The organism is Stenotrophomonas sp. YJH_SMC_32, assembly GCF_059369975.1.
Genome location: NZ_JCAFTE010000005.1, coordinates 1 through 55,426 on the forward strand (window position 1 = coordinate 1; position 55,426 = coordinate 55,426).

Consider the following 55,426-nt stretch of genomic DNA (forward strand, 5'->3'; position numbering starts at 1 on the left):
GCGGTGTCAGGCCGCCGACGCGCTGAATCTACTTTGCAAGCTCAAAGGCTTAAGAGCCGAGGCAGCGTCATCGGAGCCTCCCGGGTCACCGGGGAATTGTGCCTGATCAGGGCACCATCCGAGACACAAGAGCCGAGCCCGCGCCCGGCAGCTGGCATTCCCGCTTGCCGCGCGAGCCAAGCATGGGCTCAGCTCCCTGCGACACCCGGTCGCAGCCCTTCGCGCCACCCGCTTGACCAATGTCAAACCGCCCGCTGCCGTGCGGGCGTATCTCTATGCAGGACCCGAACACGCCGGCGTTACCGGCATCCACAAGGACCCTGCGATGAGCTACACCCCCGACAACGCCCAGCTGCTGAACGCCATGCAGAACGTCATGGTGATCTCCACCACCGACCTGCAGGGCAACATCACCTATGCCAACGACCTGTTCTGCACCCTCACCGGCTTCGCCCGCGAGGAACTGATCGGCCAGCCGCACAGCATCGTGCGCCACCCGGATGTGCCCAAGGCGGTCTACAAGGACATGTGGGACACCATCAAGGCCGGCAAGACCTGGACCGGCATCGTGCCCAACCTCGGCAAGGGCGGCGTGCTCTACGTGGTCGACACCACCGTGCAACCGCTGTTCGACGCCGACGGCAACATCACCTCCTACATCAGCATCCGCCGCGTGGTGAACGACCTGATGCAGAACTACGAGCTGGTCGAGTTCAGCAAGGAAAAGTTCGACGACTTCTACGAGGCCGCGTGAACGCCCTCCCGACCAGTACGCCCTTCAGCCGCCTGCTGGTGGGTTTCGCTTCCGAGTCGGGCAATGCCCGCGCCCTGGCCCAGCGCCTGGGCGCGGACCTGCAGCCGCACGCGCCGCAGGTGCTCCCTTTCAACGACATCGAGGTGGCCAGTCTCGGTCACGGCGACGTGCTGCTGGCGATCTCCAGCTCGTTCGGCGATGGCGAACCGCCGGCCAATGGCGAACAGTTCTTCGAAACACTGCGCCAGACCCCGACGCTGGCTGGGCTGCGCTATGCAGTGTTCGGCCTCGGTGACACCGGCTACCCGAGCTTCTGCGGCTTCACCAAGGCGCTGGATGCTGCACTGAGCGAGCGCCAGGCGCAGCCGCTGCTGCATCGGGTGGACGCCGACCTGGGCTACGAGCAGTTCTTCCAGCAATGGCGGCCGGTGCTCGGCCAGGTGCTGGAGGGCGACCTCAACGCTGGCCAGGACCTGCGCCTGCAGGTCACCGCCTATGGCGAAGACAATGCGTTTGCCGCCCCCATTCTCGAACGTCGCCGCTTGAACAGCAGCGACCCCGCTGCCTGGCACCTGCAGCTGGACATTGCCGGCAGTGGCATGGCCTACCGCGCGGGTGACACCCTGCACGTGGTACCCGAGAACGATCCCGCCCTGCTGCAGGCATTGGCTGCCTGGTATGGCGACACCGCCGCCGTGGCCGCCCTGCACGACCGCGAGCTGCGCCTGCTGAGCAAGGGCGTACTGCGCGAACTGGCCAGGCTCGGCGGTAGCGAGGTACTGAAGGGTCTGTTGAAGGTCAGCCAGAAGCGCGAGCTGGACGCCTACCTGCACGGCCTGGACCTGCTGGACGTGCTGCAGGACCACGCCACCCCGCACAGCGTTCCTCTGTCCAGGCTGCGCGGGCTGCTGTCACCGCGGCTGCCTCGCGCTTATTCCATCGCCTCTCACCCTTGCGACGACCAGCTGAGCCTGTGCGTGCGCGAAGTGCGCTACACCCTGCGCGACCGCGAGCGCTTCGGCACCGCCACCGGCAGCCTGCTGCACGGCGGCGACCACGCCCGGGTGTACTGCCGTTCCAACCCCGGCTTCCACCTGCCCGATACCGGCCAGGCACCGCTGCTGCTGGTCGGCACCGGCACCGGCATCGCACCCTTGATGGGCCTGATGCAGGAACTGCAGGCCAACGCCTGCGAACGTGAAGTGCACCTGGTGTTCGGCGAGAAGCACCGCCAGCACGACTACCTGTACCGCGACCAGCTGCAGGACTGGCACACGCGAGGCGTGCTGGCCGGCCTGCATACCGCGTTCTCGCGCGATGGCGCCGAAAAGGTCTATGTGCAGCATGTGCTGCAGCAGCGTGCCGCCGAAGTGCGCGATGTCCTGGCCCGCGGTGGGCACCTGTACCTGTGCGGCAACAAGAGCCACCTGGAAGGCGCGGTGCGCGAAGCCATCGATGCCATCGGTGGCGAAGGGCACTGGGACACACTGCGGGGCGAAGGCCGCACGCACTGCGAGTTGTATTGATCCATGACCACCGGACCGCACGGACCTTGAACCGGTAGAGCCGGCCGCTGGCCGGCTGCTCAGGATTCCGTGGTTGCCGGCCAGCGGCCGGCACTACCATCAGATGTGACCAACCATCGACGGTGCGTCCATCACGGGTCAATCGCCGACGATGCGGCCGTCCACCACGCGCGCCACCTGCTGGCCGAACATGGCCACGTCCTGCGGGTCGTGGCTGATCAACAACAACGGGATCCCGGTCCGGTCCAGCACGGTTTCCAGCTCCTGGCGCAGGTGCTGGCGAAGGTCGTGGTCCAGTGCGGAGAACGGCTCATCCAGCAGCAGCGCCTGCGGCTGCGTCACCAGCGCCCGCGCCAATGCAGTGCGCTGGCGCTGGCCACCGGAGACCTGCGAGGGCAGCAGATCGCCCACCGTGTCGATGCGGAATGCGTGCAGCCACTGCTCCACCGCATCGAAGCGCTGGCCCGCGCGCGGATTCAACCACCCGCGCTCCAGCCCGAACGCCACGTTCTGGCGCACGCTCAGATGCGGGAACAACGCGTAATCCTGGAACACGTAGCCCAGCCGGCGGCGCTGCGGCGGCAGATCCACGCCGGTGGCCGCATCGAACAGGGTCTGCCCCTGCACGCGCACATGACCCTGGCCCGGCCGCAGCAGCCCGGCCACCGCCTTCAAGGTCAGGCTCTTGCCCGCGCCCGAAGGCCCGAACAACACCACCTGCCGCTGCGTGCACTGCAGCGATACGTCCAACACGAACTCCTGGCCGGCCGCCTGCAGGCGACGCTGCACCTGCAGGTCAAGCCACATCGCGCAGCTCCCGGCGACGCCCGCCCACCAGCCGCGCGGCCAGCAACAGGATCACGATGCAGACCACCGAGGTCAGGATCACCAGCGCATTGGCCTTGCCGTCCTGGCCGGCCTGTACCGCCTCGTAGATGGCGATCGACAACGTCTGCGTCCGGCCCGGAATGCTGCCGGCCACCATCAGCGTCGCGCCGAACTCGCCCATTGCGCGCGCAAACGCCAGCAGCAGGCCGGCGAGGATGCCGCGCCACGCCAGTGGCAGCGTGATGCGGAAAAACACCGCCACTTCGGACACGCCCAGCGTGCGTGCGGCCTGCTCCAGCTGCCCGTCCACTTCCTCGAACGCCGCGCGTGCCGGCTTGAACACCAGCGGCAGCGAGGCCACCGCCGCAGCAATCACGGCCGCCTGCCAGGTGAACACCAGGTTGATGCCGAACCACGACTGCAGCCACGCACCGATCGGACCATTGCGACCGATCAACACCAGCAGGTAGTACCCCAGCACCGTCGGTGGCAGCACCATCGGCAGGGTCAGCAGCGAATCCAGCAGCTCGCGCCCGGGGAAGCGACGGCGGGCCAGCAACGCGCCCAGCGCCACGCCCAGCACCAGATTGATCGCGGTGGCCCAGCCGGCCACCTTCAGCGACAACCCCAGCGCGGTCCAGTCCAGATCCATGCCTCAGGGCTTGCCGAACCCGTGCCTGGCCAGAATCGCCTGGCCCTGTGCCGAATGCACGAAGGCAGCGAAGCGCCGTGCCTCTGCCGGCTGCGTACTGGCCCTGGTCACCGCCAGCGGATACGCAATGCGCCCGGACACCGGCACCGCGAACGCACGGCGCACCCGGTCGGGCATCGCCTGCGCATCGGTGGCATAGACGAAGCCGGCATCCACTTCACCGCGCGCCACGTAATCCAGCGACTGACGCACGTTCTGCGTGGTGATGGTCCTGCCCTGCACCGACGACCACAGGCCCGCCACTTCCAGCGCGCCCTTGGCATAGCGGCCGACCGGCACGCTGTCCGGGTTGCCCAGTGCGATGCGCTGCACACCGGCACCGGCCAGGTCCTTCAAGGTACGCGGCGCCGCCTTGGCCTGCGGCGGCACCACCACCCACAGCGCGTTCACTGCAAACACCTCGCGGGTGCCGGCCGCCAGCAGATCCTGCTGCTGGGCCTGGTCCATCGTGGTTTCGTCGGCCGAGGCGAACACATCCACCGGCGCACCGCGGCTGATCTGTTGCAGCAACACGCCGGACGCGGCGAAGTTGAAATCAACCTTGGTGCCCGGGTGTGCCTTCTCATAGGCATTGCCCAGTTCGCGGAAGCTCTCGGTCAGGCTCGATGCCGCCGAAACGGTCAGCGTGGCCGCCCAGGCCGGCACCGTGGTCAGCAGGCCCAGCAACAACAGTCCAGCTCGCTTCATCGTCGGCTCCCGGCCAGGTTCAGTTCGGATCGGATTCGTCGGCCACCGCCAGCGCGGCCAGGCGCTCGGGCTGCAGCAGCAGGATCTCACGCTGCTTCACCGCGATGATCCCATCATCGCTCAGGCGGCGCAGCACGCGGCTGGCGGTTTCCGGCGCCATCCGCAGGTAGTTGGCGATCTCGGTACGCGCCATCGTCAGGTTGAAGCGCGTGGCAGAAAAACCGCGCCGCGCGTAGCGCTCGGACATGTCCAGCAGGAATGCGGCCATGCGCTCTTCGGTACGGTGGTTGGCGGCCAGCGTGGCGACCTTGCCGATCTCCGCACTGAGCAGGCTGAACAGCTTGGCCTGCAGCCCGGGCATACGCGTGGCCAGCGAGCTCAGCTTTGGGAACGAGATGCGGCACAGATGCACCGTATCCAGCGCCACCGCATTGCAGGGGAAGCGCGAACCGTGGATCGCATTCAGGCCGATCACTTCGCCCGGCAGGCTGAAGCCCAGCACCTGCTCGTTGCCCTGGCTGTCGTCGACGAAGGTCTTGACCATGCCGGCGCGCACCGCAGCAATCGAATCAAACGACTCGCCAGCGCGGAAGATGTAGTCACCCGCATGGAACGGACCGACGTGGTCGACCAGCACGTGCAGATCGCCCAGTGCGGTCTTGTCGTAGCCCTGCGACATGCAGGCGTCGGAAAACGCGCAGGTGCTGCAGAAGTGCAGCGCGTCGCCGTCATCGGCGGCGGCGGGGTTCGGGGTGGCCTGTCCAAGGCGGCCGTGCGAAGGCGGATTCGAAGACATCTGGGCAAGACTCAAGCGATGGCGGCCGCCGGCCGGAAGCATGCGGCCATCATACGCCACAGCAGGCGCCCTTCTTCGGCCAGCCGCAGCACGCGCGCATCCCAGTGCGCCCAGCCGCGCGCCAGCAACGGTGCCAATGCTGGCAGCTGCCCGGCGAAGCATTCTTCGAACGGTTCATCGTTGCGCCATTCGAAGGCAACCGCATCGAGCGCGTGATCGCAGGCGATACTCTGCGCCACCTCGGCCGCCAGTCGCTCGTCTTCGGACAGGATCAATCCGGCAGACACGCCCATATGCCCAGCCTGCAGCCGCGCACGCCATTCGCCCAGTTCGTCCTCCAGGCGGTAGAACACCTCGCCGATCTGGCTGCAGGCGGACAGCCCAAGCCCGATGAAATCGCTGCGGTCGCGGCGTGGCACGCCGGCCAGGTCACAATGACGCTGGCCATCGCCCGGGCCATGCGGGATCGGCAGGTCGCCGCGCTGGTAGTGGTCACCACCGATCGGTTCGTAGCCGGCTGCGCGCAGCAGGCGCCAACTCTGCAGCCATCGTGCCGCCGAGGGATGGTCTGGCAGCGCGCAAGGCGCCGGCAGCAGGATGCGCTCGGGCGCTTCGGCCAGCACCTCATGCAGTCGTTCGATGAAGCCGGTATCCGCGCTGCCGGGCACCCGCAACTGGTAGTATCGCGCGGTAAAGCCCACCTGTCGCGCATGCGCCAGCAGCGTCGGCCCGGGTGCATCGGCGCGATCAATCACGTTCAGGCGGGTGCAGCCCACCGCACGCAGTTGTGCCGGCGCCAGCGCGCTGCCCGCGTCCAGCCGCACCTCCACCTGTGGCCGCGCCACGGTGCGCAAGTACTGCGGCACGGCATCCAGCAGCTGGCCCAGCTGTGGTGGCGGCAGCGTCTCGGCCAGCCCCAACTGCAGCACCATTGCCACCACCTCGCGATCTTCAGCCAGCGCGCCGGCCTGCAGGCGCAGCGCCAGCAGCAGGGTGTCCAGATACGCCTGCGGTGGCACGTCGCGCCCGCCACGACCCGCCTGGAAGCCGAGCGTCAAACCACGCGGGATCAGGTGCTCGTTGCTGGCGCGCACGGCGGCGCGCCACCCGCTTTCGCCAAAGCCGGTACTGAACTGGTCAGCCGGCGGAAACAGCACGTGCCGTGGCTGCCGCAGCAATGCCGCCTGCAGCGCAGTGTCCTCGCTCTCGTCAACGTGGAAGCTCATGGCAGACATCTTCGGGCGTTCCTCTTCGCGTGGCCCTGATTGAAATCAAGCGTGGCGCATCTGATGGTTCCTGCAGGCCAGCGGCCGGCACTACCCTTTCACCCACCACTCGGTCGTGCCGGCCGCTGGTCGGCATCACCCCTTCACCCGCCGCGTATCGTCCTGGTATTGCCGGCCGCTGGCCGGCAGCACCCTTCACCCGCCGCGCACCCGCTCGGCGGCGGCCGCGTCGATGGCTTCGGGCAGGTCGGTTTCGCGGTCGATCTGCGGGAAGTGGCGACGTTCCATGCGGCGGATCGCGAAATGCATCCACGCCAGTGCAGCCGCCACCAGCACGAACAGCAGCATGAAGCAGCTGCTCCAGATGCCCACCGCATCGTTCAACGCGCCAAACACGATCGGCAGGACGAAGCCACCCAGGCCGCCGATCATGCCGACCACGCCGCCCACCGCGCCCACATGCCTGGGGTAATACACCGGAATGTGCTTGTAGACCGCGGCCTTGCCCAGCGACATGAAGAAGCCCAGCACGAACACCAGCACGGTGAACATCACCACGCCGATGGCCAGATGGAAATGGAGCGGCCCGTGGATACCCTTCACCACATACTCGGTATCCGGGTAGGCCAGCAGGAAGGTGCAGATGGCCGACACGCCGAAGGTCCAGTACATCACCCGGCGCGCGCCCATCCGGTCCGACATCCAGCCACCGACCACGCGGAACAGGCTGGCCGGGATCGAATAGCACGCCGCCAGCATGCCGGCGTGGCCCACGTCCATGCCATAGGCGCCAACCAGGTAGTGCGGCAGCCACAACGCCAGCGCCACGAAGCCGCCGAAGACGAAGAAGTAGTACAGCGAGAACCGCCATACCTGCAGGTTCTTCAGTGGTGCCATCTGCTCGGCGAACGGCACCGGCTTCACGCCTTCGCGGCGGCGCTGTTCCAGAGACGGGTCTTCCTTGCTGAAGAGGAAGAACAGCACCGCAGTGACCGCCAGCGCGACGGCCCAGACCTTGGCAACCATGGTCCAGCCGGCCGCCACCATCACCAGCGGCGCCAGCAGCTTGGTCACCGCCGAACCGATGTTGCCGGCACCGAAGATGCCCAGCGCAGTGCCCTGCTTGCTGGCCGGGAACCACTTCGAGACGTAGGCCACGCCCACCGAGAAGTTGCCGCCGGCGATACCCACGCACAGCGCGGCAACCAGGAACTGGCTGTAGGTCTGTGCGTAGGTCAGCATCCAAGTAGCGACTGCACCACACAGCATCACCAGCACCATCACCTTGCGGCCACCGAACTGGTCGGACCAGATACCGAGGAAGACGCGGCTGACCGAGCCGGTCAGCACCGGCGTGGCGATCAACAGGCCGAACTGGGTGTCATTCAAGCCGAGCTGTTGACTGATCTGGATACCAATGATCGAGAAGATCATCCACACCGCAAAGCACACGGTGAAGGCGAACGTGCTCAGCCACAGCGCACGTTGCTGCTGCCCGGCGCTGGCGGGGGCAAGGGCCTGGTTCATGAATTTTCCTCGTTCAAAGGGGTTCAGCCGATATCCGCTTCGGCTTCGATCTCATCCAGCCCGCGCACTGGGTAGCGTTCCTGCAACTGCAGCAGGTAGGCCTGCACCTCGCGCTGCCGCACCTGCAACTCCAGGTAGTCACGCAGCTGCGGCAGCACGGCCTCGAACGGCTGCGGCTGGCCTTCCTCGCGGGCATCGACGCAGACCACGTGGTAGCCCCAGCGCGATTCCACCGGGAAACCGGCCAGGCCTTCGCGCAGGCGGAACACCTGTCGGTCGAACTCCGGCGTGGTCTGCCCACGTTGCAGCCAGCCCAGGTCACCGCCTTCGCTGCTGGACGGGCAGCGTGAATGACGCAGGGCGAAATCGGCGAACAGGTGCGGCGACTCCTTCAGCAGTCCGACCAGCCGCTCGCCCTCGGTGCGTGCAGCGAAGCGCCCGGCCACGTCGTCGGCCGGTGCGGCCAGCAGGATATGGCGCAGGCGCACACGGTCGGGGGAGCGGAAGCGCTCCGGGTTCTGCTCGAAGTAGCGCCGGCAGTCTTCATCGGTCGGCACGCGGTCTTCGATCGCGTCTTCCAGCAGTTGCTGGATCAGCACTTCCTCGTCACTTACCCGGTTACCCTCCGGCGCCTGCAGGCCCAGCCGCTGCGCTTCCAGGCGCAGCAGTTCGCGCACCACCAGTGCACGTGCCGCTTCGGCACGTGACTGTTCCGGGCGCATCGCCCGGTGGTGCTGCATCTCGCGGGCGATGTCGGCCTCGCTGATCGCGGTCTCGTCCACGAACAGCCGGCACGGTGCCGGCTGCCCGAGCGAACGCGGCCCCTGCGCCGCCGCGTCATGGTGGTGCGAATGCGCCTCGGCGGGAACCGGTGCGGCGGAGTCGATCACGGTAATCGGCAGGAATTTCGGCAGGCTGCGCATGGTTTACTCCCGCGGCCCATAGCGCAGCGTGGCCTGACGGCGGCGCACCACCTGGTAGGGCCGCCACAGGTAACTGATCGGAATGCTCCATACGTGCACCAGGCGGGTGAACGGCGCGATCAGGAACAGGGTCAGGCCCAGGAAGATATGCATCTTGTAGACCCAGCTGACGCCCTCGATGTAATCAGCGGCACCGGCACGGAAGGTCACGATGTGCTGCGCCCACTCGGCCAGCTGCACCATCACCCCGCCGTCCAGGTGACCGGACGAGACGCGGATGCTGTACAGGCCCAGGCACAGCTGCGCGAACAGCAGCACCAGCACCAGGGTGTCACCGAAGCTGCCGGTAGCCCGAACTCGCGCATTGAACAGGCGGCGTACCAGCAGGATGCTGATACCGATGAAGCACAGTGCGCCGAACACACCACCGACCACCATCGCCAGCATCTGCTTCTGCGAGGAGGTGATGAAGTGCTCGTACACCGCGTGCGGCGTCAGCAGCCCGACCAGGTGGCCGCCGAGGATGGCCAGGATGCCGATGTGGAAGCAGTTGCTGCCGAGCCGCATGCCCTTGTCCGACAGCATCTGACTGGAGCCGGTGCGCCAGGTGTACATGGCCTTGTCATAGCGGGCCCAGCTGCCGATCAGCAGCACTGCCACGGCGATGTACGGGTAGTACTGGAAGGCGAATTGATGCAGGGAGTAACTCATGGCTGGACCTCACGATGCGAAGGACGGGCCGGCGAACGCACGGGCGGCTTGCAGTCTTCGGCAGGGGCTTCGGCGCCGAAGCGCACCGCCTCCTCCTCCCACAAGCGGTCCATGGCCTCGGCGGTATCGTCGCGGACTTCCTCGCTGGCACGCTGGCGCAGCGCCTGCAGATCGGCCTTGCCGTCACCGGCTTCGACCAGGATCTCGAACAGCACCCGGTGCGGCAGCTCACGCTCGGCGGCACGCGCGGCCAGCATGCCGGCGATATGGCCGATGTGGTGCAGCCACTCGCGGGCCTCGCTACCGGGGCGGTGGGCCAGGAACTCCAGCAGCAACGGCAGGTAATCCGGCAGCTCGCGGGCATCCAGTTCGAAGCCGTTGCGGCGGTAGGTTTCGACCAGATCGACCATGGCCTGGCCGCGGTCGCGCGACTCGCCATGGATGTGTTCGAAAAGCAACAGGCTCATCGAACGGCCGCGGTCGAAACTGGCCAGCCACGCCGCCTGTGCATCCAGCGCATCGGTGGCCAGCAGCTGCTGCACGAAGCTGCGCAGCTGCTGGCGGCGGGCGGGGTTCAGCGCCGGGTCGTCACAGGCGGCGAGCAGCTCCTCGCCGTGCTCCCACAGTTCCTCGCGGGGGTAGTCCAGCAACACCCCGACCAGCTTGAGCACGCTCATCACACCACCTCCTTGCGGCGCTGGTTCGGGCCTTTGTCCACCACGAAGGTGGTGGTCTTGCGCTGCCCGAACAGGTCCGCCGGGCTGTCACCATTGCAGCCGTTTCCGAAGCTGAAGCCGCAGCCGCCGCGCTCACCGAAGGCGTCGTTGGCGTACTCGCGGTGGCCGGTCGGAATCACGAAACGGTCCTCGTAGTTGGCAATGGCCAGATAGCGGTACATCTCTTCCACCTGGGCGATGCTTAGCCCGGTCTGTTCCAGCACGGCGGTGTCTTCCACGCCGTCCACGTTCTTGGCCCGGCGCCAGGCACGCATCGCCATCAGCCGCTCCAGCGCGCGTACCACCGGCGCCTCGTCACCGGCCGTCAGTAGGTTGGCCAAATAGCGCATCGGGATGCGCAGCGACGCCACGTCCGGCAGCTCGCCGCTCATGCCCACGCGGCCACGCTCGGCGGCGGACTGGATCGGCGACAGCGGCGGCACATACCAGACCATCGGCAGCGTGCGGTATTCCGGGTGCAGCGGCAGCGCCAGCTTCCAGTCGATCGCCAGCTTGTACACCGGCGACTGCTTGGCCGCATCCAGCCAGCTGTCCGGGATGCCTTCCTTGCGCGCGCCGGCGATCACTGCCGGATCGTTCGGGTCCAGGAAGATGTCCAGGTGGGCCTGGTACAGGTCCTTCTCGGCGGCTACCGAAGCGGCCTCGGCGATGCGGTCGGCGTCGTACAGCATCACGCCCAGGTAGCGGATGCGGCCCACGCAGGTTTCCGAGCACACGGTTGGCTCACCCATCTCGATGCGCGGGTAGCAGAAGATGCACTTCTCCGACTTGCCGCTCTTCCAGTTGTAGTAGATCTTCTTGTACGGGCACGCCGACACGCACATGCGCCAGCCGCGGCACTTGTCCTGGTCGATCAGCACGATGCCGTCTTCCTCGCGCTTGTAGATCGCGCCCGAGGGGCACGCCGAGACGCACGCCGGGTTCAGGCAGTGCTCGCACAGGCGCGGCAGGTACATCATGAAGGTCTTTTCGAAGGCGCCGTAGATCTCCTTCTGCACCTGGTCGAAGTTGTAGTCGCGTGAGCGCTTGCTGAACTCCGAACCGAGGATCTCCTCCCAGTTCGGGCCCCACTCGATCTTCTGCATGCGCTCGCCACTGATCAGCGAACGCGGGCGTGCGGTGGGCTGGTGCTGGCTGTCCTTGGCGGTGTGCAGGTTCTGGTAGTCGAAATCGAACGGCTCGTAGTAGTCGTCGATCTGCGGCAGGTCCGGGTTGGCGAAGATCTTGGCCAGCATGCGCCAGCGGCCACCTGCGCGTGGCACCAGCTTGCCGGCGCGGCTGCGCACCCAGCCGCCGTTCCACTTGTCCTGGTTCTCCCATTCCTTCGGGTAGCCGATGCCCGGCTTGGTTTCCACGTTGTTGAACCAGGCGTACTCGACGCCCTCGCGCGAGGTCCAGACGTTCTTGCAGGTGATCGAGCAGGTATGGCAGCCGATGCACTTGTCCAGGTTCAGCACCATCGCGATCTGTGCACGGACCTTCATCACACCACCTCCTTTACAGCTGCAGGTACTGCCTCATCGTCCAGCCAATCGATCTTGTCCATCTTTCGCACGATCACGAACTCGTCGCGGTTGGTTCCGCAGGTGCCGTAGTAGTTGAAGCCATAGGCCAGCTGCGCGTAGCCGCCGATCATGTGGGTCGGCTTGAGCACGATGCGGGTCACCGAGTTGTGGATGCCGCCGCGGGTGCCGGAAATCTCCGAGCCCGGCACGTTGATGATGCGTTCCTGCGCGTGGTACATCATCGCCATGCCCGGCATCACGCGCTGGCTGACCACCGCACGCGCGGCGATCGCACCGTTGACGTTGAACAGCTCGATCCAGTCGTTGTCGACGATGCCGGCACTGCGCGCGTCGTCCTCGCTGATCCACACGATCGGACCACCGCGCGACAGCGTCTGCATGATCAGGTTGTCGCTGTAGGTGCTGTGGATGCCCCACTTCTGGTGCGGGGTGATCCAGTTCAGCACGATCTCCTTGTTGCCGTTCGGGCGCTGGTTCAGCAGCGGCTCCACCGTGCGCGTGTTGACGGGCGGGCGATAGCTCATGAAGGCCTCGCCGAAGTCGATCATCCATTCGTGGTCCTGGTAGAACTGCTGGCGACCGGTCACCGTGCGCCACGGAATCAGCTCGTGCACGTTGGTATAGCCGGCGTTGTAGCTGACGTTGTCGTCTTCCAGTCCCGACCAGATCGGCGAAGAGATGATCTTGCGCGGCTGCGCCTGGATGTCACGGAAGCGGATCGCCTCGTGCTCCTTGCCCACCGCCAGATGCGTATGCTCGCGACCGGTGAAGGCGCCCAGCGATTCCCAGGCCTTCACCGCCACGTGGCCGTTGGTTTCCGGCGCCAGGTGCAGGATCACTTCGGCCGCGTCGATCGCGGTCGAGATGGCCGGGCGCCCCTGGCTTATGCCTTCTTCGTGCACGGTGTGGTTCAACTTGCCGAGGAAATCGACCTCGTGCTTCGTGTCCCAGCTCATGCCCTTGCCGCCGTTGCCCTGCTTGTCCAGCAGTGGGCCGAGCGAGGTGAACTTGCGGTACAGGTTCGGGTAGTCACGCTCCACCACCGTCATCGACGGCATGGTCTGGCCCGGAATGGCCTCGCACTCGCCCTTCTTCCAGTCGGCTACGCCGAACGGCATGCCCAGCTCGTTGGGGGTGTCGTGCAGGGTCGGCACCAGCACCAGGTCCTTCTCCACGCCCAGCACGCCCGGCGCCATCTCGCTCACGGTGCGGGCCACCTCCTTGAAGATGTCCCAGTCGCTGCGCGATTCCCACGCAGGGTCCACCGCCTTGGACAGCGGGTGGATGAACGGGTGCATGTCCGAGGTGTTGAGGTCGTCCTTCTCGTACCAGGTTGCCGTCGGCAGCACGATGTCCGAGTACAGCGCGGTGGTGCACATGCGGAAGTCGAGCGTGACCAGCAGGTCCAGCTTGCCTTCCGGCGCGTCGTCGCGCCACTTCACCTCCTGCGGCTTCACTGCGCCCATTTCGCCCAGGTCCTTGCCCTGCAGCCCGTGGCGCGTACCCAGCAGGTGCCGCAGCATGTACTCGTGGCCCTTGCCCGAGGAACCGAGCAGGTTCGAGCGCCAGATGAACATCATGCGCGGGTGGTTCTGGCTGGCGTCCGGGTCGGCGAAGGCGAAGTCCAGCGAGCCATCCTTGAACTTGCCCAGCGCGTAGTCCGCCGGGGCCACGCCGGCCGCTTCGGCCTCGCGTACCAACTGCAGCGGGTTGCGGTCCAGCTGCGGGGTGCTCGGCAGCCAGCCCATGCGCACCGCGCGCAGGTTCAGGTCGGCCAGGCTGCCGCTGTACTTGCGGGCATCGGCCAGCGGCGACAGCAGCTCGTCCACCTGCAGCTTCTCGTAACGCCACTGCCCGGTGTTGAAATAGAAGAACGAGGTGCCGTTCATGTGGCGCGGCGGCTTGCTCCAGTCCAGGCCGAACGCGAGCGGCTGCCAGCCGGTCTGCGGGCGCAGCTTCTCCTGGCCCACGTAATGCGCCCAGCCGCCGCCGGTCTGGCCCACGCAACCACACATGATCAGCATGTTGATCAGGCCGCGGTAGTTCATGTCGTTGTGGAACCAGTGGTTCATGCCCGCGCCGACGATGATCATCGAGCGGCCGTGGGTCTTGTCGGCGGTATGCGCGAACTCGCGGGCGATCTCGATCACCTCGGCGCGCGACACGCCGGTGATGCGCTCCTGCCACGCCGGCGTGCCCGGCACCCTGTCATCGAAGCTCGATGCCACGTTGCCGCCGCCAAAGCCACGGTCCACGCCGTACTGGGCCAGCAGCAGATCGTAGACCGTGGCCACCAGCGTCTCGCCGCCGTCGACCGTGGCCAGGCGGCGCACCGGAATGTTGCGGTCCAGTACGTCTTCGGCCGGTGCGGCGGTCCAGCCGTCGCTTTCAATGCCACCGAAGTACGGGAAGCTCACCGCCTCGATGCCGTCGTTGGCGTCGGACAAGCTCAGGCGCAGGCGCGTGTCGGCGCCATTGCTGGCCTTCTCTTCGATGTTCCAGCGGCCCTTTTCACCCCAGCGGAAACCGATCGAGCCATTGGGTACCACGATCTGGCCGCTGTTCTCGTCGTAGGCCAGGGTCTTCCAGTCCGGGTTGTTGGCTTCACCCAGCCCGCCCAGCTCACTGGCGCGCAGGAAGCGGCCCGCCACCAGGCGGCCATCGTCGCGGCGCTCCAGGCGCACCAGCATCGGCATGTCCGAGTACTGGCGGCAGTAGTCCTGGAAATACTGCGAGGGCGAATCGACATGGAACTCACGCAGGATCACATGGCCGAACGCAAACGCCAGCGCCGCGTCGGTGCCCTGCTTGGGGTGCAGCCAGTGGTCGGTCAGCTTGGCCAGCTCGGAATAGTCCGGGCAGATCGCCACCGTCTTGGTGCCGTTGTAGCGCGCCTCGGTGAAGAAGTGCGCATCGGGCGTACGCGTCTGCGGCACGTTCGAGCCCCAGGCGATGATGTAGCGGCTGTTGTACCAGTCGGCCGATTCGGGCACGTCGGTCTGCTCGCCCCAGATCTGCGGCGAGGCCGGCGGCAGATCGCAGTACCAGTCGTAGAACGACAGGCAGGCGCCCCCCAGCAGCGACAGGTAACGCGCGCCGGCGGCGTAGGACACCATCGACATCGCCGGAATCGGCGAGAAGCCGACCACGCGGTCCGGGCCGTACTGCTTCACCGTGTACAGATTGGAAGCGGCGATGATCTCGTTGGCCTCTTCCCACTGCAGCCGCACGAAGCCGCCCATGCCGCGGCGGGTCTTGTACGAACGCGCCTTCTCCTTGTTTTCAACAATGCTGGCCCAGGCATCGACCGGGGCCTTGCTCCTGCGCGCTTCGCGCCACAGGCGCAGCAGCGTGCCGCGGATCAGCGGGTACTTCAGCCGGTTGGCGCTGTACAGGTACCAGGAGTAGCTGGCGCCACGCGGGCAGCCACGCGGTTCATGGTTGGGCAGGTCCGGACGCGTGCGCGGGTAATCGGTCTGCTGGGTTTCCCAGGTGACCAGGCCGTTCTTGACGTAGATCTTCCAGCTGCAGGAGCCGGTGCAGTTCACCCCATGGGTGGACCGCACGATCTTGTCGTACTGCCAGCGGGCGCGGTAACTGTTTTCCCAGTCGCGGCCCTCGCTCTTGGCAAATCCATGGCCATCGGCAAAGGCCTGGGGGTCACGCTTGAAGAACTGCAAGCGATCGAGGAAATAACTCATCGGGGATCTCCCTTTGCGGACATCGGCATCGTGGCTGTGTGTGTCATCTGGCTGCGGTGCGTTTTCATGTCGTCAGCAGGGTGTCTCGGCACCGCGCCGGTAGTACCACCACCAGGTCACGGCCAGGCAGGTGACATAGAAAACAACGAATCCGTACAGCGCCATGTCGGGGCTGCCGGTCAACGTAATGGACGAGCCGTAGCTCTTGGGAATGAAGAAACCGCCGTAGGCGCCAATCGCACCGGAAAAGCCGACCACCGCAGCCGACTCGATGCTGGCCTGGTGCGCGGCGGTAGCCTTGCCCTCGGCGTTGTCGTTGGCCGACCAGCGCTCATGCAGCGTGCGGAAGATCACCGGGATCATGCGGAAGGTCGTGCCGTTGCCGATGCCACTGAGCACGAACAGCGCCATGAAGCTGAGCAGGAAGCCATGGAAGTTGCCGCCCTGGCCATCGCTGGGCAGGAAGTGCAACACACCGAACACCGCGGCGATCATCAGCGCGAACACCCAGAAGGTCAGGCGTGCGCCACCCCAGCGGTCGGCCATGCTGCCACCCACCGAGCGCATCAGTGCGCCCAGCAGCGGGCCGATGAAGGCGTAGGCCAGCGGGTTCACGTCCGGGAACTGGCTCTTCACCAGCATCGGGAAGCCGGCCGAGAAACCGATGTAGGAACCGAAGGTACCGATGTACAACCAGCACATCAGCCAGTTGTGCTTACGGCGGAAGATCACCGCCTGCTCGGAGAACGACGAGCGGGCGCTGGTCAGGTCGTTCATGCCGAACCAGGCCGCGATGGCGCACAGCGCGATGGCCGGCACCCAGATGAAGCCGGCGTTCTGCAGGAACAGCGGTGCCCCACCCTCCACCGTGGGCTGCGGTGCACCACCCAGCGCACCGAACACGCCTACAGTGATGACCAGCGGGATCACCGCCTGCGCCACCGACACGCCCACATTGCCCAAGCCAGCGTTCAGGCCCAGCGCCAGGCCCTGCTTCTGCTTGGGATAGAAGAAGGAGATGTTGGACATCGACGATGAGAAGTTCGCGCCACCGAAGCCGCACAGGATCGCGATGGCCACGAACACCCAGTACGGCGTGGCCGGGTCCTGCACCGCAAAGCCGAGCCAGAGCGTCGGCGCCAGCAGCGAGGCGGTCGACAGCGCGGTCCAGCGGCGGCCGCCGAAGATCGGGATCACGAACGAATAGAAGATGCGCAGGGTCGCGCCGGACAGGCTGGGCAGCGCCACCAGCCAGAACAGCTGGTCGGTGCTGAAGTTGAAGCCGATCTTCGGCAGGCTGATCGACACCGCCGAGAACAGCACCCAGACCGAGAAGGCCAGCAGCAGCGAGGGGATCGAGATGACCAGGTTGCGGGTGGCAACCCGCTTGCCGGTGCGCTCCCAATAGCCGGGGTCCTCCGGCGTCCAGTCGCTGATGACGCGACCCGGACGGGCAGTGCTGCGGACAACAGGATCGCTACCGACGGTCATACATGGCTCCGAGGCTGTGGAATGACGTGGGTATTGCTTTCAAGTTGTGACCCGTCGTCGTGCAGCCATTAGGCCGTGCGGCAACTACGACGGGGTTGATCTGGATCAATCAGGGGCCGGTTTTCACCCTGCCCCTGACAAATGTCAAACCGATGAAGCGGTATTGCGGCGCGTGACTCCGCGCTGGCGCACGCTGTCGCGCACGTCCACATCGAACTGCAGCTGAAGCCGGCTGCCATCTTCCAGGGCAATGTCGAATGGCAGGCCATCCCGGCACGGCAGCCGCGCCGCCAAGGCCTCAACCGCCGGGCGCGGCAGCACCAGGCGGCAGAAGGTGCCACCATCGAGCAGCACCGGCCGCTCGCCGCCATGCAGCGACACCGCCATGCCCCAGCCCTCGATACCGCCGAAGCGGGTCATGTTCTCGACCGATTCACCGGCCAGCAGGCGCGCCAGTTCGGCCTCGTCCAGGCGAAGCCGTACCGATTGGTCCTGCAACTGCACTTTCATGACGCAACATCCTCCCATTGTTCGGGGGTATTGCAGTTGACCAGCCCGGCCTCGTCAACCGGCGCCAGGGCCACGGAATTCACGCCAAGACGGCGCTGCAGGGCCTGCAGCGAGCGCGGGCCGTCCGGGTCATCCAGCATCGATCCAAGTACGTTGCGGCAAGCATCGTCTATATCCACCAGCATGGGCAGGGGGTGGCCCGCAAAGATCGTGCATGGACCGCGATGGCCGTCACGCAATTGCTGTAGCAATCGCGGCGGCAGCAGCGGTGTATCCACCGGCACCACCCAGGCCGGGCCATCGGGCATGCGCATCGCCACGCTGTAGAGCCCGCCCAGCGGCCCGCAACGTGCCACGCGGTCCGGTATGCCGCCGAACGCCGGGTAATTTCCGCTGACCCAGACCTCGCGTGCGCCAGCCTGCATCAACAGGCCCCGCATGTGTTCCAGCAGCGTGCGCCCCTGCCACGGCAGCAGCGCCTTGTCGCGGCCCATCCGGGTGGACAGGCCACCGGCCAGCACGATGCCGGTGATGCTCATCGCAGTAGAGCCACGCCATGCGTGGCTGCGCCGGCATCAATGTTGATGATCGTGCGCATGGTCATGGGCATCGGCGGGTTCACTGTCCGCGTGGCAGAGGCTGCAGCCCTCGCTCCACGCGCTGTCGCCGTCTTCGTAATGTTCCTGCTTCCAGATCGGGCACTGGTGCTTGACCACCTCGATCAATTGCCGGCAGGCCCGGAATGCCTCGTCACGGTGCGGGCTGCCGGCGGCCACCACCACCGCCACATCGCCGATGCCGAGTCGGCCCTTGGCATGGGCCACATACAGCTTCAGCTTCGGGCCAAACGTCGCCTCGACCTCGGCGGCCAACCGCTTGAACTCGTTCAACACCAGCGGCTCGAACAGGTCGTAGGTGATCCCGGTCACCGGCCGGCCGATGTTGACATCGCGCACCTTGCCGATGAACACATCGATGCCACCGAAGCCCGGATCGGACACCGCCGCGATGCCCTCGGCCGGATCGATCGCCGCCTGCGCGCGGTCCACCACCTTGGCAATGATCGTCTCGCTCATCGCTCAGCCCCCGCTCACCGGCGGCAGGATCGCCACCCGGCCATCGTCGGGCAGCGCCTCGTGGTCGCGCAGCACGCGTTGCTGATCGGCGAATGCCGAGTAATCCAGCAGGCCGGCACGGAAACCCGGCCAACGCAGTGGCAGCAGCTCGCGCAGCGCCTGGCGCAGATCGGCCACGGTGCCACCGGCCACCTCCACCGCGATTTCACGGCTGGCATCCAGATCGGAAAACGCACCGAACAACTGCAGATTCACCTGTTTCATCATGACTCCTGGCTCACCAGCTGCACCGGTTCGTGGTGACCCCAGCCCTGCACCCGCACGTAGGTGCCCGCGCTGGCCTGGTCTCCCTCGGCTTCCAGCACCACCCAGGCGTTGGCCTGCAGCATGGACTTCAAACGGAATGATTCCTGCCCGGACAGCACGCGCGCACTCAGGCGCCCCTGCGCGTCCACTTCCACCCGCGCCCGCGCATGGAAACGCAGGCCCGGCGGCGTGCGCACGTCGGCCTGCAGCGGCAGCGTCAGCACCGGCTCCGGCGCCAGCCCCAGCAGGCGGCGCAGCACCGGCTCGACGAAGAAACGCTGGCCCACGGCCGCCGAGACCGGGTTGCCCGGCAGGCCGAAATACAGCGCGCCATTGGGCAGCACCGCAAACAGCAACGGCTTGCCGGGGCGGATCGCCACCTTGTGGAACACGATGCGCGCACCCCGTCCGCGCAGCGCGTCGGGAACGAAATCGTACCGGCCGGCCGACACCGCGCCGGTGCTGATCAACAGCTGCGCACCCGCAGCCAGCGCTTCATCCAGCACCGCATTGAACGCGGCCACGTCGTCGCCCACCGTGCCCTGCCACACCACCTCGGCACCGGCGGCCTGCAGGCGGCCGACCAGGTATGGCCGGTTGCTGTCACGGATCTGGCCGGATTCCAGCGTCTGCGCCGCCTCGGTCACCAACTCCTTGCCGGTAGCGATCACTGCCGCCTTCGGCCGCGCCACCACCGCCACCTCGCCCACGCCGATCGCATGCAGCAGGGTGCGCGCATTGATATCCAGCACCTGCCCGGCCTGCAGCACGCGCTCGCCGTCGCTTACATCCTCGCCACGCAGGCGCACGTTCTGGCCCGGCTTCACCAATGCCTTCAGGGCAATGCGGGTCGGGCGGCCGTCCTCGCTGGCGAGGATCTCCACATTCTCGACCGGCACCACCGTGTCCAGCCCAACCGGCATGCGTGCCCCGGTCATGATTTCCCAGGCACCCTCGCCGCCTTCGGCGCCAGCATCGCCGGCCGCCTGCCAGCCCTGCACCGCGAACTCGGTACCGGCCTCGAACGTCGCGCCGTCGGCGCGCAGCGCGAAGCCGTCCATCGCCGAATTGTCGAACGGCGGCAGCGACTGCGCGCTGTGGATGTCACGGGCCAGAGTGCGGCCGCCGGCCTCATGCAGCGGCAGATGTTCAGCCGGCAGCGGCATGGCCGCGTCCAGCAGGTGCTGCAAGGCTTCGCTATAGGCAATCATCAGTGGTCACCACCCTCGACCATTGCCAGTGCGTGGCCCAGTACCGGCGCCAGGATGTCCAGGCACTGCGCCGCCGCCTTCGGGCTGCCCGGCAATGCAAACACCAGCATGTTGCCCAGCTGCACCACCTCGGCGCGGCTCAGCCAGGCCATCGGCGTGTGCTGTGCGCTGAGTGCCCGCACCATCTGCGCCAGGCCATGCACCGGCCGCGCATTCAACGAACGCAGCGCCTCCGGGGTCAGGTCACGCGGGCCCAGCCCGGTACCACCGGTACACAGGCACAGGCGCACGCCCTCGGCGGCCAAGGCCTGCAGGCGGCCCGCCAACGGCTCGATGCCATCGGGCAGTACCTCGGCGGCTACCACCTCGCCCCCCAGTTTTTCCACGCCAGACACCAGGGTCGGGCCGGACACATCTTCATAGGTGCCGTCGCTGGCGCGATCGCTCAGCGTGATCACCGCGCAGGCCGCGCCTTCCAGGCCCTTCGGCGCACGCGGCTTGAACCGCTCACGCTCGGCCTCGTCCATGCCGTCCGGGTGCAACCAGACACCGCGCTTGCCGCCTTCCTTGAACAGCAGGCGGATACCTTCGATGCGCAGCGCCGGTTCCACCGGCTTGCTCAGGTCGTACAGGGTCAGCAGCGCCGCGTTGACGCCGGCCAGTGCCTCCATCTCCACGCCGGTGCGCGCCTCGCTGGCGCACTCGCACCACACGCGGATCGCCTGCCTTTCCGGCACCGGTGAGCAGAACACCTGCACCAGTTCCAGCGGCAGCGGATGGCATAGCGGCATCAGCATCGACGCCATCTTGGCGCCCTGCAGGCCGGCAATCTCGGCCATCACCAGCGCATCGCCTTTGGGCAGGCGGCGCTCGACAATCAGCGGATAGGCCACTGGACCGGCATGCAACTCGCCCACCGCCACCGCACGGCGGCGGGTGATGCGCTTGTTGCGCACATCGGCCATATGGAAGGCCGCATTCAATTCCCCACTCATCGTGTTGCTCATCCTCCGATCGAGGCCAGGTGCGGGGTCAGCCCGGTCTGGCCCTGGTGCAGTCCATGCCCGGCCGCTTTCAGGCCAAGCTGGGTGGTGATGCGTGCCAGCAGCGCGTCGTGGTCCTCATCGCGCTGCAGCAGCGGTCGCAGTGGCACGCCGAACTCGCCGAACAGGCACAGCCGCAGGTCGCCCTTGGCGGTCACCCGCAGGCGGTTGCAGCCTTTGCAGAAGTCACGCGAATACGGCGCGATGATCCCAATGCTGCCGCGATGGTCCGGATGACCGAACTCGCGCGCCGGGCCGGCATCGGCCGCGCGCGGGCGCTCGTGCCAGCCTGCGGCCAGCAGCTGCTCGATCACCCGATCGGCGCGCAGGTGGTGGCGCTGGAAATAGGCTTCGTTGTCGCCGGTGCGCATCAGCTCGATGAAGCGCACGCTGAAGGGGCGGTCACGCAGGTAGTCCATCCACTGCGGCAGCTCGTCGTCGTTCAGGCCGCGCAGCAGCACCGCGTTGAGCTTGATCGCCGGCAGGCCCAACGCCTGCGCCAGCGCCAGGCCCTGTTCGATCTCCGGCAGGCGGTCATGGCCGGTGATGGTGTGGAAGCGTTCGCGCTGCAGGCTGTCCATGCTCACGTTCAGCGCGGTCAGCCCGGCCCGGTGCCAACCCGGCAAGCGCCGCGGCAGCAGCGTGCCATTGGTGGTGATGGCCACCTTGCGGATGCCCGGCACCGCCGCCACGGTGGCGATGATCTCGTCCAGATCCTTGCGCAGGCTGGGCTCGCCGCCGGTCAGGCGGATCTTGCTCATGCCCAGCGCGGCAAACGCACGCACCACCCTTGCGATTTCATCCACCTGCAGGAAGCGCGGGCGGCCATCGGCCTGGTAACCGTCGGGCAGGCAGTAGCTGCAACGGAAGTTGCAGGCTTCGGTCAACGACAGGCGCAGGTACGGAAAGCTGCGTCCGAAACCGTCGGTGAGTTGGCTCATGGCTGGTCCACCTTGTTGCTCCACCGTCTTGCCTGTTCCCGGAACGGCCCGGATACCCTCGCCTGCTGGAACGATTGCCAGAGTACGCGGCCTTCAGTTCCATCGGCATGACTTAAATCAATCTCGTTCGGCCCCGCGCGGCAGGCGTTGTGGCAGCATGCGGCTTTCCGTGCAGCGGGCGTGTGACAACCCTCATGATGATGAACGATTTCCAGCAACTGCTGCACGCCGCCGGCGAGCAGGCTGAACCGCAACGCCTGCTGTTCGTATTCGTGCGCGCCGAGCTGCCCGAATCGCCCACCAGCGACCAGCGCGACCGTCATGACCGCCGCGAGGGCGGCACCCTGTCGCCGGTGCTGTGCGTGGACAAGCTGCCGGCCGAGGTGCCCAGCTTCCAGGCGCTGGCGGCCGAATCGACCACCACCGGCATCGACTGGGACCTGGTGTTCGTAGCGGCGCTGGATGGCCGTGGCGGTTTCGCGCCGAACAGCGACGAAGCCGCGCGCCCGTTGCAGCTGATGGTCAACGCCATCCATGACGGTCAGATCGGCCGCTTCGCCGCCTTCGACCGTGGCGGCGAGCCCGTTCAGTTCTATTGAGCCACCAGCTGCAGGGTCAGGAAGAAGATCACCAGCACGGTGTTCAGCCCCCAGGCCACGGTCAGCCCGCGCGCCGCCACGCCCAGGTTGGGGTTGTGCGCGGTGGGCGCCGCCCGCCAGACCGCCGGGATGATCCAGCCGGTATAGAGCAGCAGCACGGCAAATACCCCCAGCAGCAGCGGGGTGCGCTGGTTGGCCAGCGCCCAGAGGGCCACCGCCCACAGAATGTTGCTGGGAATGACGCCCTGCAGCCAGAACACACTCCACAGGCGGGAACGGCCTTGGGTGTCGGGGGTGGGGTGCAGCGAAGCGGTGGCGGTCATAAGTCTCCTTCTGTTTAGGAAACGTGCTGAACAAGCCTGCGCTTGGTGGCTGGGAACGTCAACCCGAGTCGCACGTCACGCTTTGGCGCCTGTAGACGCGGGCCATGCTCGACACAGGTCGCTCCCCGCAGAGCCTGTCGTCATCGCCCCTCCCCCTTTGTTCCCTAACGCCCCCCAACCTCGACATCTGTCGCAGATTGCACGGTGCGGGCGGACCGCCGCGCCAGCCAGCGCTGGCAGTGCTTAACAGCATGGGAGAATGCCGAAAGCGTCTCCAATCGAGTGATGTTTACAACTCTTCTGATTGGCATTGCACAGCGCCAGGGGCTCAGATGGCGTGCCACCGGAAAAGGGTGGCCGGGCTTCGAACACCCGAGTTGATGTTGATGTATGCGCTTGCCAGCCGGCGCCACCTCAGCGTGGCGCCGGCTGGCAATCCGTCTGCCGGCTATGGCGGGCGGTGCGTGGGGGCCTTCGGGCCCGCCGGACTGACATCAACCCGGTGTTCGAACCACGTACCGTCCGCCACTTTTATGAGTGGCGGCTACCGATTGCCCTGCACGGAGCCTTGCCATGAACGAATCGGACTTCCCGCCTCTGCACGCCTACCGCAGCGCCGCCACTGACGACGGTTCGCCACCGGCTTCGCCTGCGATTGACCGGAACACCTTCATTGCCAACCTCCACCGCATCGGCTCCGGTGCGGCGGCCGACGGGCAGCCCTGGCCGGAGCGTCACCAGCTGCCCGGCCGCTGCCTCGCCCTGGCCGACGCCGATTGCGCATTGACCGGGTTGCGGGTGGTGCTGGAAATGCTGCTGGCGGCCGAACGCACCCGGCAGAACGGCGAACCCGGGCAGTACGTGGGCGACCGGGTGATGGAGGGGTTGGTCATGGCCTGCCAGTCGTTGTGCGCGCAGGCGGTGGGGCGCTTGCAGCCCGAAGGGTGAATGTCATGTGCAACGCCCTTCAGCGAGAACCGCCTTCCACCCGACATGCCAGCGGCGTAGCGCCCTTCGCCGAGGGAATCGCGAGTACATTCCAGCGCTCGGCCAAGGTGCGTTCGACGCGAACAGAAAATTACCGTGCCTCGGCGGGCATCTTCCCTTCAGAGAAGCCGATAGCTATCTCGAAGCGATCCAATCCGAGGTTCCCCGCCTCCAGTCCTGAGCCATCTTCCCGCTTCACTCCGACGTAGACGACAGGGCGTTTCACGTCCACCTTTGCCCTGGCAAGCTGGTGATCCGATTCAGCGCTGCAATCGAAGTACTGCATTCCTTCGTCCTTGGCGATAGAGCTGAGGGTCTGCTTGAACCGATTCACGCCCTCTTGGTCATGCACGCAGAACTGGATCATCTTGAAGGGCCGCTTTCCTACAGCCCATGCGCCGCCAGAGAATCCAGGTCCGACTCCAATCAGAAGTAGTGCTGTCAGGATCCTCACCATCATCAAGGCCCCAGTTTGCAGAGTGTGGCGGACAACGTCGCCGCAGGGCCAAAAATCATGACCCCAAACACATCTCCGCTCGGTCTTCTCAGGCCGCTTCCCTTGGATGAGGGAGACCGTGTCGGGGGTGAGGAATCTGGGCACGGAATGTCCTTCAGGGCACTGCACCCGCCATCGGCAGATGCTCGATCCGCCATGTCCTGGCGTAGATGAGAATTACGCTTCCGGTCGAGGTGGTCTCGATACGGAAACACTTCAGGCCGGACAACGGATAGCCGACCGCCTTCCAACGATCAAGAAGATGAGCAAGCCCCGGCTCGTCGTCCTCGACCCTGGCGAACTCTATTCCCTCCTCCCCCAGTACGCCGAAGTTCATGAGCGCCGAGCACCCGTAGGCTTCCGAGAAGCAGACGCTTGCCTGCCGGCCGTCCGGCCAGCGCACGTGGACCCTTACCTCGTCGCATACGCCAGGTTTGCTCCTGTCAATGTTGATGGCCAGCAACGTGGCGTCACACCATTCGAGCAAGTTGAAATCTTCATTCATCCACTGGAATCCGTCAGATGCATACGACGGAGGTGCGACCCCGGTCGCCCCTTCCTCTCTCTCACCGCTCCTGGAGCTCCCCAAGATTGAGATCCCGGGCATAGGAGCGCCGACTACTGATCTGCACCGGCTTGGGTGCGAAACTCCGGCCGTCCCTGCATTCAACGGCGAATTGGTAGCTCTGGGGTTCCGGCCCTGCAACGACCATCATGGGGACCGAGAATGTGCTTCCAACCGGTTTCGACGAAACTACACCTTCGCCCTCCCCGAGCATGCTCAGCTCACAATCCAGAGCGCGAACGTCACCCTGACCTGGCGGCACGCTTCCCGAGACGCGCACGATCATATCGCCACCCAATGTTGCACAGCCGGCCAGAACCAGACCGGCCATGACAGCTGCGGCACACCTCACCTTTGGCATCCTCGGATCCTCAGTACGCACTGCGACGTCTCACGCATACAACCATTCAGGTACGCATCAACCTCATCAATAGATACCCGCCATGATACGAATGTAGTCGTCGAGCGAATCCACCCGCCGATTGACTGCAATACCCCGTTCTTTCGCGAGCGATTGAAGCTCGAATATTAAAACTCCATACCCCGAGTCCCAGCCATCAGCTTCACCAGGCGACAGTTCCTTCGAAAATCGATCTCCAGGACGGAGCTTCCCGGAGGGCAAACGAAGCTCGTCTGCAACATGCTCCAGCAGCTCCACTACGGTTTCCTGATCCAGGCCACTGTCCGCATAGTATTGGTCATAGAAGCCAGTTGGCGACAGCGCCTCTCTTTCTCTCATTTTTTCTTTCATTTCCATTCGCCTCCATCCACCGCCTGCGCTGCAGCCACAATAGAGCATGGAGCCGATATCCCAGATCCCCTCCCATACAGTCGTCACCACGGCCACGCGCCCCAGGACCTGCCGGAACCTGCGATGCTCTGACAGCGCCTTCCCATTCGCGAACATGGTCAGTGGCGAGGTCGATGTGACCCATGCCCGACCTCGACGCTCGGCCGGAAAGTAGCGAATCAGGCACCGGGAAAGGACATCGCAAGGTGCCAGCCACGCATTTCGCTTCCCAGGCGAGACCGCCCAGCCACTTATAGCGCTATTCCGCTGTAAACAAGGCCCAGCTCTTCATCGCGCATGACCCAGCGGCCAACATTTCCCTCCGGACACAGATAGAACTTGCCGCCATGGCTTGACGCTCGCGACCACGCGTTGCGGGCAAACTGAGGAAATCTCCGCATGACTCGCGCGTCGGACATCTCCGGCCTGCTCACCAGCCTACATTCTTCGGGCAAAGCAAGAACGCCGCTGGTCAGGCGGAAAACCAGCCACGATTCATTTGTGTCCATGTCGTGCGACTCGCGTATGTTGACTGCATCCTCTGGCAACCATGAAGGCAACCATTTCGATTCACCGATTGCTTGCCTTGAGACGGCTTGATTGCGGTCTGCATACTCGGTGCTGGCAACTTCCATGCAACCAGAAAGTGCGATTGACAGCGTCACGATTGGGAGCAGCTTGGGGGCGTACATCTGAGGCATCCGAGTCATCAGCAAGGGAAGTTTCCACCGGGTCGATAGCTCCCGCACATCTGCGAGCAACTCCGCGTACGGCTCATTTGTCCAGATGATCGTCCGAGGCGGTTTGCCAGCTGATCCGCAGCGGAGTCAGCGGTGGAGTCACCCTTGATGTTTTGATCGAACCACTATAGTTGTAAAGCAACCCGCTCGCATCCGTGGACTGCTGGCCCGGGAAGCGCAGTGCCAGTTCGAACGCCACACCATCCCCGTCCGGGTCGGCACTCGGAATCTGGTTGCCGAATACCTCGCTCTTGTTGCTCCACTCCCAGATTGCAACATTCCGCACCGGATCGATCACCACGCGCGGCGTACCCAGATGATCTGGTTGGACGTAGGCCAACTCCGGCACGCCGGTAGCCGGCACATTGATCAGCGCCACCGGGTAGTTATCCAGCCAGATGGCCTGCTGCTGCGCCTGGCCCGTGGCCGAGTAGTTGCCCAGCCACTGTCCTGCCTCGTCGTACAGCGTGATCTGCGCCGCGCCACCGGCCGGGGTGCGCAGCACGCGCTCACCGCGATGGTTGTAACCGTAGCTTTCCAGCACGGCATCACCCTGCCTCACCGCGTTCATGCGGTTCGCATCGTTGTAGATGAACGTCTTGCTGCCGATGCTGGTGGTATTCCCCGCTGCGTCATGGTTGCGCACCTCGCCATCCACCGCAGCCAGGCGATGGCTGGTTGGGGGATAGGTGTAGCTGGCGGTGCCTGCCGAAGTGGAAAGCGGGGTGCGATTACCGGTGGAGTCAAAATTCTCAAGCCCCCTCTTCGAAGAGGGGGCTGAGAAGGCACGCTACTCTTGTGATCCACCAGCCAAATGCTGCTTTCTCCTCAAGGCAACGAGAAAGAAGGCTGTCGCAGCTAGCAACGCGCCACACGCATCCCAGATTCGGTCAAGCCACAGCATCAAAGTGAAAATGGCCAGCCACATTACAGATAGTGCAAGAAACCATCCGCGCGTCAGCTTCATAGGGCTCAATACACAGTTTGAATTCCAACCATAGCGCAGACGATACCCAATGCAACCTAATAGATTGCCGGCATCCCTTCCTCCAACTGCTGCAACGCCGGCGACAAAGGGCAAAAGCAGCGTCAGATCCGACGCACCAGATGCCGGCAAGGTCAGCCGCGTTGATAGGGGGGGGCGGAAGAACCCGCAGCGCAGGCGCAGCGACCTCATGCACCATGACTTCCTGCACAGGGAGTAGGTGTTATACCTCACTACATTACCAGCACGACCCGTCGCGAGGTCGGCAGGCTGTGGCACTCCGCTGCAGACCTGACCCATCGGAAGGACTGGCACGCGCACGGCCCAGGGGAACGGCAATGAAGAGCAGCCGAGTGACGTTGTGGGCGCTGGCCGCGATGATGGCCGCAGTGGGCACCGCGCACGCAGGGGAAATCCAGGTGGATCGAGGCGCTTACGCACTGCAGGCCGAAGAAACGGGGTCAGGCCCGATCACCGTGGTCTTTGAATCCGGTTTCGGCCAGGGCGCGGGCGCCTGGAAGGAGGTGGTCGCGGGTCTGGGGCGCAACTATCACAGCATCACCTACGCCCGTGCAGGACTCGGCAAGTCCGGCAGCGACGGTCACCCCAAGCGCATCGATGCGCATCTGGCCGACCTCACGGCCGTGATCGATACGCTCGCTCCCGGTCGCCGCGTGGTGCTGGTGGGTCATTCCTATGGCGGCCTGCTGGCCACTGAGTTTGCACGCCGCCATCCGGAGCGCCTGCAGGGCCTGGTGCTGGTGGACCCGGCCACGATGGGGCAGCGCCATGCGTTCAAGCAGGCCGACAGTGCCCGCGTGCAGGCAGACGATGCCCAGCTGCGGGCGATGCTGCCGCCGGCCATGGCCGCCGACTACGCCGTGCTGACCGAACAACTGGATGCACCCGGTGCGGAGACCCCGCGCACAATGCCGGACGTGCCGGTGGTGCTGCTGACTGCAACCCAGCTGGCTGCCGAACCGTTGTTCTTCGAAGAAACCGCAGCGGGCAAGGCGCTCTGGAAAGCACAGCACGCCCTGCTCTTCTCGGGGTTCACGCGCGGTACGCATCGCTACCTGGCAACCGGCCACACCCTCCAGCGCGAGGACCCTGCTGCGGTGGTGGCCGCGATTCAATCGGTCTCCGACACCTCCAAGTAGCCGTTCCAGGCAACGGCTTCCCCCGTTGTTCCCCGCTACTGCCCGCGCAGGCGCACCGCGAAGTACCGCGCCGGGGAAAGGCCAAGTGCTTTCTTGAACATCGTGATGAAGGCCGTCACCGACTCATAGCCCAGCGTCTCGGAAACGCGTTGTACCGGTGCACCGGCGGCGAGTTCCCGAATGGCGATGAGCAGGTGCAGCTGCTGCCGCCAGCGCCCGAAGGACAAGCCCGTTTCCCGTTCGATGAGCCGGGTCAATGTGCGCTCGCCCAGGGCCAGGCGCACCGCCCACTGGCTGATAGTGCTGCGATCTGCCGGATCCGCCGACAGCGCCGCCGCCAACGCCCGCACCTTCGGGTGATGGCTGACCGGCAGCGACAGATGCTCGGCCGGCATCTGCACCAGTTCGTCCAGCAGCACCCGCGCCAACCGGTCGGTGTGGCTGCCATGCGGGTAGTCCAGCGGCGCGTCGGCCAGGTGCAGGATCATCTCGCGCAGCATCGGCGAGATCGCCAGCGTCACGCACTGCGCCGGCAGGTCGACGACGCCGGGCTCGACGAACAGGTAGCACAGGCGCGCGTTGGCGGTGGCGCGATTGCTGTGCGGCATGCCGCCCGGGATCCAGACGCCACACTGGGGCGGCACGATCCACAGCGCGTTGGCCACTTCGCAGGTCACCGCCCCATGCAGCGCAAGAATGAGCTGGCCCTTTCGATGCTCATGCACCGGAATTTCCGCGTCGTGCTCGGCCACCTGCAGGCGGCTGGCGACCGCCGGGCGATCGGTCTCGTCCGGGTCCAGGTCAAAGCCGGGGAGCGAAATGCGAGCCATTCTCACATTGACCGGTTTTAGCGATTGATTGTCATTGTAGCGAAATTCGCCAGTGCGGCCGATCACTAGCATGAGCCGCATGCCCTCCCCTACCCCTTTCCGTCCCCATGTGTTCCAGGCATTCGCCCGGTTGAAAAGCCCTGCCCTCAGGACCGACCAGGAAGCAGTGCTGTTCTCGCTCAAATGCCTGCTCGCCGCGTCACTGGGGCTGTATGTCTCTCTGCGGATCGGCCTGAATCGCCCGTTCTGGGTGATCGGCACGGTCTATCTGGTGTCGCAGCCCCTTTCCGGGGCAACACTGAGCCGCGGCCTGTTTCGCCTGCTCGGTACCGTGGGTGGGGCCGTCGCCACCGTCGCGCTGGTGCCACGCTTCGCCAATGCCCCCCTGGTGCTGAGCGCCGCGCTCGCCACCTGGATGTCACTTTGCCTGTATCTGGCAATGCTCGACCGCACGCCACGTGCCTATGCGTTCCTGCTGGCCGGCTATACCACCAGCCTGATCGGGTTTCCTGCGGTGATGGTGCCGGCAGACGTGTTCACCATCGCCATCACGCGGGTGCAGGAAATCGCCATCGGCATCCTGGCCGCAACGCTGGTCCATGGGCTGGTGCTGCCGCGCCGGGTTTCGTCGCGCGTGCACGCACGGGTCGCTGCCGTGCTGGATGACGCGGAACGATGGACACGGGACATGCGCGCCGGCGCATCGGACACGGTGCTGGCGACGGACCGCTCGAAAGTGGCCGCCGACCTGCTCGAGTTGCATGTACTGTCGATCCACCTGCCCTACGACAGCGCCCACGGCGTGGCGCAGGTGCAGATCCTGCGCGCCCTGCACGACCGGATGCTGGACGTCCTGACGCTGTCCAGCGCGGTGGAAGATTCCATCGACCGGCTGCGCTCACCCCAGGCCCGCGCGATGGATTCGCCTGGCTGGCGCGAGCTGATGCAGACCGGCCTTGCCGTGCAACAGGCCGAGCTCGACCTGGCCCACGCCGACTGCCGCGTGCTGCAGGCACAACTGCACATTGCCCGCCCCGACTGGCGTCTGCATGTACCTGCCCGCCTTGCGCGACATGTGCAGGGTGCGGTACTTCACCGGGATCATCGGCTTGCCCTGCGCAGCGCGCTGGGCGCGTTCGTCGGCATCCTGCTGAGCTGCGTTCTGTGGATCGTTACCGGCTGGTCGGACGGCGCCACGGCGGTGTCCATCATCGGCACGGCGTGCGTGCTGTTCGGCACGATCGAAGCGCCTGCGCCGCATGTCATGCGCTATCTGGTGGGGTCGTTGATCGGCGTTGCCGTCGGCCTGCTCTACGGTCTGCTGATCTTCCCCGCGCTGTCCGATTTCGTCGGCCTGATTGCCGCGCTGGCGCCTGCGCTGCTGCTGTGCGGATCGTTCCTGGCCCGGCCTCCCTTCATCATGGCTGCGCTGGGTGTGGTACTGACCTTCCCGCTCATCGCCGGCCTGGGCGCGACCAATACGGTCAACATCGTCGGCGCACTCAACAACAGCGTTGCGTTGTTCATCGGTACGACGGTGGCACTGTGCAGCATGCAGCTGTTCCAGACCGCCGATGCGGGCCGCAACCGCGCACGGCTGGAGCGTTCGATCCGTCGGGATATCGCACGACACGCCGCCGGACAAGGTGATGTGACACGCGCCTGGCTCAGCCGCATGCTGGATCGAATCGGGCTGCTCGCTCCCAGGCTGCAGGGCCGTTCCAGCGCCGCGCACGACCTGCGGGCATTGTTTGCGGATGTTCGTGCGGCACGTGCATCCAGCCAACTCCGCGCACTGGACAAGTGCCGGGACAATCCGCAGGTCCGGGCGCTTCATGCACTGCTGATCGAACGCATCGCCGAGCATTTCAGGGTTCGTGCCCACCCGCCGCGCCGTATCGACACCCATCTTCTGGAAGTGCTGGACCGAATGCGCGAAGCAGTGGTTACCAGCAGTGGGGCTGATCGGGAGCATCTGTCGCACCTGCTCTGCGGGTTGCGCCGCGACCTTCTCGTACCTTTGTTCACCCACCGGCGCTGACCTCATGCTTCCTGATCTTTCGATTGACGGCGTGCTGATTCCCGGCCTGCTTGCGGTGGCCGTCGCCGCGCTGGCGCTGTCGGTACTGACCTCACGTTTCCTCGCCAGCCTCGGTCTGTACCGGTTGTTCGCCGCGTGGCCACTGGTGGGCCTGTCCCTGTTCGTGATCCTGGCGGAGCTGATGATCCGGCTCGCGCCCCTGTTCGAGAAATGAGATGAAACACACGCTTGCTGTCATCGGGCGCTGGAGCGCAACCCTGATGGTGTTCGCAATTGCCGTCGTCGCTGCACTGGCCATCTGGCATCGCTACGAAACACGCCCGTGGACGCGCGATGGTCGGGTGCGCGCCGACGTGGTGCGCGTTGCGTCGGACATGGGGGGGCTGGTGACCCAGGTGCTGGTGCACGACAACCAGCGGGTCAGCGCCGGACAGCTGCTGCTGGTGCTGGACCAGCCGCGCTTCGCTGCCGCACTTGAGAAGGCCGACGCAGCGGCCAGCAGCGCACGCGCCACGCTGGCACTGGCCCGCCGCGAATCGACGCGGGACAACGCACTGGGCAACCTGGTCGCTTCGGAAACCCGCGAACGCAATGCCGCCAAGGTCGATACCGAGCTGGCCGCCCTGGCGCAGGCGCGGGCCGAACAGCGCGTTGCCCGGCTCAATGTGCAACGCACCGAGGTGCGTGCGACCACCGATGGCATCGTCACCAACCTGGACCTGCACGCGGGCGACTACCTGCAGCCGGGGGCACAGGCGCTGGCGCTGATCGACACCCGCAGCCTGCGCATCGAGGGCTATTTCGAGGAAACCAAGCTGGCCTGCATCACCGAGGGCGATGCCGCCGTGGCCCGGCTGATGGGCGACGACCACGACGTGCGCGGGCACGTGGATACCATCGCCGCCGGCATTGCCGACGATCAGCGCTCAAGCACCCACAACCTGCTGCCGGCGGTGGCGCCGACCTACACCTGGGTGAGGCTGGCACAGCGGATCCCGGTACGCATCCGCATTGACGATGAGCGGCCGGATACCCGCCTGATCGTCGGTCGCACTGCGAGTGTGACCATCACGCCCTCGGCACAGGGAACCTGCAAGTGAGCCTGCGAACACTACGCGGTGGGCTGCTTGCCCTGCTGCTGCCGATGACGGCCTGCGTGTCCGGCCCCGACTATCACCTGCCTGCGAATGCCGTCGCTGCCTCCACACGCGCGGCGCAGGCGTTCGTCTCGGGCCAGGAGGCATCGTTCAGCCACGACCCACCACCGGATCGGTGGTGGGAACTGTATGGCGACCCTCAGCTTGACGCCTACGTACGCGAAGCACTGGCGGCCAATACCGACCTGCGCGCCGCCGATGCCAACCTTCGGCGCGCCAGCGCGACCGTGCTGGAGTACCGCGCGCGCGGTGCCGTGCAAGGGGACGTGGATGCATCGGGCACGCTCGTCCATGCCGGTGGCTACACCCAGGCGTCGGCCGCGCCGCAATCCTATGCGCTGGGCCTTCGCCTCTCCTATCCACTGGATCTTGCAGGCGGCATCCGCCGCGGCATCGAAGCCGCCAACGCCGACGCGGAGGCCATCGCTGCGGCACGCGACCAGGTCCGCGTGGTGGTCGCTGCGGCTGTCACCCGTGCCTATCTCCAGATCTGCACAAGCAATCACACGCTCGCTGCGACCCGGCATGTGCTGGCGATACAGCGCGCCACGCTGGAGGCAACCCGTCGCCTGGCTGCAGGCGGGCGTGGAACGGACTTCGATGTCAGCCGTGCCGGAGCCGCGGTCAACCGCAGCGCGGCGGCGGTACCGCACCTGCTGGCAGAACGCCAGGCCGCACTGTTCGAACTGGCCGCACTGATGGGCAAAGTCCCGGCAGACTATCCCAAGGAAGCAGGAGGGTGCCCACAGCCCCCTGAGCTGCAGCAGGCATTGCCGGTCGGTGACGGCTGGCAGCTGCTCCAGCGGCGCCCTGACGTACGCGCAGCCGAACGCAGCCTGGCCGCCGCGACTGCAATGATCGGTGTCGAGACGGCGGGTCTCTATCCGCAGATCACCTTGGGCGCCTCTTCGGGCGTGGCTGGCACACCGGCGCATCTGCTTTCCGCCGACAGTTTCGGGGCGAGCGTCGGGCCGCTGCTGTCATGGCACTGGCCCAACCGCCGCGTGGCCAAGGCCCGCATCGCAGCGGCCGGTGCCAATGCAGATGCGGCTCTTGCTTCCTTTGACGGCGCGGTGCTGCAGGCACTTCGCCAGACCGAGACTGCGCTTTCTGCCTGCACGCAGGCGCTTGAACGCGAGCGCAGCCTGGCACAGGCGCATGGGGACGCAGCGCGGGCCGCGGGACAGGCGCAGCTGCTCTACCGTTTCGGCAGGATCGATTTTCTCGATGTGCTTTCGGCCCAGGCCGCGCTGGCAGATGCGGAGTCCGCATTGGCCGCATCGCGCGCGGACCGGGTCGATCGCCAGATGGATCTGTTCCTGTCACTGGGCGGCGGCTGGGGCGCATTGGGTCCGGCCCCGGACGGGGCCCGTTGATCCTTTCCGGGGCGGCGACTGCACGTCACGCTGTGTGTTCAGGAAAGTGCCGCGCACACCCGTATTCATTCACGTTGTCTGCCCTATATTCCCGCCACAGCGCCGCATGCTGCGGCCATGACGGAGGCACATCCATGAAGACCACACGTTTGCTTGCCATCGCTTTGACCACCGCCACCGCGTTGGCTGCGGCCCCCGCCTTCGCCGATCCGCCGCACCACGCCCGCGGCAACGGCCCGCCGCCGCATGCAGGTGGCCCGCACAACCGCGATGCGCCGCCGCCGGGCTGGCAGAAGAAGGCCTGGCGTCGTGGCGACCGCCTCCCTTGGGCCGAAGTGGACCGCCGCTACTGGGTGGACGACTACGCGCGCTATGACCTGCGCGAGCCGGGCCGCGACCGGCGCTGGGTCCGGCAGTCCGATAACGAGTACCTGTTGGTGGAGATCGCCACCGGGCTGATCATCGACGCGCTGCATCGCTGATACCTCCTGCGGTGTCCCTCCGCGCGGCAGAACGCCGCGCGGAGAGATACTTCACGACCTGGGCTGTGACGATCGGCGGCGCTTATGCCCCCGACGCTGTACCTGCCTTCGCGGCCGCCGGGCATGCATGCCCTCCCGCAATGCGATATACGCGCACATCAGCGCTGTGGCAAACAGTCCCATCGCCACCAGCAGTTCGAATCCCCGATCACCGAAGAGCAGGCGGAGGGAGACCTCCAGTGAGCACAGCCTGCCACAGCGCAGGCCCTGCTCGTTGAAGCCATGGATGAGCACCAGCACGCCCATCAGCCCGCACAACGCCATCAGGGCCAGGCTTGCGATGAAGATGAAAGGTCGATGGATGCGCATGCGTTCGTCGCGGTCTTCTAGGGTGACGTCAAGCGCGACGTTGTGAGCACGCGATCGGAAGCATCCAGCTCCACCGACCAGGCTTCGGTATCCAGGCCCAGCCGGTTCTCATACCACCATCGCTGCGCACAGCGACCACTGCATCCACGGCTGGCATAGCGGGTAAAGGGAGCAGCGGCGTGCTCCACCACGTCAGGTTGCCCCAGCGCCTGGAGTACTCCGGCCTTGCCCGCCCCCGGCCGAACCGAGGCAAGCGCGCGGGAATGCCACGCCGAGATTGCCGAGCAACCGGCAACGTACGCCAGGAACAGGCCGGCAAGCCCCCACATCAATGTCCTCATTGACAGATCCCCTCCTGCGCCGCGCGCCCGCGCATCATCCGCGCAGACCTTCCTCAACGTCAAACCGGCCTGTTGCGGCGCCCGTCATCCGTGCTAGCGTGCGCCGACCGATGATTCAGGATGAACACAGGGACGCCCGTCGATGGCAGGCAAGAGCCGGAAGGACAGGATCGCGCAGGAGATCGGCCTGTTCATGCAGCAGTACGCGCGCAAGGCGCAGCGCCATGCAGAACCCTGCGACCGGCCGTACGACCGGGGCTGGGAGAGCGGCTCAAGCGCTTGCCGCCCTAGGAAGTGGGTAGGCTGCTTTCCGCAGAGCATGACGAGGATGACCAGCCCCGTTGCATGGGCCAGGCGCGCCATTGTCGTGACGTTCTGTAGCGCGCTATGCGCCTGCGGTATGGTGATGGACAGTTCGTTCGACACCCTGCAGGAGGCGCTTGACTCCGACAGGGTGAACAAGGGGTGGATTCCCGGCTGGGTGCCGCAAGCGGCAACCGATCTGCGCGAGGTCCATGACCTCGACTCCAACACCAGCGCGCTGGCCTTCACCAAGCCCCCTGCGATACCACTGCAGCTGCCTGCGGATTGCCAGGCGACCACATTCAACAACAGTGATCCTGTTGCATTCAATCGATACTGGTGGCCTGGCAACGCGACGCTCAGTGCGTCGTACCGTGTCTTTCGCTGCGCGCCCGAATCCGGAAAATCCGTCTTCTTCGCCGTCAACACGGCCGAAGACCACGTGCTTTTCTGGCGAACCGACGCGCGGTGATGCGCGAGCGCCACCTCACTCCTCCCCAGGACCCCCATGATGCCCAAGGCACGTGCACGCTCCGCCGCCCTCGCCCTTCTGCTCCCGGCGTGGCTGCCAGTCATAGCCGCGCAGAACGCCCCTGCCGACGTCAAGGCCATCGAACAGGTGGTCGAATCGTTCCGCACCTCGCTGATCAACAAGGACAAGCCGACCTACATGAGCCTGTTCTTCTCTGACAAGCCGGAAGATATCGGCTGGCAGTTCGTTTCCGAGGACGCGCGCCTGCAGGACATCCGCAAGGCCAAGCCCGATGCGATCAAGGCGCGGCAGATTCCCGCCAACAACTTCATCGCGCTGATTGACGGGGCGGTCGCCTCGCCGAAGCCGAAGGAGGAAAAGTTCTCCAACACGAAGATCGAAACGGACGGCGATGTGGCTTCGGTGTCGTTCGACTACAGCTTCCACGACGATGGGGTGAAGACCAACTGGGGCAGGGAAATGTGGCAGCTGGTCCGGACCGAGCAAGGCTGGAAGATCTTCTCGGTGATCTACTCGATCCGCGATTCACGCAGCCCGGCCGATTGAACGTCTTGAGGACGCCGAGCGCGGATTGCGATCCATTCAGCCAGGGCATTGGCATCCGGCAAGGGATCGGGCAGAGTTCGGCCACGCGCAAGGACGCTCGCAATGACCCGCCTGCTGATCATCGAAGACAACCCCGAACTGGTTGCCAACCTGTACGCCTTCTTTGAGCCACTCGGCTATGTGCTGGACGACGCCCGTGACGGCGCCAGTGGCCTGCGTCGGGCCACGCAGAACGACTACGATGCCATCCTGCTGGACCTGATGCTGCCACGCCTGGACGGGATGGCGCTGTGCCGGAAGCTGCGCCAGGAGTTCCAGAATCCGGTGCCGGTCCTGATGCTGACGGCGCGCGATCCGGTCGAAGACCGCGTGCAGGGCCTGGCGCTGGGCGCGGATGACTATCTGGTCAAGCCCTTCTCGCTGAAGGAGCTGGATGCGCGGATCAAGGCCCTGGTGCGACGCGCCCAGGGCCGCCAGGTCGACAGCGTACTGGCGTGGAAGGACCTGCAGGTCGATACGCGGTCGCCGCAGGCCTGGCGGCAGGGACGCTGCATCGCGCTGACGCCCACCTCGCACAAGCTCCTGTTGTGCCTGGTACGCGCGGCACCCGCCGTGGTCCGCAAGCAGGAGATGGAATACCTGGTCTGGGGCGACGAGCCACCGGACGGCGGCGCGCTGCGTACCCACATCCATGAGCTGCGCCTGCAGGTGGACCGCAGTTTCGACACCACGCTGATCGCCACAGTGCACAGCGTCGGCTGGCGCATGCCGGCGTGACCCCCGCCGCTCTCTACCGGCGCCTGACCCTGCGCACCCGCATCACGATTTCGTTCGTGCTGCTGATGGCCGGCGCCATGGGCTTCATCGTTCTGGCCGAACAGGTGGACTACGACCAGGTACGGGCCGCCGTCGTTGGACGCACCCAGGACAGCCAAGTACGCCGCCTGCAGGACGAACTGGCTCGTGGCCAACGCCCCGCCCTGCCCTCCGGCAGCGCACTGTACGATGCCCGGAACGTACCTGTGGTGCTGCGCCAGTATGGCCTGGGCTACCACGGCGAAGCAGCACCCAACGAGTGGCACCTGCGCGTGTTCGACAGTGGCGGACAGCGCTACTACCTGCTGCAGGACGCGGCGCCTTATGGCTATCTGGAATACCTGATCAACGCCTTTGCAGCGCTGGTCATTTCGATCTGCGTGCTCGGCGCCTTCCTGATCGGTCGCAAGGTGGCGTCGCACGTCATCGCGCCCATCACGCAGTTGGCCGATGCCGTGCAGAGCGGGCGGAAGCCCTTTCCCTGCCAGGACGCACGCGACGAGATCGGTGTTCTGTCCCGCGCCTTTGCCCGGCACAGTGATGAACTGGAGCGTTTCCTTCACCGCGAGCAATGCTTCAGCGGCGATGCCAGCCATGAGCTGCGTACGCCGCTGGCCATCATCGGCGGCGCTGCGGAAACCCTTGCCTGCCAGCTTCCTCCTGACAGCCATCTGGTTCCCAGCGCGGAGCGCATCCTGCGTACCACCCAGGAGATGCAGCGCCAGTTGTCCTGCCTGCTGTTGCTCTCACGTTCCCCCGGCTCAGTCCCGCGCAGCGAGGTGGCTTTGCGTCCGTTGATCGAGTCCTGCGTGGAGCGCTGCCAGCCCTGGCTGGCCGGCAAGCCGGTCGGCATCACCGTTGATCCCGGTCGCGAGGTAACGATGCACACCAATCCGGACCTGGTACACAGCGTGATCTGGAACCTGACGCGCAACGCCTGCCAATACACCGAACAGGGCAAGGTCCGGATCACCCTGGACACCACCGCACTGATCATCGCAGACACCGGCACCGGCCTGCCCTCCAGCATCGACCCGCAGCAGTTCCAACGATTCGTGCCCGGGGCACCGCACAGCGGCGAAGGATTGGGACTATCCATCGTGCAGCGCATCGTCGAACACCTTGGCTGGACAATGACGGTACAGTCCTCGGAGCGCGGCTGCCGGTTCGCCCTGCACTGGCCTGCGGCCCGCATCTGACGTATTCCTGACAGCGGCGTGCACATGCTCGGGGTTGCCCCAACCTCGAGAACGGCATGCAGCACCCCAAGCACAGCGGCAAGTATCCGCACGGCAAGACCGGCCTGAGCCGCATCTTGCACACCCTGGTCCATTCGCGCGATGGCTTCATCGCGACCTTCCGCGGCGAGGCCGCCTTTCGCCAGCTGCTGCTGCTGCACGCGCTGTTGATCACTGCGGCGTTCGTGCTGGACATCAGTACAACCGAGCGCGCGTTGGTGCTGGCGGTCTGCTTCATCAGCCTGCTGGTGGAACTGCTCAACTCGGCAATCGAGGCCGTGGTTGATCGCATCTCGCTGGAGCAGCACCCGCTGTCGAAGAACGCCAAGGACATGGGCAGCGCCGCACAGACCACCGCGTTGTTGATGGTCGGCGCGGTGTGGGGCGTGATCCTGCTGGGCTAGGCCGGCAATCCTGACAACTTCCTGATAAGGCCGTTTCGATACTGCGCGCACTCCTGTTCCGCGGACCCTGCTCGTGCGTCAATGCCTCCGTTTTCCACGGCCCCATCCGATCATCCTGGTCTGGGCCGCAGCGTTTTTCTTCACCACGATTGGAAACATCGCCCTCTGGAAGTCGCTGTGGGAACTGACCGATCTCAACGGTGTGCGCAGCATCCTGTTCCTGGCCAGCCTGCCGCTGGTGTTGTTCTGCCTGTTCAATCTGCTGCTGACGCCATTGCTGGCACTACCCTTCGTGCGCAAGCCGCTGCTGGCCGTACTCATCGTCACCAGCGCCGCCTGCAGCTATTTCATGCTGCACTACAACGTGCTGATCGATCGCAGCATGGTGCAGAACGTGTTCGAGACCAATCAGGCCGAACTGAACGCCTATCTCTCGCTGCCGCTGCTGTTGACCCTGCTGGCGCTGGGCGCGATGCCCGCTGCAGGGCTTGCCCTGGTGCGCACCGCCAGCGGAGCGGGTTCGATACGGTCACTGCTGGTGTGGCCGGCCAACGTTCTGGCGTCACTGGTGATGCTGCTGGTGATCGGCTTTGCGTTCTACAAGGACTACTCCTCACTGCTGCGCAATAACCGCCACATCCGCGACCAGGTACTGCCGTTGAACGTGATGCGCCATACCCACGGTTACCTGAAAAGCCTCCATAGCACCCGCCAGCAACCGCTGCGCCCGATCGGCACGGACGCGCGGCGCATACCCGGCCCGCGCCCGAAGCTGGTGGTCATGGTCGTCGGCGAGACCGCGCGGTCACAGAACTTCCAGCTCAACGGCTACCCACGCGCAACCAATCCCCGGCTCTCACGCACGGAAGGCGTCATCAGCTTCAGTGATGTCTCCTCGTGTGGAACCGCAACGGCCATCTCGGTGCCGTGCATGTTCTCGCAGATGACCCGCCAGCAATACGACGACGTTCGCGCGGCGACCGAGGAGAACGTGCTCGACATCCTGCAGCGTACCGGCGTCAGCGTGCTCTGGCGCAACAACAACAATGGCGGCTGCAAGGGCGTGTGCGAGCGCGTGCCGACCGAGGACATGCCTGCGCTGAAGGTGGCCGGCCAGTGCGTCAACACCGACGGTACGTGCTACGACGAGGTGCTGCTGCACCAGCTCGGTGCACACATCGATGCATTGAGTGGCGACGCCCTGGTCGTGCTGCATCAGCTGGGCAGCCACGGCCCGACCTACTTCGAGCGCTATCCGGCTGCCTCGCGGGCCTTCAGCCCGACCTGCGACAGCAACCAGATCCAGCATTGCAGCAACGAGGCGCTGGTCAACACCTATGACAACACCCTGGTGCATACCGACCGGGTGCTGGCGGAGACCATCGACCTGCTGCAAGGCTATTCGGACCGGCGCGACGTTGCGCTGATCTATGTGTCCGACCACGGCGAGTCGCTCGGCGAACGCGGCATGTACCTGCATGGCACGCCCTACTTCATCGCCCCGCGCGAACAGACCCAGGTGCCGATGGTGATGTGGTTCTCATCGGACTTCGGCCGCAACGCGGGCCTGGACATGGCCTGCCTGCGTGGGAATGCGCTGCAACGGGCGCACAGCCACGACAACATCTTCCACTCGCTGCTGGGCCTGTTCGGGCTCAGCAGCACGGTGTACCAGCGTAATCTGGATGTGTTTGCCGGATGCCGCCCGTCGGGTTCGCCGGCTGTGGCCGCCACGCCGGCGAAGAAGCGGCACCGGCTGATGCCGGTCACCGCCCGCAACGTGGCGCGCTACTGCGCCGCCAGGGCGAAATCCAGGCCCGCACACACCGCCGCCACCTGGGCGTCGTTGCATTCCTGCGGGTTGGTGCGCGGGCTGTCCGGGTAGACCTCGGTGGTGGTCGCAAAGCGTGCGTCGGTGAAGCCGGCGCAGGCGCCGATCGAACGCGACTCGCCCCAGACCACGCCCGGCGACTGCAGCGGCAGGCCGACCAGGTTGCCGTCGGCATCGGCCGGGGCGATGTGGGTGATGGGCGCCACTGCGGCAATCAGGGCCTTCTGGAACTCGGCCTGCGGATCTTCGCTGTTGCCGATCACATAGAAGCCATCGGGAATCGTGTCGCGCTCGAACGGCTTGCCGTCGCGCGCGCAGCGCGCCGGATCGAACTCGTTCAGGTCGCTGTCGGTGGTCTCGTGCAGGTCCAGGTGCACCAGCAGGTTCGCCTTGCGCTCGCCCACCCAGGCCATCAGTGCGGCGGCTTCCTTGATCTGGCCGCCGTCACGGAAGCTGCGGTTCGGATCGATCGCATCCGGGTTCCAGCGCTGGATGCGCTCGTAGCCCCACGGGCTGACGCACGGCGCGACGATCAGGTTCAGCCGGCCCAGGTAACGCTCGGCCTGCTGTTCCAGGAACTGCAGGGCGCCGTGCACGCCGCTGGTTTCGTAGCCATGCACGCCGCCGGTGATCAGCGCGGTCGGCAGCGCCGGGTTCCAGTCGTGGTTGACCACGGCGAACAGCGGGTAATGGTCCGGTGCATAGTCCAGCTGGCCGTACTGGATCACGTCGAAAACGCTGTCGTCCAGGCGCTCAAGGGCGGCCACCACGTCATCGTGGTAGCTGCGCTGGCGCTGCTGGCGGGCCCGCCACTGTGCGCGTTCCGCGTCGCCCCAGGGCTGTCCGGGGGTGCCGATCGGGTAGAACTGCGCAACAGTCATGGGGGTACTCCAGGGGTCGAACGGGGGGATGCAGCCGGACATTCTAAGCCTTGTCGCGCCTGTGGGTACCGCCACCCAGGCCCCGCCTTCATCCAGCCGGGGTCATCTGGTTGTAAAATCAACGGTTTTTGGCCCCTCACCCCTTGATGGCGAACGCAGCGCAGCCGGTCCTGGGTGGACCGGAGTTCCTCCGCCTGCTCGCCCGTCTCAGCGACGGCGCGATGCCGGCCAGCAGTCCCGCCCTGACCGATCGCCTCGGCCAGTGGGTGGACTGGAGCCGTGCCGTGGCCCTGTCCGGCGCGTTGGGCGGACGCCTGCCCGAGCCCGGCGAAGCTGCCGAGGGGGCCGAGGATGTACTGGCCGACTGCGCCCAGGCCCATGCCAGCCTGCTGGCCTCGATCCGCGAGGACGCCGAGGCCGAGCGCCTGCTGGATCTGGCCGAGGCCGCTGCCGCACCCAACTTCGCTTCGCTGCGCCAGCGCTACCGGGTGCTGCAGCAGGCCATCCAGACCGCCACCGGGCGCCTGCGCGGCCGCCTGCGCGACCAGCTGGTACAGGTCTCGCCGGAGCTGGCGCGACTGGCCGAGGTTGATGCGGTGATGGAACAGACACTCACCCCGCGCGAACACAGCCTGCTGGCCACCGCGCCGGCGGTGCTCGGCGCCCGTTTTGAACGCGTGCATGGCCAGCCCGGCTGGCGCGCGGCCTTCCGCCATGACATGCGCACGCTGCTGCTCGCCGAGCTGCAGCTGCGCTTCCACCCGATCGAAGGGCTGCAAGACGCCCTGCGCTCCCACTGACCGGAACACCATGTCCAGAACTGCTCTCCATGTCGTTGTTTTCCTTGTCGGCCTGCTGGCCGTGTGCTGGATCGGCATTGGCTACGTTTCGGTGCATCCGCTGGGTGCAGCGGTGGCGGCAATCATCGCGGCCTGCTACATCGCCGGCGGCGTGGAGCTGTACCGCTACCGCCAGGCCAGCAACGGCCTGCGCGCCGCACTGAACGACCTGTCCAGCGCAAAGGAAGGCCTGGCCCCCTGGCTGGAGCGCGTGCCGATGGGCCTGCGCAACGCCGTGCGCCTGCGCGTGGAAGGCGAGCGCACCGCCCTGCCCGCACCGGTGCTGACCCCGTACCTGGTCGGCCTGCTGGTGCTGCTGGGCATGCTCGGTACCCTGCTGGGCATGATGGACACGCTGCGTGGCACCGGCCTGGCCCTGCAGAGCGCGACCGACATGGCCGCGATCCGCGGCTCGCTGGCCTCGCCCGTGCAGGGCCTGGCGGTGGCATTCGGCACCTCGATCGCCGGTGTGGCCAGCTCGGCCATGCTCGGCCTGCTGGCGGCGCTGCTGCGTCGTGACCGTCTGCTGGCCGTGCAGCAGCTGGACCGCGCCATTTCCAGCGACCTGCATCCGTACTCGCAGGCCTGGCAGCGCGCCGAATCGCTGCGCCTGCTGCAGGCACAGTCCGCCGCGCTGCCGGCGCTGGTCGACCGCCTGCAGGCGATGACCAGCACCTTTGAACAGCACAGTGCGGCCGCCAATGAGCGCCTGCTGGCTGGCCAGGCCGAGTTCCTGACCCAGAGCCAAGCGCTGCAGGAACGCCTGGCCCTGTCGCTGCAGCAGTCGCTGCGCGAAGGTGCCGAAGCCAGTGCCGCGGCCATCGGTGGCGCGCTGCAGCCGATGGCTGAAACCACCCTGGCCGGTCTGGCTCACCATGGCGAAGCGTTGCATGCCCGTGTCGAGCGCGCCGTGCAACAGCAGCTGGCGGGCCTGAGCGACGGTTTCGAACGCAGCCGGGTCGCCACCGAAGCCAGCTGGGCCAAGGTGGTGAGTGAACAGACCCAGGCACAGCAGGCGCTGGTGAGTGATCTGCGCCAGCACCTGCAGGCCTTCAGCGATGGCCAGGGCACGCATGCCGAAGCGTTGATCGCGCGCATCTGCGAGCGCCTGCAGGCCGATGCACAGAGCAATGCAGACGCCTTGCGTGCCGCCGCCGAGCAGCAGCAGGCCCTCAACAGCGCGCTGGTCGAGCGCCAGCAGCAGGCGTTGATCGCCGCCAGCGAACATCTGGATGCGCGTGCGCAGGCGCTGCTGCAGGCACTGGAACAGCAGCACAGCGCCAACCAGTCACTGCTGCAGGATCATGAAGCGCAGCGCTCGCAGCAGTGGCAGGCCGCGCAGGCTGCCGCCGCGACTGCGCACGCCGAACTGCAGGCCAGCCTGGACAGCCGCGAGCAGCAGCGCCAAGCGCGCTGGGACGCGGTCAGCGCCGAGTTGCAGCAGGCCCACGCCGCCCTGCAGGCGCAACTGCAGGCTGGCGACGAACAGCGCCTGCAGCGCTGGAGTGATGCCCTGCAGCACGTTTCCACCGAGCTGGCCGAGCGCCTGCAGGCCAATGGCGAACGCCTGGCTGCACAGCAGCAACAGGTCTGCGACACGCTGGCGGCGACCGCACAGCAGATCGGCGAGAACGGTCGCGCGCAGGCCAGCGCCACGCTGGCCGAAGTGTCCACCCTGCTGCAGACCGCGGCAGCGGCACCGAAAGCTGCTGCCGACGTCATCAACGAGCTGCGCAGCACGCTCTCTGAAAGCCTGGTGCGTGACAACGCGATGCTGGAAGAGCGCGGTCGCCTGCTGGCCACCGTGCAGACCCTGCTGGATGCAATCAACCACGCATCGCACGAACAGCGCACCGCGGTGGACGCACTGGTTGGCGGTTCGGCCGAGCTGCTGGAGCGTGTCGGCAACCGCTTTACCGACCATATCGCGGCCGAGACCGGCAAGCTGGATGGCATTGCGGCAGCACTCACCGGCAGCGCGGGTGACGTCGGCCAGCTGGCCGGCGCCTTCGGTGAAGCGGTCGCGCAGTTCAGCAACGCCTCCACCGAGCTTTCCGGCCGCCTGGAACAGATCGGTGGCGCACTGGATGCCTCGCTGGCCCGTAGCGATGAGCAGCTGGCTTATTACGTGGCGCAGGCGCGCGAGGTGGTCGACCTCAGCCTGCTGTCGCAGAAGCAGGTGATGGAAGAACTGCAGCAGCTGGCCACGCGCCGCGGCAAGGCCGGTAGCGCATGAGCGACGAGCTGGAGGTCGATGGCGGCTCGCACGCACCGATCTGGGCCGCCTTCGGCGACCTGATGTCGGTGCTGCTGGGTGCGTTCGTGCTGATCCTGGTGGGTGTGGTCGCGGTGCAGCTGGAGCTGTCGCAGCGGCTGGACCAGGAAGTGAAACAGCGCCAGGCCGAAGCCAAGCGCCTGCAGACCCTGGAACAGGCGCTGGCCGGCCCACTGGCCGCCGGTCGCGTGACCCTGGTCGATGGCCGCATCGGCATCAGCGGCAGCGTGCTGTTCGCGCTGAACTCCGACCAGCTGCAGCCGGAAGGCCAGGAGCTGCTGCGCAGTCTGGCCGCACCGCTGGCCGCCTATCTGGGCAGCCGCGAAGAGATCCTGATGGTCAGCGGCTTTACCGATGATGCGCCGGTGCGCGAAGGCAACCGCCGCTTCGCCGACAACTGGGAGCTATCCGCGCAGCGTTCGCTGACCGTGACCCGCACCCTGATCGCCGATGGCGTACCGGCTGACGCCGTGTTCGCCGCCGCGTTCGGCAGCGAGCAGCCGGTCAGTTCCAACGCCAATGAGGAAGGCCGCGCGCGCAACCGTCGCGTGGAGATCGCGCCGATTCCCAAGCCCAAGGCCCCGGATGCCAAGTAAGCCGCCCGCGCTGGAAGGCCTGCGCGCATTGGTGCGTGACCTCAATGCGGGGTCGCGCTCGCTGCCGTATTACCCACAGGTGCCGATGCTGCAGCAGGTGCAGCGCGAGTGGTCGGAGCTGCGCAGCGAACTGCAGGTGCGCCGCTCGCTGCGCGCCGAGGCCCCGGCCGATGGCGGCCCGCTGAACTCGGCAGTACTGGTGCAACGCATGCTCGACACGATGCAGGCCACCAGCCCCGGCTACCTGCGCCACTTCATCGACTATGTGGACACCTTGTCCTGGCTGCAGGCGCTGCAGGATGGCGCCGCCAGCGGCGATGAGACCGCAAGGCCGAAACGGACACGAAAGCCGCGCTGACCGTTGAATGGTAGTGCCGGCCGCTGGCCGGCAGCTACGCACCTCCGCGCGGGTCATGTCGTTGCCGGCCAGCGGCCGGCACTACCATCGCGGGTGCTCTGTGCGCAGTAACGGAATCTGCGCTGCGCTTCGGTTCCGCTGTGGTAGTGCCGGCCGCTGGCCGGCATCACATCCAGGCCGACCACGCCCAAAGCGCGCGCAAGCGCCGCTGAACAGCGAATGGCCGCGCTGAACAATGAATGGCAGCGACGGCCGCTGGCCGGCAGCTACGCATCTCCTCGCGGGTTCCTGCGGTTGCCGGCCAGCGGCCGGCACTACCCTTACGGATGCTCTGTGCACCGGAACGGGATCTGCGCTGTGGTAGTGTCGGCCGCTGGCCGGCATCACCCCCAGGCCGACCACGCATACGGATACTCGCCAATCTGCCCAGCAAGACCGGCGCGCACCGGATTCCCCAGGATGTACAGGGCCTGCCGCGCCAGCGACTCTTCGGTCCTTACTGCATGATCGAAGTAGCCGGGCTGCCACACCGTACCTCGACGGCCCGCCAGGCGATTCAGGGCAAGTGCGCTCGACGATTTCATCCGGCGCGCGACGTCTGGAAGGTGAACTGCACGCAGCTCGAACATCCAGTGGACGTGATCCGGCATGACAACCCATGCGTGTGACCATACGAGCCCGCGCTGTTCGATGTAATGGAACTGGTCGATTACACATGCTGCTGCAGCTTCGCTTTCAAAGAGCCGGCGGCGCTGGTGGGTCGTGGTTGTCAGGACATAGGCCTGGCCGATGATCGAGTGACGGCCCAGGCGGAGGCGATGGCTGCTCATGCGCCATGGTGGGTCGATCATTGGGCGTTGGCTTTCAGGCCAAGCCTCGATGGGGGTTGGGAGATGTCTGAAGTTGAATGAGGTTGCCGGCCAGCGGCCGGCACTACCGGGGCCATGGGTTGCCGGCCAGCGGCCGGCACTACCAGACCTCAGCCGCGCAGGGTGGCGCCGCCGTCCACGTACAGGTCGCTCATCGCTACGTGCCCGGCCTGCTCGGAGAGCAGGAACATCACCGAATGGGCGATATCCTCCGGGGTGGCGAGCTTGCGCAGTGGAATGCCGGCCTTGTAGGTCTCCAGGTTGCCGGCGATCACCCGTTCGGCGCCGTGCTCGTCCTGCCACATGCCGGTCTGCATCGGGGTCAGCGTCGAGCCCGGGGCGACGATGTTGCAGCGGATGCCCAACGGCGCCAGCTCCAGCCCGAGGCAGCGGGTGAACATCGTGGCGGCGGCCTTGGATGCCGCATAGGCGGCCATGCCATGCCTTGGCACACCGGCTGCATTCGAGCTGACGGTAACTATCGCGCCCTGCCCGCGCGGCGACATCACCCGCGCCAGGGCACGCCCGACATGGAACACCCCGTCGGTGTTCACCGCGAACACCCGGCGCCAGTCGTCATCGCCGGTCTCGGTCACGCCGCCCACATGCAGCACACCGGCTACGCTGGCGGCCAGCATGATCGGCCCGATGCTGGACTCGACCTGATCCACCAGGCCGTCCACGGCGGCACTGTCGGTCACGTCGAGCGCAAAGGTGTGCACACGCACATCGGCCGTAACAGGCGCCTCGCGATCGGTCGCCACTACGGTGCAACCGGCCTCGGCCAGCAACCGCACCAGTGTCTCGCCGATGCCACCGGCAGCGCCGGTCACCAACGCCACGCGGCCTTTGAAACCGGTCAACTGCATGTTGCGATCTCCTGTTGTTCGTCCCATTGGCGCAAGCGTGCCGACAACCACGGCGCCAGCTGCGCCACTGCATCGCGTCCGGTCAGCTCTGCGTGCAGGAATGGCAGTTCCAACGACTGCACCCTGCGCGCGTGTGCCCGCCACAACGCCGACCGCAACTGTGGCCGCGCCTGGTGATCTCGACCGGCACGCACATGCACCAGCGTGCCATCGAACGGCCGGTGGATATGTTCACGGATCAGTCGATTGGTGCCGGTCACGGCGCGCACCACGCCATCCAGCACGACATCCGGCAGGCTACCCAGCGCACTGCCGCCACGACGCAGGAACGCGAGAATGCGTTCCCGGCTGTCCAGTTCCGGATGCGCATCCGGGTCATGACCGGCAATCGCCAGCAGTGCCCGCAATGCGGCGATGGCATCGGGCTCCGGCTCGGCCCGCCAGCACTCGCTGGGATAGGCGTCCAGCAGTACAAGTTCGCCGACCTCGCGCCCGATCTCATGCAGTCGCACCGCCATCGCCTGGGCGAGGATGCCACCCACCGACCAGCCCAGCAGATGCACCGCCCCCGTCGGCTGCAATGCGACCACACGCTGTACGTAGTCGTTGGCCATCGCCTCGATACTGCTCGGCAGCCGCTGCCGCGCGTCCAGTGCCGGCGACTGCAGGCCATATACCGGGCGTGCCGGCTGCAGTGCCCGGGCCAGGGCGCGGTAGTTCCAGGCGATGCCGCCGGCCGGGTGCAGCACGAACAGCGGCGTAGGCCCGGCAGCGTCGGTCGCGGCCAGCGCGATCACCGGCCCCAGTGCGTGATCGGCCAGCGCCGGCGGCTCGGCAATACGAACCGCCAGCGCGGCCACGGTGGGCTGGGCAAACAAGGCCCCCAGACCGAGATCGCAGCGCCAGCGCTGTTCGATCGCCAGCAGCAGGTGCACCGCCGACAGTGAGTCACCGCCGAGACTGAAGAAATCTGCATCCACTGCCACCGGCGCTTCTCGCCCCAGTGCCTGGGCAAACAGCGACGCCAGCTCCTGTTCCAACGGCGTGCGCGGCGCCAGCCCGGCGATCTCCTGCCGCGGTGGTACGGGCAGCGCGTTGCGATCCAACTTGCCGTTGGCGGTCACCGGCCAGTGATCCACGCCAACGAAGGCGGACGGCACCATGTAATCCGGCACGCGTGTGGCCAGATGACTGCGCAGCATGCTGGCGTCGGCCAGTGCCGACGGCACATAGGCTACCAGCCGGGCATCGCCGGGTGCGTCGTGGCGCAGGAGCACTTCCACCCGCTCCATGCCCGGCAGTTCGCGCAAAGCCGCCTCGATCTCGCCCAACTCGATGCGCAGGCCGCGCAGTTTCACCTGATGGTCGCTGCGGCCCAGGTACTCCACCGCGCCATCGCTGCGCCAGCGCGCTATGTCGCCGGTGCGGTAGATGCGCTCGCCCGCCAGGAAAGGATCGGCAAGGAAGCGTTCGGCAGTCAGGTCCTCGCGACCGAGATAGCCACGCGCCATCTGCACACCGCCCAGATAAAGATCACCGGCCACACCGACCGGCACCGGCTGCATCCGCGCGTCCAGCACGTAAAGGCGGGTATTCCAGACCGGGAAGCCGATCGGCACCGGCCGCGATCGATCCTGCGCCGACGCCGGCCAGTAGCTGACGTCCACCGCGGCTTCGGTCGGGCCGTACAGGTTGTGCAGCTCGGCGTGCATGCGCGCGTGGAAGCGGTCGCGCAACGCGGCGTCCAGCGCCTCGCCACTGGTGAATACCCGTCGCAGCTGCAGGCCTTCGGAGGCCGGTGCAGCGAGGAAGGCATCGAGCATCGACGGCACGAAATGCGCCGTGGTGATGCCATGCCTGCGGATCAGCCGCGCCAGTTCGGTGGGGTCGCGATGCGCATCGGGCCCGGCAACCACCAGCGTGGCCCCGCACAGCAACGGCAGGAAGAACTCCCAGACCGAGACATCGAAGGTGGCCGGGGTTTTCTGCAGCACGCGGTCATCGGCGCGGATGTCGTAGTGCTCGCGCATCCACAGCAGGCGGTTGACGATGGCACGGTGTTCGATGACCACGCCCTTCGGTTCCCCGGTCGAACCGGACGTATAGATCACATAGGCCGCATCGCTGGGCGCCGGATCGGACCACGGCGCGGCGAAGCTCAGCGCGGTCCACTGCTCCGGCGCGAGCACCGGTACGCCGGCCGTGCGCGCCGAAATCTCCGCCGCAGCCAGAACGCACACCGGCTGCGCCGAGGCGAAGATGCGCGCCAGCCGCTCATCGGGATGGGCAAGGTCCAACGGAAGATAGGCCGCGCCTGCACGCAGCACCGCGACCAGCGCGATCACCAGCGCCAGCGAGCGCGGCAATGCCACCGCCACCACGCTGCCTGGGCCGACATCCATTGCACGCAGCTGTGCCGCCAGCGCGAAGCTGCGCGCTTCCAGCGTTGCGTAGTCCAGCGTAGTGTCGCCGAACACCAGTGCCGGCGCGTGCGGGTCCCGATCCATGCCCTGCTGCAGCAATTCAACCAGGGTGGTCTCAGGAAGCGCGTGCGCGGTGGCGTTGAAACCCTGCAGCAGCTGCTGCGCCTCCGCGGGCGTCGCCAGGGGCACGGCGGCGATATCGTCAGCCTGCAGCGCCGCCGACACGAAATGCAGCAGCCTCACCGCGTGCGCCTCGACATCCTCGCGACTGTACAGCGCGGGATTGGCCTCGATCTCCAGATCCAGCAGGCGCTGGCCATCGCCACGGAAACCCAGCGCCAGGTCATCCACCGGCCCGGTGCACAGCACCTCCAGCGCCGCCTGCACGCCAGTCAGCGCCAGCGGCCTGTAGAACGGCTGCACATTCACCAGCGGGCCGTGCAGGCGCTGCTGCGTGCCGACCAGGCCCAGGTCCCGGCGCAGCTGCTCGCCCCGGTAGCGGCCGTGCCTGCGGCCTTGACTGAGCTGGCGACCCAGGCCCCGGGCAAAGGCCTCGACGCTGCCCTCGCCGGCCGCCACGCGCAGCGGCAACACATTCATCACCATCGCCGGCACCCGCGCCGACGCGTTGCCCAACCGCGCCATGTACGGCACGCCCAGCACCACTTCATCGGCGGCACTCATCCGCCGCAGGTACTCGGCCGCCAGCGCGACCAGCACATCCGGCCAGGGCTGCAGCCAACGCACCGAAGCCTGCAGCAACTGCTCACGGAAGGCCGCATCGAGCGGCTGTACCCAGCGCAGCGCGTCGACACTGGCCGCGAGCGTGCCGGCCAGGCCTGCGCCTGCCGGTGCGCCCTGCATGTGCTCACGCCACCACTGCCCGGCCTGCACGCGGCGCGGATCGGCACGAAACGCGGCATCATCGGCCAGCACGCCCGCCAGCCCCGGCAGTGACTCACCGGTACGACCGGCATACAACGCGCACACCCGATCAGTGAACAGCGCCATGCCGTAGCCATCGGCCGCCAGATGATGCACGCGCAGGTACCAGACCCAGCGCAGGCCACCCAGATCGAACAGCACCTGCTGGCTGATCCGGTCCCGGGTGGGATCGACCGCGCTCAGCCGGTCGGCGTGCATCAGGTTGCGTGCCGCAGCGGCGGGATCCGCCTCGGCAGACACATCGCGTACCGAAAGCAACGGCACGTGTACCGGGTCATGCCACTGCAGCGGCTGGCCATCGGCACCTTCGGCAAAGCGCAATGCGAAAGCCTCGGCCTCGCGCGCAGCCTGGTCTGCGGCTGCGACGAACGCGTCCACGTCCAGCGGGCCGTCGATCCATACCGCGTGCGCGGTATTGAATGACGGATTGTCCGGTGCCAGCCGCTGTGCGAACCACAGCCCCGCCTGGGCCTCGGTCAACGCCACCGGCGTGGCCAGCGCTGCGGCGTTCATGCGTTCTGCGCGGCCTGCAGTTGCTGCACCACACCCCACCACTGGCGCAGCGTGGTGTGCTCGGCCAACTGCGAGAACTCCAGCGGCAGGCCAGTGTTGCCCCAGGCCAGGACCAGGCCGAGCATGCGCATTGAATCCAGGTCCAGGTCGATCAGGTTGTCGTCGTCACCGATCTCGGCCGGCGTGCACTCCAGCACGCGCGCCACGTCGGCGCGCATCCGCTCCAGATCCAGCGCCTTACCCATGGCAGCCATCACAGCACCTCCAGCAGCTGATCGGTGGTCATCGGCACACCACAGGTGCGCGCGATCCAGTGCAGCGCCTGATCGTGATCGGCACGCGAGAAGTCCGCCACCGCATCAGCGGCGATGAAGGCCTCGATATCACGCTGGAAGGCATCGACCACGGTCGCGGTGCAGCCGATATGGGCGTACACGCCGGTCACCAGCAACTGGTCGCGCCCACGCACCCGCATCAGCGTCTCCAGGTTGCTGCGCTGGAATGCGCTGTAGCGGTGCTTCACCAGCACGTGCTCGCCCGGTTGCGGTGCCAGCGCCTCGATGATCGGCTCATGGTCGGCGCTGCGACGCATGCCCGGCCCCCACAGGTCGGCCTGCAGGCCACGGTCGCGACGGTCCTGGTCACCATGCTGGGCGGTGTAGAACACCGGAATGCCCTGCGCACGGCAATGCGCCAGCAGGCGCACGATGTTGTCCACCGCAGGCCGCAAGGGCGTACTGCCTGCGTCGAATGCGGCCAGGAAGTAACGCTGCATGTCGTGCACCAGCAGCGCGACACGATCGCGCCGGGGACGCCACGGTCCGCGCGCCTGCGGTAGCTCAGCGGCGGTCGGCAAGGGGTAATCGGTGATACGGGGCAGCGCCATCAGCGCGTTCCTCCTGTCTGTTGCAGATGACGCGCACGCAGCTGCGCACGCAGTTCGCGGCGGCTGATCTTGCCGACCGCAGTGGTATCGAAGCTGTCGACGAACACGACCTGATCGGGCACCTTGAACGCCGCCAGGCCGCGCCCGCGCATCCAGGCCTTCAGTGCCGGCGCCTTGAACGGTTCGCCCTGCGCGATCACAAAGGCGCAGCTGCGCTCGCCCAGATACTCATCGGGAATGGAGACCACGGCGGCATCAAACACGCCGGGGTGCGCCAGCAGATGATCTTCGATCTCTTCGGCGGAGATTTTCTCCCCGGCACGGTTGATGTGGTCACCGGCGCGGCCCTGCACCACCAGGTAGCCTCCGGGCAGCTGCTGCACACGGTCGCCGGTGCGATAGAAGCCGTCGTCGGTGAACGAGCGCGCATTGGCCACCGCATCGTTGTGGTAGCCACGGATGGTATACGGGCCACGGGTGAGCAGATGCCCCACCTCGCCTTCGGCCACCGGCTGGTCATGGTCATCGACCACGCGCACTTCGTCGTCCGGACTGATGGGCCGGCCCTGGCAGGCCACGATCAGGTCCTCCGGATCATCCAGCCGTGTGTAGTTGACCAGGCCTTCGGCCATGCCGAACACCTGCTGCAGCGTGCAGCCAAGGCCGTCGATCACCCGCCGTGCGGCTTCCGGCACCAGTTTGGCGCCGCCCACCTGCAGTACCCGCAGGCTCGACAGGTCATGCTTTCCGGTAGCGGCTGCCTGCGCCCACAGCAGCGCCAGCGGCGGCACCAGGCCGCAGCAGGTCACCTTTTCGCGGGCGATCAGCGGGAATGCGGCATCCGGCCCGGGGCCGGGGCTGAGCACCACGCGGGCGCCGGCGTACAACGCGCCCAAGAAGCCGGGCGAGCTCATCGGGAAATTGTGCGCGGCCGGCAGCGCGACCAGGTAGACGCTGTCGCGGTCGATGCCGCAGATTTCATTGCTGGCACGGAATGAATAGATGTAGTCGTCGTGCGTGCGTGGAATCAGCTTGGACAGCCCGGTACTCCCACCGGAAATCTGCAGGAACGCCACAGACTGCGGGTCCGGATCGGCCGGCAACCGGCTGCGATCGCCCTGCAATGCCTCCAGCCCAATGAACTCCGCCGCATCGCCGTCGATCACTACATGGCGAACCGCCGGCACGTCGGCCTGCAGCGCCCGCGCCAGTCCGCGATGGTCGAAGCCATCATGCAGCCCGGTGGTGATGTAGGCACTGGCTTCGGCCTTGCTGGCGAAGTGCACCAGCTCGGTGATGCGGTGTGCCGGCAACGCGTACACCGGCACCAGTCCGGCGCGGAACAGGCCACAGACCGTTGTGACGAAGCCTGCCGTGTTGCCCAGCTGCACCAGCACCCGCTCCCCTGGCTGCAGGCCGAGCGTCAGCAGGCCGGCACCGATCCGCCCGGCCTCGTGCCACAGCTGCGCATAGCTCAGGCGCACGTCGCCGGCGACCACCGCAATGTCATCGGCATAGCGTTCTGCACGTTCGCGCAGGAACCCCGGGAAGGTCTCGCCACGCCAATGCCCAGCCTCGCGATAGCGTGCCATCAGGTCATCCGGCCACACCTGCTGCAGTGCCAGGCGAGAAGCGTCAGTGGAGGTAGTCATGCGGCAGGCTCGATCGCATGCGCGGATTCATGGACACCCAGCGCATTCAGCAGGGCGGCGAACTTCGCAGCGGTCTCGGCCACCTCGGCCTCGGGCTGCGAGTCGGCAACGATGCCGGCGCCGGCGAACAGGCGCAGCTGCATTCCCTGCAGGCGTGCGCAGCGGATTGCCACATACCAGTCGCCGTCACCCTGCGCATCCAACCAGCCCACGGCGCCGGCATAGAAGCCGCGCGGCACCGTTTCCAGCTCGCGGATGCGCTGCAGCGCCGCCAACCGCGGCGTACCGCAGACCGCCGGCGTAGGGTGCAGCTGCGCCAGCAGCTCGGCGGCCGACGTGTGCGGATCCTTCAGCGTGGCATGGATGCGTGTGCCCAGATGCCACATGCTGGCGGTGGCATGCAGCGCCGGCCGCGGCTGTGCATCGATGTGGCTGCAATACGGCGCCAGACCCTCGACGATCGCCTCGACCACATGACGGTGCTCGTCATGGTCCTTGGTCGAGGCCAGCAGGTCCTGCGCGGCGCGCTCGTCCTCGGCAGCATCGGCGCAGCGCCGCGCAGACCCCGCCAGCGGGTGCGACAACAGCTCGGCGCCACGCTTGCGCAGGAGCAGTTCCGGGGTCGCGCCCACCAGCCACGCTGGCGCCTGACCCACTTCCACCGGCAGCGGAACCGCATAGGTCGCCACCGACGGATCCGCGCCCAGCCGTGCCAGCAGCACGTCCGGAGACAGCGCCCGGTGGGTGCGTGCCACCAGGCTGCGCGCCAGCACCACCTTCTGAAGGTCCAGTTCGGGCGCGCGCAGTGCCTGCACCGCCGCAGCCACCGACGCCGCGTACGCCTGCGCCGAAGGCTCGGCCTGCAGGGCACCCTCCAGCGCTGGCGCGGCCTGTGGCTGTAGTGCCAGCGCTGGCAGCAGGCGCTCGGGCTGGTACAACGCGTCGTCGGCACGGGGTTCGAATGGGACTGCGCCGACCAGCAGGCCCGGGCCGCCGCGCTGCTGGGCAAAGAACACCGAAACGCGTTCCACCAACGTCGCCAGCGCACCTGCCGGCAGCGTGGCGCGGCAACCGCGTGCGTGCACGTGCTGGCCAGCGTGCTGCAGCAGGAACAGCGTCGCGTCGTCGCTGCTCTCCTGCGGCGCTGGCGCAGCCTTCGGCCACGCGCCCTGCATCAGGGAATCGTTCATGGGGTCTCCTTCATCCGATGCACTGC

At 66.6% G+C, this 55,426-nt stretch carries 56 protein-coding genes and 1 pseudogene (1 of these 57 cut by a window edge); 20 read left to right on the forward strand and 37 right to left on the reverse strand.

Annotated elements, in window-relative coordinates; translation table 11 throughout:
• Positions 1–325 precede the first annotated feature (325 nt).
• Together AC5P7S_RS09030 and AC5P7S_RS09035 are read left to right on the forward strand one after the other, a co-directional pair.
• Positions 326–754 carry a PAS domain-containing protein gene (locus tag AC5P7S_RS09030; RefSeq protein WP_005416824.1) on the forward strand — a complete coding sequence of 143 codons (429 nt, stop codon included), beginning with the start codon at positions 326–328 and terminating at the stop codon, positions 752–754.
• Positions 751–2,280: a diflavin oxidoreductase gene (locus AC5P7S_RS09035; protein WP_095377076.1), complete on the forward strand. Its 1,530-nt coding sequence runs from the start codon at positions 751–753 to the stop codon at positions 2,278–2,280. The genes AC5P7S_RS09030 and AC5P7S_RS09035 overlap by 4 nt, the downstream gene beginning before the upstream one ends.
• Before the next feature lie 138 nt (positions 2,281–2,418).
• Here AC5P7S_RS09035 and AC5P7S_RS09040 read toward each other — a convergent pair whose 3' ends face one another.
• The 19 genes from AC5P7S_RS09040 to moaA all read right to left on the reverse strand — a co-directional run bounded on the left by AC5P7S_RS09040 (position 2,419) and on the right by moaA (position 22,232).
• A complete protein-coding gene (locus AC5P7S_RS09040) occupies positions 2,419–3,087 on the reverse strand; it encodes an ATP-binding cassette domain-containing protein (protein ID WP_069138374.1) in 669 nt (222 codons plus the stop codon).
• Positions 3,077–3,760, reverse strand: a complete 684-nt coding sequence (gene modB / locus AC5P7S_RS09045; RefSeq protein ID WP_065177657.1) for a molybdate ABC transporter permease subunit — start codon at positions 3,758–3,760, stop codon at positions 3,077–3,079. Before modB ends, AC5P7S_RS09040 begins: the two co-directional genes overlap by 11 nt.
• Positions 3,761–3,763: 3 nt before the next feature.
• Positions 3,764–4,507, reverse strand: a complete 744-nt coding sequence (modA, locus tag AC5P7S_RS09050; RefSeq protein WP_095377077.1) for a molybdate ABC transporter substrate-binding protein — start codon at positions 4,505–4,507, stop codon at positions 3,764–3,766.
• A gap of 19 nt (positions 4,508–4,526) precedes the next feature.
• Positions 4,527–5,303, reverse strand: a complete 777-nt coding sequence (locus AC5P7S_RS09055) for a helix-turn-helix domain-containing protein (RefSeq protein ID WP_005416832.1) — start codon at positions 5,301–5,303, stop codon at positions 4,527–4,529.
• 11 nt (positions 5,304–5,314) lie between these two features.
• Positions 5,315–6,529, reverse strand: coding sequence for an oxygen-independent coproporphyrinogen III oxidase (locus AC5P7S_RS09060; protein WP_005416834.1), 1,215 nt, complete (start codon positions 6,527–6,529; stop codon positions 5,315–5,317).
• A 195-nt stretch (positions 6,530–6,724) separates the two neighbouring features.
• Positions 6,725–8,056, reverse strand: coding sequence for an MFS transporter (locus tag AC5P7S_RS09065; RefSeq protein ID WP_005416836.1), 1,332 nt, complete (start codon positions 8,054–8,056; stop codon positions 6,725–6,727).
• 23 nt (positions 8,057–8,079) lie between these two features.
• Entirely contained in the window at positions 8,080–8,979 is a 900-nt protein-coding gene (locus tag AC5P7S_RS09070) for a peptidylprolyl isomerase (RefSeq protein WP_005416838.1), read from the reverse strand.
• 3 nt (positions 8,980–8,982) lie between these two features.
• Positions 8,983–9,690: a respiratory nitrate reductase subunit gamma gene (narI, locus tag AC5P7S_RS09075; protein WP_005416840.1), complete on the reverse strand. Its 708-nt coding sequence runs from the start codon at positions 9,688–9,690 to the stop codon at positions 8,983–8,985.
• The gene (narJ, locus tag AC5P7S_RS09080) at positions 9,687–10,367 is read right to left on the reverse strand and encodes a nitrate reductase molybdenum cofactor assembly chaperone (RefSeq protein WP_005416842.1); all 681 of its coding nucleotides are present in this window, start codon (positions 10,365–10,367) and stop codon (positions 9,687–9,689) included. Before narJ ends, narI begins: the two co-directional genes overlap by 4 nt.
• The gene (gene narH, locus AC5P7S_RS09085) at positions 10,367–11,911 is read right to left on the reverse strand and encodes a nitrate reductase subunit beta (protein WP_095377078.1); all 1,545 of its coding nucleotides are present in this window, start codon (positions 11,909–11,911) and stop codon (positions 10,367–10,369) included. Before narH ends, narJ begins: the two co-directional genes overlap by 1 nt.
• Positions 11,911–15,654, reverse strand: coding sequence for a nitrate reductase subunit alpha (locus tag AC5P7S_RS09090; protein ID WP_495213623.1), 3,744 nt, complete (start codon positions 15,652–15,654; stop codon positions 11,911–11,913). Before AC5P7S_RS09090 ends, narH begins: the two co-directional genes overlap by 1 nt.
• A gap of 72 nt (positions 15,655–15,726) precedes the next feature.
• Positions 15,727–17,145, reverse strand: coding sequence for a NarK family nitrate/nitrite MFS transporter (locus tag AC5P7S_RS09095; protein ID WP_053499738.1), 1,419 nt, complete (start codon positions 17,143–17,145; stop codon positions 15,727–15,729).
• A 144-nt stretch (positions 17,146–17,289) separates the two neighbouring features.
• On the reverse strand, positions 17,290–17,655 hold the full coding sequence (locus tag AC5P7S_RS09100; RefSeq protein ID WP_053499740.1) for a hypothetical protein: 366 nt from the start codon (positions 17,653–17,655) through the stop codon (positions 17,290–17,292).
• Positions 17,652–18,194, reverse strand: a complete 543-nt coding sequence (gene mobA, locus AC5P7S_RS09105) for a molybdenum cofactor guanylyltransferase (RefSeq protein WP_095377079.1) — start codon at positions 18,192–18,194, stop codon at positions 17,652–17,654. Before mobA ends, AC5P7S_RS09100 begins: the two co-directional genes overlap by 4 nt.
• Before the next feature lie 36 nt (positions 18,195–18,230).
• The gene (locus AC5P7S_RS09110; RefSeq protein ID WP_095377080.1) at positions 18,231–18,731 is read right to left on the reverse strand and encodes a molybdenum cofactor biosynthesis protein MoaE; all 501 of its coding nucleotides are present in this window, start codon (positions 18,729–18,731) and stop codon (positions 18,231–18,233) included.
• Positions 18,732–18,734: 3 nt separating this feature from the next.
• Entirely contained in the window at positions 18,735–18,995 is a 261-nt protein-coding gene (locus tag AC5P7S_RS09115) for a MoaD/ThiS family protein (protein ID WP_005416856.1), read from the reverse strand.
• Positions 18,995–20,248: a molybdopterin molybdotransferase MoeA gene (locus AC5P7S_RS09120; protein ID WP_095377081.1), complete on the reverse strand. Its 1,254-nt coding sequence runs from the start codon at positions 20,246–20,248 to the stop codon at positions 18,995–18,997. Before AC5P7S_RS09120 ends, AC5P7S_RS09115 begins: the two co-directional genes overlap by 1 nt.
• The gene (moaCB, locus tag AC5P7S_RS09125; protein WP_095377211.1) at positions 20,248–21,243 is read right to left on the reverse strand and encodes a bifunctional molybdenum cofactor biosynthesis protein MoaC/MoaB; all 996 of its coding nucleotides are present in this window, start codon (positions 21,241–21,243) and stop codon (positions 20,248–20,250) included. The genes AC5P7S_RS09120 and moaCB overlap by 1 nt, the downstream gene beginning before the upstream one ends.
• A gap of 8 nt (positions 21,244–21,251) precedes the next feature.
• Positions 21,252–22,232 (reverse strand): GTP 3',8-cyclase MoaA, encoded by a 981-nt coding sequence (gene moaA / locus AC5P7S_RS09130; RefSeq protein ID WP_095377082.1) that lies wholly within the window; start codon positions 22,230–22,232, stop codon positions 21,252–21,254.
• A gap of 194 nt (positions 22,233–22,426) precedes the next feature.
• Between moaA and AC5P7S_RS09135 the strand changes: the two genes are divergently transcribed.
• Positions 22,427–22,831 (forward strand): ribonucleotide reductase subunit alpha, encoded by a 405-nt coding sequence (locus AC5P7S_RS09135; protein WP_065185691.1) that lies wholly within the window; start codon positions 22,427–22,429, stop codon positions 22,829–22,831.
• Here the strand turns inward: AC5P7S_RS09135 and AC5P7S_RS09140 are convergent.
• Positions 22,825–23,154: a hypothetical protein gene (locus AC5P7S_RS09140; RefSeq protein ID WP_019659894.1), complete on the reverse strand. Its 330-nt coding sequence runs from the start codon at positions 23,152–23,154 to the stop codon at positions 22,825–22,827. The genes AC5P7S_RS09135 and AC5P7S_RS09140 overlap by 7 nt on opposite strands.
• Positions 23,155–23,727: 573 nt before the next feature.
• Here AC5P7S_RS09140 and AC5P7S_RS09145 point away from each other — a divergent pair.
• The gene (locus tag AC5P7S_RS09145; protein WP_065185692.1) at positions 23,728–24,102 is read left to right on the forward strand and encodes a hypothetical protein; all 375 of its coding nucleotides are present in this window, start codon (positions 23,728–23,730) and stop codon (positions 24,100–24,102) included.
• 130 nt (positions 24,103–24,232) lie between these two features.
• Here the strand turns inward: AC5P7S_RS09145 and AC5P7S_RS09150 are convergent, their stop codons facing one another.
• The 6 genes and pseudogenes from AC5P7S_RS09150 to AC5P7S_RS09175 form a co-directional block, all read right to left on the reverse strand.
• Positions 24,233–24,508, reverse strand: a complete 276-nt coding sequence (locus tag AC5P7S_RS09150; protein WP_242441294.1) for a hypothetical protein — start codon at positions 24,506–24,508, stop codon at positions 24,233–24,235.
• Positions 24,509–24,752: 244 nt separating this feature from the next.
• Positions 24,753–25,142, reverse strand: a complete 390-nt coding sequence (locus AC5P7S_RS09155; RefSeq protein WP_065196156.1) for a hypothetical protein — start codon at positions 25,140–25,142, stop codon at positions 24,753–24,755.
• Between the two features lie 487 nt (positions 25,143–25,629).
• Complete coding sequence (locus AC5P7S_RS09160; RefSeq protein ID WP_005416874.1) at positions 25,630–25,959, reverse strand: hypothetical protein; 330 nt, start codon at positions 25,957–25,959, stop codon at positions 25,630–25,632.
• 284 nt (positions 25,960–26,243) lie between these two features.
• Positions 26,244–26,684, reverse strand: coding sequence for a YbbD-related protein (locus AC5P7S_RS09165; protein WP_141239332.1), 441 nt, complete (start codon positions 26,682–26,684; stop codon positions 26,244–26,246).
• Positions 26,685–26,859: 175 nt separating this feature from the next.
• Positions 26,860–27,480: pseudogene (locus tag AC5P7S_RS09170) on the reverse strand (RHS repeat-associated core domain-containing protein); the annotation flags it as partial.
• Between the two features lie 42 nt (positions 27,481–27,522).
• Positions 27,523–27,909: a hypothetical protein gene (locus AC5P7S_RS09175; RefSeq protein ID WP_134955521.1), complete on the reverse strand. Its 387-nt coding sequence runs from the start codon at positions 27,907–27,909 to the stop codon at positions 27,523–27,525.
• Positions 27,910–28,055: 146 nt separating this feature from the next.
• Here AC5P7S_RS09175 and AC5P7S_RS09180 point away from each other — a divergent pair, with 146 nt between their 5' ends.
• Positions 28,056–28,877, forward strand: coding sequence for an alpha/beta fold hydrolase (locus AC5P7S_RS09180; RefSeq protein WP_095377086.1), 822 nt, complete (start codon positions 28,056–28,058; stop codon positions 28,875–28,877).
• Positions 28,878–28,912: 35 nt separating this feature from the next.
• Here the strand turns inward: AC5P7S_RS09180 and AC5P7S_RS09185 are convergent, their stop codons facing one another.
• Complete coding sequence (locus AC5P7S_RS09185) at positions 28,913–29,707, reverse strand: AraC family transcriptional regulator (protein ID WP_005416883.1); 795 nt, start codon at positions 29,705–29,707, stop codon at positions 28,913–28,915.
• 70 nt (positions 29,708–29,777) lie between these two features.
• Between AC5P7S_RS09185 and AC5P7S_RS09190 the strand changes: the two genes are divergently transcribed.
• From AC5P7S_RS09190 to AC5P7S_RS09210, 5 genes are all read left to right on the forward strand, one after another.
• Entirely contained in the window at positions 29,778–31,748 is a 1,971-nt protein-coding gene (locus AC5P7S_RS09190) for an FUSC family protein (protein ID WP_495213624.1), read from the forward strand.
• A gap of 4 nt (positions 31,749–31,752) precedes the next feature.
• A complete protein-coding gene (locus AC5P7S_RS09195; protein ID WP_005416886.1) occupies positions 31,753–31,962 on the forward strand; it encodes a DUF1656 domain-containing protein in 210 nt (69 codons plus the stop codon).
• Between the two features lies 1 nt (position 31,963).
• A complete protein-coding gene (locus AC5P7S_RS09200) occupies positions 31,964–32,848 on the forward strand; it encodes an HlyD family secretion protein (RefSeq protein ID WP_095377088.1) in 885 nt (294 codons plus the stop codon).
• On the forward strand, positions 32,845–34,281 hold the full coding sequence (locus AC5P7S_RS09205) for an efflux transporter outer membrane subunit (RefSeq protein ID WP_095377089.1): 1,437 nt from the start codon (positions 32,845–32,847) through the stop codon (positions 34,279–34,281). The genes AC5P7S_RS09200 and AC5P7S_RS09205 overlap by 4 nt, the downstream gene beginning before the upstream one ends.
• Before the next feature lie 134 nt (positions 34,282–34,415).
• Positions 34,416–34,763 carry an RcnB family protein gene (locus AC5P7S_RS09210; RefSeq protein ID WP_065185701.1) on the forward strand — a complete coding sequence of 116 codons (348 nt, stop codon included), beginning with the start codon at positions 34,416–34,418 and terminating at the stop codon, positions 34,761–34,763.
• A gap of 51 nt (positions 34,764–34,814) precedes the next feature.
• Here the strand turns inward: AC5P7S_RS09210 and AC5P7S_RS09215 are convergent, their stop codons facing one another.
• Positions 34,815–35,132 (reverse strand): hypothetical protein, encoded by a 318-nt coding sequence (locus AC5P7S_RS09215; RefSeq protein WP_095377090.1) that lies wholly within the window; start codon positions 35,130–35,132, stop codon positions 34,815–34,817.
• A 483-nt stretch (positions 35,133–35,615) separates the two neighbouring features.
• Between AC5P7S_RS09215 and AC5P7S_RS09220 the strand changes: the two genes are divergently transcribed.
• From AC5P7S_RS09220 to AC5P7S_RS09245, 6 genes are all read left to right on the forward strand, one after another.
• A complete protein-coding gene (locus tag AC5P7S_RS09220) occupies positions 35,616–36,248 on the forward strand; it encodes a YbbD-related protein (RefSeq protein WP_242441295.1) in 633 nt (210 codons plus the stop codon).
• Positions 36,249–36,284: 36 nt separating this feature from the next.
• Positions 36,285–36,815, forward strand: coding sequence for a Cif family virulence factor (locus tag AC5P7S_RS09225; RefSeq protein WP_095377092.1), 531 nt, complete (start codon positions 36,285–36,287; stop codon positions 36,813–36,815).
• Between the two features lie 102 nt (positions 36,816–36,917).
• Positions 36,918–37,592 carry a response regulator transcription factor gene (locus AC5P7S_RS09230; RefSeq protein WP_095377093.1) on the forward strand — a complete coding sequence of 225 codons (675 nt, stop codon included), beginning with the start codon at positions 36,918–36,920 and terminating at the stop codon, positions 37,590–37,592.
• Positions 37,589–38,830 (forward strand): sensor histidine kinase, encoded by a 1,242-nt coding sequence (locus tag AC5P7S_RS09235; protein WP_095377094.1) that lies wholly within the window; start codon positions 37,589–37,591, stop codon positions 38,828–38,830. Before AC5P7S_RS09230 ends, AC5P7S_RS09235 begins: the two co-directional genes overlap by 4 nt.
• 56 nt (positions 38,831–38,886) lie before the next feature.
• The gene (locus AC5P7S_RS09240; RefSeq protein WP_005416899.1) at positions 38,887–39,273 is read left to right on the forward strand and encodes a diacylglycerol kinase; all 387 of its coding nucleotides are present in this window, start codon (positions 38,887–38,889) and stop codon (positions 39,271–39,273) included.
• A gap of 73 nt (positions 39,274–39,346) precedes the next feature.
• Positions 39,347–41,158 carry a phosphoethanolamine transferase gene (locus tag AC5P7S_RS09245; RefSeq protein WP_095377095.1) on the forward strand — a complete coding sequence of 604 codons (1,812 nt, stop codon included), beginning with the start codon at positions 39,347–39,349 and terminating at the stop codon, positions 41,156–41,158.
• Here AC5P7S_RS09245 and AC5P7S_RS09250 read toward each other — a convergent pair.
• On the reverse strand, positions 41,062–41,985 hold the full coding sequence (locus AC5P7S_RS09250; protein ID WP_069138347.1) for a M14 family metallopeptidase: 924 nt from the start codon (positions 41,983–41,985) through the stop codon (positions 41,062–41,064). The genes AC5P7S_RS09245 and AC5P7S_RS09250 overlap by 97 nt on opposite strands.
• A 146-nt stretch (positions 41,986–42,131) precedes the next feature.
• On the opposite strand from AC5P7S_RS09250, the gene AC5P7S_RS09255 reads away from it, so the two are divergent.
• From AC5P7S_RS09255 to AC5P7S_RS09270, 4 genes are read left to right on the forward strand one after another with little or no spacing between them, the layout of a single operon-like run.
• Entirely contained in the window at positions 42,132–42,785 is a 654-nt protein-coding gene (locus AC5P7S_RS09255) for a DUF3348 family protein (protein ID WP_005416902.1), read from the forward strand.
• 10 nt (positions 42,786–42,795) lie between these two features.
• A complete protein-coding gene (locus AC5P7S_RS09260; RefSeq protein ID WP_095377096.1) occupies positions 42,796–45,060 on the forward strand; it encodes a DUF802 domain-containing protein in 2,265 nt (754 codons plus the stop codon).
• Positions 45,057–45,695 carry an OmpA family protein gene (locus AC5P7S_RS09265; protein WP_005409939.1) on the forward strand — a complete coding sequence of 213 codons (639 nt, stop codon included), beginning with the start codon at positions 45,057–45,059 and terminating at the stop codon, positions 45,693–45,695. The genes AC5P7S_RS09260 and AC5P7S_RS09265 overlap by 4 nt, the downstream gene beginning before the upstream one ends.
• Positions 45,685–46,053, forward strand: a complete 369-nt coding sequence (locus tag AC5P7S_RS09270; RefSeq protein WP_095377097.1) for a DUF2894 domain-containing protein — start codon at positions 45,685–45,687, stop codon at positions 46,051–46,053. Before AC5P7S_RS09265 ends, AC5P7S_RS09270 begins: the two co-directional genes overlap by 11 nt.
• A 383-nt stretch (positions 46,054–46,436) precedes the next feature.
• Here AC5P7S_RS09270 and AC5P7S_RS09275 read toward each other — a convergent pair whose 3' ends face one another.
• From AC5P7S_RS09275 to AC5P7S_RS09310, 8 genes are all read right to left on the reverse strand, one after another.
• On the reverse strand, positions 46,437–46,883 hold the full coding sequence (locus tag AC5P7S_RS09275) for an REP-associated tyrosine transposase (RefSeq protein WP_005416905.1): 447 nt from the start codon (positions 46,881–46,883) through the stop codon (positions 46,437–46,439).
• Positions 46,884–47,032: 149 nt separating this feature from the next.
• Positions 47,033–47,791: a 2,3-dihydro-2,3-dihydroxybenzoate dehydrogenase gene (locus AC5P7S_RS09280; RefSeq protein ID WP_095377098.1), complete on the reverse strand. Its 759-nt coding sequence runs from the start codon at positions 47,789–47,791 to the stop codon at positions 47,033–47,035.
• Positions 47,782–51,672 (reverse strand): non-ribosomal peptide synthetase, encoded by a 3,891-nt coding sequence (locus tag AC5P7S_RS09285; RefSeq protein ID WP_095377099.1) that lies wholly within the window; start codon positions 51,670–51,672, stop codon positions 47,782–47,784. Before AC5P7S_RS09285 ends, AC5P7S_RS09280 begins: the two co-directional genes overlap by 10 nt.
• The gene (locus tag AC5P7S_RS09290) at positions 51,669–51,926 is read right to left on the reverse strand and encodes a phosphopantetheine-binding protein (protein ID WP_005416908.1); all 258 of its coding nucleotides are present in this window, start codon (positions 51,924–51,926) and stop codon (positions 51,669–51,671) included. The genes AC5P7S_RS09285 and AC5P7S_RS09290 overlap by 4 nt, the downstream gene beginning before the upstream one ends.
• Positions 51,926–52,558, reverse strand: a complete 633-nt coding sequence (locus tag AC5P7S_RS09295) for an isochorismatase family protein (protein ID WP_005416909.1) — start codon at positions 52,556–52,558, stop codon at positions 51,926–51,928. The genes AC5P7S_RS09290 and AC5P7S_RS09295 overlap by 1 nt, the downstream gene beginning before the upstream one ends.
• On the reverse strand, positions 52,558–54,210 hold the full coding sequence (locus AC5P7S_RS09300; protein ID WP_095377100.1) for a (2,3-dihydroxybenzoyl)adenylate synthase: 1,653 nt from the start codon (positions 54,208–54,210) through the stop codon (positions 52,558–52,560). The genes AC5P7S_RS09295 and AC5P7S_RS09300 overlap by 1 nt, the downstream gene beginning before the upstream one ends.
• Positions 54,207–55,400, reverse strand: coding sequence for an isochorismate synthase (locus tag AC5P7S_RS09305; protein WP_095377101.1), 1,194 nt, complete (start codon positions 55,398–55,400; stop codon positions 54,207–54,209). Before AC5P7S_RS09305 ends, AC5P7S_RS09300 begins: the two co-directional genes overlap by 4 nt.
• Positions 55,397–55,426 carry the 3' end of an MFS transporter gene (locus AC5P7S_RS09310; RefSeq protein WP_095377102.1) on the reverse strand. Its footprint extends 1,167 nt past the window's final position, so the window shows 30 of its 1,197 coding nt (coding positions 1,168–1,197); the start codon falls outside the window, past its right edge — the gene reads right to left on this strand; it ends in the stop codon at positions 55,397–55,399. Before AC5P7S_RS09310 ends, AC5P7S_RS09305 begins: the two co-directional genes overlap by 4 nt.

Excerpts from the sequence above, each read along its gene's own strand:
- AC5P7S_RS09200 (WP_095377088.1), top strand. The coding sequence starts at position 31,964 with ATGAAACACACGCTTGCTGTCATCGGGCGCTGGAGCGCAACCCTGATG.
- AC5P7S_RS09180 (WP_095377086.1), top strand. The coding sequence starts at position 28,056 with ATGAAGAGCAGCCGAGTGACGTTGTGGGCGCTGGCCGCGATGATGGCC.
- AC5P7S_RS09265 (WP_005409939.1), top strand. The coding sequence starts at position 45,057 with ATGAGCGACGAGCTGGAGGTCGATGGCGGCTCGCACGCACCGATCTGG.
- AC5P7S_RS09095 (WP_053499738.1), bottom strand. The coding sequence starts at position 17,145 with ATGACCGTCGGTAGCGATCCTGTTGTCCGCAGCACTGCCCGTCCGGGT.
- AC5P7S_RS09100 (WP_053499740.1), bottom strand. The coding sequence starts at position 17,655 with ATGAAAGTGCAGTTGCAGGACCAATCGGTACGGCTTCGCCTGGACGAG.
- AC5P7S_RS09090 (WP_495213623.1), bottom strand. The coding sequence starts at position 15,654 with ATGAGTTATTTCCTCGATCGCTTGCAGTTCTTCAAGCGTGACCCCCAG.
- AC5P7S_RS09225 (WP_095377092.1), top strand. The coding sequence starts at position 36,285 with ATGATGCCCAAGGCACGTGCACGCTCCGCCGCCCTCGCCCTTCTGCTC.
- AC5P7S_RS09220 (WP_242441295.1), top strand. The coding sequence starts at position 35,616 with ATGGCAGGCAAGAGCCGGAAGGACAGGATCGCGCAGGAGATCGGCCTG.
- AC5P7S_RS09150 (WP_242441294.1), bottom strand. The coding sequence starts at position 24,508 with ATGATCCAGTTCTGCGTGCATGACCAAGAGGGCGTGAATCGGTTCAAG.
- narH (WP_095377078.1), bottom strand. The coding sequence starts at position 11,911 with ATGAAGGTCCGTGCACAGATCGCGATGGTGCTGAACCTGGACAAGTGC.
- AC5P7S_RS09155 (WP_065196156.1), bottom strand. The coding sequence starts at position 25,142 with ATGAATGAAGATTTCAACTTGCTCGAATGGTGTGACGCCACGTTGCTG.
- AC5P7S_RS09145 (WP_065185692.1), top strand. The coding sequence starts at position 23,728 with ATGAACGAATCGGACTTCCCGCCTCTGCACGCCTACCGCAGCGCCGCC.
- AC5P7S_RS09040 (WP_069138374.1), bottom strand. The coding sequence starts at position 3,087 with ATGTGGCTTGACCTGCAGGTGCAGCGTCGCCTGCAGGCGGCCGGCCAG.
- moaA (WP_095377082.1), bottom strand. The coding sequence starts at position 22,232 with ATGAGCCAACTCACCGACGGTTTCGGACGCAGCTTTCCGTACCTGCGC.
- AC5P7S_RS09110 (WP_095377080.1), bottom strand. The coding sequence starts at position 18,731 with ATGAGCGAGACGATCATTGCCAAGGTGGTGGACCGCGCGCAGGCGGCG.
- AC5P7S_RS09185 (WP_005416883.1), bottom strand. The coding sequence starts at position 29,707 with ATGGCTCGCATTTCGCTCCCCGGCTTTGACCTGGACCCGGACGAGACC.
- AC5P7S_RS09160 (WP_005416874.1), bottom strand. The coding sequence starts at position 25,959 with ATGGAAATGAAAGAAAAAATGAGAGAAAGAGAGGCGCTGTCGCCAACT.
- AC5P7S_RS09135 (WP_065185691.1), top strand. The coding sequence starts at position 22,427 with ATGATGATGAACGATTTCCAGCAACTGCTGCACGCCGCCGGCGAGCAG.
- AC5P7S_RS09055 (WP_005416832.1), bottom strand. The coding sequence starts at position 5,303 with ATGTCTTCGAATCCGCCTTCGCACGGCCGCCTTGGACAGGCCACCCCG.
- AC5P7S_RS09275 (WP_005416905.1), bottom strand. The coding sequence starts at position 46,883 with ATGAGCAGCCATCGCCTCCGCCTGGGCCGTCACTCGATCATCGGCCAG.
- AC5P7S_RS09305 (WP_095377101.1), bottom strand. The coding sequence starts at position 55,400 with ATGAACGATTCCCTGATGCAGGGCGCGTGGCCGAAGGCTGCGCCAGCG.
- narI (WP_005416840.1), bottom strand. The coding sequence starts at position 9,690 with ATGAGTTACTCCCTGCATCAATTCGCCTTCCAGTACTACCCGTACATC.
- AC5P7S_RS09140 (WP_019659894.1), bottom strand. The coding sequence starts at position 23,154 with ATGACCGCCACCGCTTCGCTGCACCCCACCCCCGACACCCAAGGCCGT.
- moaCB (WP_095377211.1), bottom strand. The coding sequence starts at position 21,243 with ATGAGTGGGGAATTGAATGCGGCCTTCCATATGGCCGATGTGCGCAAC.
- AC5P7S_RS09210 (WP_065185701.1), top strand. The coding sequence starts at position 34,416 with ATGAAGACCACACGTTTGCTTGCCATCGCTTTGACCACCGCCACCGCG.
- modA (WP_095377077.1), bottom strand. The coding sequence starts at position 4,507 with ATGAAGCGAGCTGGACTGTTGTTGCTGGGCCTGCTGACCACGGTGCCG.
- AC5P7S_RS09215 (WP_095377090.1), bottom strand. The coding sequence starts at position 35,132 with ATGCGCATCCATCGACCTTTCATCTTCATCGCAAGCCTGGCCCTGATG.
- AC5P7S_RS09195 (WP_005416886.1), top strand. The coding sequence starts at position 31,753 with ATGCTTCCTGATCTTTCGATTGACGGCGTGCTGATTCCCGGCCTGCTT.
- AC5P7S_RS09030 (WP_005416824.1), top strand. The coding sequence starts at position 326 with ATGAGCTACACCCCCGACAACGCCCAGCTGCTGAACGCCATGCAGAAC.
- AC5P7S_RS09270 (WP_095377097.1), top strand. The coding sequence starts at position 45,685 with ATGCCAAGTAAGCCGCCCGCGCTGGAAGGCCTGCGCGCATTGGTGCGT.
- AC5P7S_RS09295 (WP_005416909.1), bottom strand. The coding sequence starts at position 52,558 with ATGGCGCTGCCCCGTATCACCGATTACCCCTTGCCGACCGCCGCTGAG.
- modB (WP_065177657.1), bottom strand. The coding sequence starts at position 3,760 with ATGGATCTGGACTGGACCGCGCTGGGGTTGTCGCTGAAGGTGGCCGGC.
- AC5P7S_RS09240 (WP_005416899.1), top strand. The coding sequence starts at position 38,887 with ATGCAGCACCCCAAGCACAGCGGCAAGTATCCGCACGGCAAGACCGGC.
- AC5P7S_RS09070 (WP_005416838.1), bottom strand. The coding sequence starts at position 8,979 with ATGCGCAGCCTGCCGAAATTCCTGCCGATTACCGTGATCGACTCCGCC.
- AC5P7S_RS09175 (WP_134955521.1), bottom strand. The coding sequence starts at position 27,909 with ATGAGGTCGCTGCGCCTGCGCTGCGGGTTCTTCCGCCCCCCCCTATCA.
- AC5P7S_RS09165 (WP_141239332.1), bottom strand. The coding sequence starts at position 26,684 with ATGTACGCCCCCAAGCTGCTCCCAATCGTGACGCTGTCAATCGCACTT.
- AC5P7S_RS09230 (WP_095377093.1), top strand. The coding sequence starts at position 36,918 with ATGACCCGCCTGCTGATCATCGAAGACAACCCCGAACTGGTTGCCAAC.
- AC5P7S_RS09115 (WP_005416856.1), bottom strand. The coding sequence starts at position 18,995 with ATGAAACAGGTGAATCTGCAGTTGTTCGGTGCGTTTTCCGATCTGGAT.
- AC5P7S_RS09060 (WP_005416834.1), bottom strand. The coding sequence starts at position 6,529 with ATGAGCTTCCACGTTGACGAGAGCGAGGACACTGCGCTGCAGGCGGCA.
- AC5P7S_RS09260 (WP_095377096.1), top strand. The coding sequence starts at position 42,796 with ATGTCCAGAACTGCTCTCCATGTCGTTGTTTTCCTTGTCGGCCTGCTG.
- AC5P7S_RS09255 (WP_005416902.1), top strand. The coding sequence starts at position 42,132 with ATGGCGAACGCAGCGCAGCCGGTCCTGGGTGGACCGGAGTTCCTCCGC.
- AC5P7S_RS09120 (WP_095377081.1), bottom strand. The coding sequence starts at position 20,248 with ATGATTGCCTATAGCGAAGCCTTGCAGCACCTGCTGGACGCGGCCATG.
- AC5P7S_RS09280 (WP_095377098.1), bottom strand. The coding sequence starts at position 47,791 with ATGCAGTTGACCGGTTTCAAAGGCCGCGTGGCGTTGGTGACCGGCGCT.
- AC5P7S_RS09190 (WP_495213624.1), top strand. The coding sequence starts at position 29,778 with ATGAGCCGCATGCCCTCCCCTACCCCTTTCCGTCCCCATGTGTTCCAG.
- narJ (WP_005416842.1), bottom strand. The coding sequence starts at position 10,367 with ATGAGCGTGCTCAAGCTGGTCGGGGTGTTGCTGGACTACCCCCGCGAG.
- mobA (WP_095377079.1), bottom strand. The coding sequence starts at position 18,194 with ATGAGCATCACCGGCATCGTGCTGGCCGGTGGCCTGTCCACCCGGATG.
- AC5P7S_RS09250 (WP_069138347.1), bottom strand. The coding sequence starts at position 41,985 with ATGACTGTTGCGCAGTTCTACCCGATCGGCACCCCCGGACAGCCCTGG.
- AC5P7S_RS09285 (WP_095377099.1), bottom strand. The coding sequence starts at position 51,672 with ATGAACGCCGCAGCGCTGGCCACGCCGGTGGCGTTGACCGAGGCCCAG.
- AC5P7S_RS09300 (WP_095377100.1), bottom strand. The coding sequence starts at position 54,210 with ATGACTACCTCCACTGACGCTTCTCGCCTGGCACTGCAGCAGGTGTGG.
- AC5P7S_RS09290 (WP_005416908.1), bottom strand. The coding sequence starts at position 51,926 with ATGGCTGCCATGGGTAAGGCGCTGGATCTGGAGCGGATGCGCGCCGAC.
- AC5P7S_RS09065 (WP_005416836.1), bottom strand. The coding sequence starts at position 8,056 with ATGAACCAGGCCCTTGCCCCCGCCAGCGCCGGGCAGCAGCAACGTGCG.